We start from the raw sequence: 57,671 nt of genomic DNA on the forward strand, positions 1-57,671 counted from the left end.
ATAATTATAGAATTACAAGTAGTATAATTGTACAGTTTTATCGAGACGTCATAAGTTCTTTTTCATAGCAATTTTTCTACTCAATCTTTGGGTGTTTTTTTATTTTTAATACTGTTTATTTTTTGTTGCAACAGTTTGAGAAGCCTAGTATTTATAGTAGTTTACATAGATTCCTCTTTAAAATATTTTGGAACAGTTTTGTTGCAAACTGTTGCAACATTCTACTTTATTAACACCTAATCTTTCTTTATTTTGAATATCTTGCCATTTTATTTATTCACTAAATTATTTTTTAATAATTTAATTTCTTCATTCAATTTATATTCTTTTATTGATGAATTTTTATAGCCTAAAAAACGGTTTAAAATTTCTTTATTCGTAAATATATTTATATGAATATCTTTATTTAAATCAATAATCATGTTTCTAATCTCTATCTTTTGTTCATCTGTTTCAACTACTAAATAGTTTATATCAGACAAACCAAACTCAAGCCCATTTTCCCTAATTTTATTTTGATATTCTTCTTTATTTTCTTCAAATTTTTTTGGCTCCAATGACAAAGGACTATCTTCTGAATCATTAAAAGGAACAAATCTCCACTCTTTTTCTTCAGCAAATATGTAATTATCATTTTTATAATTCACTGAAACAACTTTTCCTTTATAATTTTTAGTAAAAGCCATCTGATATTCTAAATGCTCAAAACTTCTTTTCCGTTCTTCATAAAGAGGTGTATTTAAAACTTCATTTCCTAGTATTAAATCATTGTAATGATGATATGTGGTAAATAACGACTCTGTAATAATAGAAGCTTGCTGACAATAATGAACTTGATTACAACCATTTTCTATAGCCCAATTTAGATCAATACCAATAATACAATCACCATACCTATATAAATGATTATGTATTGATGAAATTGGTATCTCAGAAAAACTTATCATTGGAAAAATATGTTCATAAAAATATTCTGTATATTCAGGTTCACCAATATAAAAATCTTCTTTACTAAAACTAACTCTAAATTTCATTTCTGAAATTATGCTTTTTAAACTTTTAAAACTTGTCTGCTATATAAGTGTATCTGATGATAATCCCATATTATTTTTTAATCTTTTTAAATAAATTTTTAAACCAGTTTGTTTTATTCTTTAAATAAAAATTCCTTCTAAAATTAGTTTCAATTTTTTTTATAGATGTTGGCAAAGTCCCATTATTAATTTCCGTTCTTAATTCATCTAAATTATCCCATCCTTCTGGTGGATTATGACTGTTTTTATAAATATGAAATCTATTCACGCCTTTATCAATATCATTACAGCTACTTATAATTTCATCAATAGTTTCAATATCTTCCATTTCAATAAACAACTTTAGTGTCATACATTTAAATTCAAAATCAATAAAATTATTCTTTATTGTTTTTGCAATATCATTTAAAATTTTATGATCATGTAACCCAAATTCAGTCTGATTCAAAAACCTTTCTAATGAATTTTTTAAAGTTTGATAACTTTTATAAAAACTCCTAATTTCCAACAATCTATTTTCTTGTAATTTAGAATAAGAAATCTCTTTTTTCTTTATACTCCAGCTTGAAATTACTTTTAATACACTTCCTAACACCCCTAAAAGTACCGTTATTTGTGCCCAATTTTTAATTACTATATCATACCATTTATCTACTTCATTCATATCTATCTTGTTCTTTTTTTAAATCAATAACCCTTTTTAATAAAATAATACCCAAACACTAACATAAGTACTTAAAAGTACAGGGAAATATAAGTCTAAAGATTTTACAAAAAACTTAATTAATGATATTCTCCAGCCACTAGGCATTTTTGGTTCTACCTTAGCCATATATGTAGGCTTTTTTGAACGAGAAGGAATCAAAGTACTTACACTATTCTTATATTTTTCAAATTCTTCATATGCTTTATCTAAATTTTCTTTACTTAACCTAATAAAGAAAGCAATTATGAAAAAGATTAGTAAATATCCAATTAAATGAGAAATATCATTTGCATCTTTAACAGGTATTTTAAATCCTAAAAATGAAATAAAACCTTCTGAATGGCTTACAACATACTTATAAAATATACCAATCAAACTTGTAACTAGAAGTGATTTTCTAACTTTAGTAACATCGGAGAAATCAAAATTCTGTGTCATAATTTATTTTAAAGTTTATAGAGTTATTTAAATAACTCTATAAACCAATTAATAACTTTATTTGTTTATCGCTAATTACTCCTTCCAAATTAGGAAAACCTTTAACAATTATATCTTCTGTAAACTTCATAACTACTTCATGAAACAATTCAATAACAATTTTTGTTTTTAATTCTTCAATCCATTGCTCTTTATTATATTCTATAAACCTCCCTTGAACTTCTTTTTGCGTAGTTTTTAATTTACATTTTACTTCAATTTTTTTTGGAAACGAAACTCCATCAAAAAAAATTGAGAATTCGTACTTATCTTGGATCTCATTAAACGTCATAAAATTGTTTTTTTTATTTATCAAAGTACAAAACTAAAAAAGTCTTAATATTATCTTTACGGTTTTCCCTTACAATAAGTAAGGTTTTACCCTATATTTAAAAAACATAAAAAAACACCTTAGAAAAGGTGTTTTATTCTTAATAAGAATATTATTAATTTCTATTCTTTTGATCATTAATCTTTTTTGAAACTATAGTTATAAGTAACCTCTAGAAAACATTCTGTTGCACTTTGTTGCTGTTTGTTGCACCTTGTTGCAAACTGTTGCACTTTTGTTGTAACATTTTTTAAGAACCCAGTATTTATAATAGTTAGCGTACTATTATCCTTAAATATATTTTGTTGCGTTTTGTTGCAAACTGTTGAGTTTTTGTTGCAAGATGGTTTAAAAACTATAGCTTTTTGTGCTTAAAAGTAGCATACACTTTCCATCGTTACGGAAAGATAATTAATTATTGCATTTTTTCTCGTTCTAAGTGTCTAAATTATCCCAATCATCTCCAATAGCCCATCTTAACGCAGACAATTTTCCATTAATCATCCCCCATTCAAAATCATCCCAATGCAGATTTTCAACTCCGTATTTTTCTTCTACTTTTTTCGCAGACTCTAAAGCTCCTTCCCAAATATTTTTTACAATTGTACTATTTACTGTTCCAATATCAAAGTCTTCACGTTCAATTAATTTTATTTTTCCTTGCTTAATCATTTGAACTCTTATTTGATGTCGATTATACCATATTTTTTGTTCAAGTTCTCTTTCAATTACCATAATTTCACTAAAACTTCTTGCCTCAAATTCCCAATCATTTTCAAATTCAATATCTTCTACCAGTTCACTATTTATTGAATTCAAAGCTTCGGGAAGATTAATAAAGTACTGTGCCTTTGAAGAATCAAAAATTTCTTCTAAATCCTCATGTGGTAATTTATGATTTCCTTTTTTAAGACTAAAGTCATTCTTATTATGAGTAACAAATATTAATTTAAATTCTTGAGCTTGATTTCGAGCCTTATAATCTGAAAATGTTTCAATAATTATAGCATCTCCAATACTGTTTTTTGATAAATGAAAAGGAGCTTTCTTATCTATTGCCCGCTGAGTTGCCCTTAATTTAATTTCGTCAGTCAAAATTAGTTTTTCAGATTTCTCAAACAGCTCTTCAATTCTTTGGATTGAATTAAAAGCATTTTCTCCCAAAGATGGAATTTTGTGGTTTATGTCATTTAATTGAGATAAAACACTATCCTTCAAATCTTGGTCTCCGTGTTCAACTACCATTTCTTTTACTTTATTGAAATGACTTGAAAGACTTTTTCCAGCATCGACAATTATACGGTCTTTGTTTCTGTCAAATTCTTGTGTGATGATTTCTGGAATAATTAAAGCAACCTCATCTCTTTCAATAAATTCATATAAAAGATCTAAAACCTTCTCCCCTTTTGTTGTTTTGGAAATATCCAACCAAACACAAGTATCAATTAAAAGTTTCACCATGATTAAAAGTATGAATTGACAAACTTGACAAAATCAATGATTATTTTTTCATCAGCAGTAAGTGTCAATCGAATTTTCGCTTCGTCACCAACTCTAATGTGATTTAATCTAGTATGTATTGTTGCTGAATTTTCAGGTTCAAAATCTCTAATTGCTTGATTTATGATAGGTAATTTCTCTTTATCAAAAATATAATTTGAAGTCATGTTAATTTTTTGTGTGCCTTAAACATATTTTAAGGATTTATTTTTATTCTCTTCAGTATAGTATTCTCCAATACAATAATGACTACCTTCAAGTTCATCTGGTATAAAAGATGTTGTATAAATTATTTGATAGTCGTCGTCTTTAAATTTTTCAGCGGTTTTTATAATCAGTCTTTGAAAATTTTGAGCTCTACCTTTTTCTATACCTTTATCTTCCATATTATCACATAAAATGAATCTTGGGTATCTCATTTGAGATATTAAAAGACTTGAAAAAAACAAAGAAAATCTTGCGGTATTTTTTAAATAAAAATTAGAACTAGCTGAAAATCTCTTTTTCTCATCATCAACATAGATTGAATTGTCATAATAATTAATTTTCAAATTTTTGGCTTCTTTAAAACCATCTTCTCTATTTAAATCTTTTTTTAATAAATCTAAAGCAAAACTTTCTACTTTTAAATTTATTTTATTTTTTAGCTCTTCTTGTTCCTTTTCTCTAATAACAATAGAATCTTTTAATCTATTCTTTTTTATCTCATTTTCTTTTTTTTCTTTTTGAAGTAAGTCATATTTTTCAGCCATTTCCAACATAGTTAAATATTGTAAATGTAAACCTTCATTTTCACCTTTCTTAATCAATAAATCATCTATTTTTTCTTCCCTAAAAGATTTTACATCTTTTAAAGATTCATTGACTTGCTTTTGTAATAGATTTAGTTTCAAAAGCTCCGATTCCCATTTAGCTTTTTCGTTTATTAAAAAACTATTCCTCTTTTTTTTCAATTTTTTGGATTCTAATATCTGAAAAGAAAGCTCTTGTAGCATTCTTTTAGCAATAACACCACTACTCTGTTCATCAATTTTTTGCTTACATAATTTACAATGGTTTTCCTGTGGTAACTCAAGTTCAGATAGACACTCTGGACAATATTGAAAAGGAAAGTTTTTAAAATACTTTCTTGTAGCAATAGAATTTTCTATTGCATTCTTTTTTTGTTCAAGCATTTCAATAAAACTTTCAGAATCGTTAATTTCATATTTGGTTCTTGTGATTAAATCATCAAGTTCATTTATTTTATTTCTCTGACTATGAATGTTTTGATTAATTTTCTGAAAATTTAACTTACTATCTTTTCTAAAAACAACTCTTTTTTTACCCTCTTTTAATTGTAAAATTTCAATCTCAATTTCTTCTTTCTCAATTTCAACATTTGCTATTAAAGTATTAATAAAGGCCTTGTTAAGGTTTTTTAAATCATCATATACTTTTCTCATACCGTTTAAATCGCTTTCAAGTTCTATAACTTTTTTTTCAGTAATTCTTCTTTCTATCCTATCCGAATATAAATCTGAATCATATACACCTAACAACAATTCTGATACAGTTTGTCTCGTTAGTCCTGAATCAAATTGCTCATACACAAAAAGAGAACTCGTAGGAGATTCCTGATCTATATACATTAACCTTAATAATTGATGCATTGTAATATTATTATCTCCATAAACCATTGGAATACCTAAGTTGTCGAACAACATATTTGAAAAACTCTTTTTATCATCTTGAGAATTATAAGAATACTTATACCATTGCCCCTCTTTAGTAACTTTACTGGCATCATTCATATTTCCCCAGTAAATGTACATGGGTTGGTTTCCAGATTCTCTTACAAACCTTTTTATCGTTACTATTATTCCATTTAATTCAACTTCAGCCCAAACCTCATTACATTTTAATGCTTCAGTCGTCCAATTCTTAATAACTCCACCTAATGCATAAAATATAAAATAGGTGACAGTAGATTTCCCACTACTATTATCACCTCTAATAATATTTACACCTTTTCTATATTTTTCATCATAAGCTACTAATCCAGTATAAGTTAAGACTCTTAACCTTTTAAGAAATAATTTATTAAATGTCATATCTAAATTCTAGTAAATTTGTTCTATCCTTTAAACCATTCTTTCCATACAATGGCATAAAATAAAAGTAGGATGTCATTATTTTTATTATATTATCTTCTCTATCAGTATTTTCTCGCAAATCCTTTATTAATAAGCTTAAAGTTTTTTTATCAACGTTTGTAATTCTATTAGCAATTAGATAATCTTTATTAATGACACCGTAAGAAGCAAGTGTTTTTATTGCATTGAGTTGGTAAGGCTGCATCCTGACAAATAACTTATTAGGGTTCATTATTGCCTGGTATGGGTTTTCTTTTGATGGAAACAAATTTTTAATTATTCTATCTTCTGATTTAACCCCAAATCTAATCTTAGAGACCTCTTGTGGAAAGGTTAAATAAAAATCCCAAATTCTAATTCTTTCTATTTCTAAACTTTCACCAGAAAACCTATTTAATAGAGAAGCAATTCTAAAAATTGTGTGATAAATATCAAAAGCTTGATTATATATTATCATAATTCCATTTAATGTGACAACGTCCAGTTAAATAATAAACCATACCTCTTATTTCTTCTGAGTTTAAGTTTAAGATAGTATCTTCAGCTCCTTCTTTATTTAAGCGTTCATTAATCGGTTCAATTATTTTTTCTCTTACGGATTGAAGAATTTCTTTTTTACTAACTTCCTCTTCTATTAAAGGAAAAATTAAGTCTAAAAAAGTAGTTTTAATAACTGCTAATAACTCTACATATATAAATTGTGCAGATTCATAATTCCTAAATTTATACATTTTCTTTGCAAACATCTCTTTTTGTTCACTTGCGTCTGAAATGAAATTTTGAGAAAAACCGCCATCAGTAAGTTTTTGTTCTAACCCAATAATATCCTTATCAACAAGGTATCTATTTAATTCTTCACAAACATCCTCTAGTTTTGTTTCATCATTAACTTCAGCTATCAAAGCCTCAAATAATCTACTTAATCTTGTTCTGTAGTTATTATTGATAAATTCATTTTTTACATATTTATTCCCACCAACAACATCTCCATCTCTTCCAATTGAAATCTCAGATTGTGTTTTATTACTTTTTAACATTCTTCATTTTCTTGTCTCCACCAACAACATCTCCATCTCTTCCTATTTTAATGTTACTTTGTTTGTTTTTAGACTTATTTTTAATAGAGACAGTAATAAATGCTCCAGCCCCAATCAGTACTATAACTGCTAATATAATTTCTGTCAAATTGTTAGAAATATTCATATATAATTTTTATTTGTAGTATAAAATAAAAACATCTAAAATAAAGGCTTCACATACTCTGCCCTGTACCTTAATATATTAATAAATTATAAGATTGTTTTTTTTAATTTTCAATATTAAACTAAAAACACTAAATAAAATAATGTAAAACCGTACCATAAGTAAGGTTTTACCCTATTTTTAATTAGGTTAAAATCCTCTTGTATAATTTATAGTTTTTAAACCACCTTACAACAAAATCTCAACAGACTATTAATACTATACATTACAGAATATAAAACTATATATAAAGGAGAGCGAGGCTTTTTTTATACATGAGAACAAAACCCCACGCCCCAAAGAGTACTATATAACAAATTTATTTTAGTATTATACTCATGTTTATACCTACATAAACACACTGAAAATCAGCGCTTTTTTTATTTTTATTCAACAAGAGTACAATAAGTACAGATTTTTAAAAAATATTTTATTAACGAGCTAAATCTTTTACTTTAAAAGAATATTATCTAGATTAGAAATTTCATCATTCAATAAATTATCTACTATATGAACATAAATCATAGTCTCAGTTATCATAGAATGTCCTAATATTTTTTGTAAATTTTCTACCCTACCTCCTTTTATCAAAAAATTTGTTGCAAAAGTATGTCTAGCTACATGAAAAGTTAAGTGCTTTTGTACTCCAGCGTTCTTAGCTATCTCTTTTAATATTTCATTAATATCTTGATCGTAATATTTTCCTTTAAACAAGGTTTCATCATTAATAAAGATTTTTGATGTATTATTGAGTTTAATTTTATGAAATTTCTTAGTTTTTTGAATTTTAAAAGCTAAATAATCTCCAACTATATTTTCTGTTGTTAATCTTTGAATATCTGATATCCTCAAACCAGTAAAACAAGAAAAAAGAAATCGGTCTAAAACATTTTTATAATCATCTGGAACAAATTTACTTTCTCTATATTCAAAAAGTGTTTTCAACTCTTGTTCATCTAAAAAAACTCTATTTGATTTAAATCTCTTTACAACAATTTCAGAGTAATTTAAAGGTGTTTTTATTCCTTTTTTATTAGCTATATGTAAGTATTTCTTTAAATTTTTTAAAGCTGTTGAAATAGTATTGTCTTGGTTTTTTAATGTCTTTTTACAATAAGATTTAAATTCTTTTATTAAATCTTCAGTAATATCTTGAAAAAAAATCCTACTCTTAAACTTTTTTATCTTACGCAAAGTTGACTCTTGTTGCGCATGAGTACTATCTTCAATAATATTTTTTTGCTTTTTTAATTCATCTTCATAAAACTTTATAAAATCAGTTTTTGAAGTAGGATTGGTTAAATCCTCTACTAATTTATCTAAAGTTAAATATGAATCACTCAACCTATAACTAATAGCTATCTTATTAATATCTGATAGCTTTTTACCAATAATCAAATTATAATCTTTTGCTATTTGGGAATTACCTCGTACTTGCTGCTTTTTAGAATCAAACATTTTAGGTTTTATGTAAATATTTAAAGGAAGTCTTTTTCTTTTCCCCTCAATAAAAATTTGAACATATAAAGCGCAAGTTCCATCAGCCCTTATGTAATCGTTTTTAGCTACAATCTTACAAGTAAACTTCCCACTCGACTTTTTTGGGCCGTCTATTGGGACGTTTTTTACATTATGTATATTTCTCATGTTATTTTCAATATTAAACAAAAGTAACAAAACCTTTTGCTTTACAGCGTTTTAACTACAAATCAAAAAACCGATAAAAAACAACAATTATCTATAGTGACCCAGAGAGGATTCGAACCTCTAACCGTCAGAGCCGAAATCTGATATTCTATCCAGTTGAACTACTGGGCCTACAATATTTAAACTAAGTTTTTACGCACTATAGTTGATATAGCTTTACCATCGGCTTTTCCTGCTAATTGCTTAGATACAATTCCCATTACTTTACCCATATCTTTCATTCCTTCCGCTCCAACTTTTTCTATGACTACCTTTACAACTTGTTCTATTTCTTCTTCAGATAATGCTTCTGGTAAGAATTGCTCTAACACGGCTGCTTCTGCTAATTCAGGTTCAGCTAAATCTTCTCTCCCTTGCTCTGAAAAAACAGCTGCACTATCTTTTCGCTGTTTTACCTGTTTCTGTATAATTTTCAATTCTTCTGCTTCCGACATTTCTCCTGCTCCTACTTCTGTATTGGATAACATAAAAGCTGACTTTAATGCTCTTAAGGCTGTTAAGGCTACTGTATCTTTAGATTTCATAGCTTCTTTCATTTTATCCATTACTTGTTTTTGCAAACTCATAGTTATTATTTTTATTATTAAAAAATTCCCGAAAAATTCGGGAATTTAAAAATATATTTTATTATTTAATTAATCTACGTTATCGTGTAAAAATGAATTATTCGTACGTGATATGTCATTATTATCAGTATTTAACGCTGTATCTGATTTACTAATATCTGAACCTGAATCAATATCAACACCAAGTCTCTTATAAGCTGGTTGCTTTTCAATATCATCTATATTTTTACTAACCTGATCGTTAAACTTATAATTAAAGCCTTTCATTTTTTCACGTCTTTCTTGCGCTCTTTTTTGCAATTCAGAAATGGTTAAACTTAATGGAGAAACTTCTTCACTCGTTGTTTCTATATCATTAATCTTTTCTTGCACTTTGTTTGTTACTTCAAATTGCAATTCTTCTTCAATTTCTTCTTTTATAACTGGCGTAGAACTCTTCCCTATAGTTGGTTGCACATCAAAATCATCTAGCACATAACGCTTCTCTACTTGATGCGACTTTATATCTTCTGCTACTACCTCTATGTTTTTTATCTCATTTGTAGTTTCTACTAAACGAGTTGTAGGAGTAACTTCTTCATAAGAATTCAATGGCAAATCGAACAATAAGTCTTGTTGAATTGGCTGTTGCAGTTTTACAACTTCCTTTTGTTCAATTTTTTGTTCTGTTATATTTGTTATAATAAAATCATCTTCTGATATTTTTTCTAAAGCGATTTCATCATATACAACATTAATGCTTTTTATTACTTCTGTAGTAGGTACTAAATTAAACTTTGGCTTTTCTTCTTCTTCCTCTAAAACATGCACAACCTTGTTATTTGTAGGTTTTATAGTTAAAGGTTCATTTATACTTGGCGCAGTTTCTATTTTCTTTTCACCAAAATTATAAGTAGCTTTTTGCTCATCTTCTAAAGTATGAACAATTTTCTTTACTTCTGTATTTGTTATTGTACCTTGTTGATCTGCTGTAAATCCAGTTGCTACAATAGTTACTGCTATACCATCCTCTAACAATTCATCTTCACCTATACCCATTATGATGTTTGCATCATAACCTGCTTCAGTTTGAATATAATCGTTAATTTCTCCTATTTCATCTAAAGTTACTTCATTTGCTCCTGAAACAATTAACAACAATACATTCTTAGCTCCTGTAATTTTATTGTCATTTAATAATGGAGAATCTAAAGCTTTAACAATGGCATTTTTAGCACGGTTTGCCCCTGTTTCTTTAGCCGACCCCATAATTGCAGTACCACTATTTGATAGTACCGTTTTTGCATCATGTAAATCGATATTTTGTTTATAGTGATGTGTTATTACCTCTGCAATACCTTTTGCAGCTGTAGCTAAAACTTCATCAGCTTTAGAGAAACCTGCTTTAAAACCTAAATTCCCGTATACTTCACGTAATTTATTGTTATTAATTACAATTAAGGAATCTACATTATCACGTAATTCATCAATTCCTTTTTGAGCTTGTTTTGAGCGCATTCTCCCTTCAAACTGAAATGGCATTGTAACGATTCCTACCGTTAAAATATCCATATCCTTTGCTATTTTAGCAATAATAGGAGCTGCTCCAGTTCCAGTACCACCTCCCATACCAGCAGTTATAAAAACCATCTTAGTATGCGTGCTTAACATCTGCTGAATTTCTTGGATACTTTCAGCAGCTGCTTGTGCTCCAACCTCTGGATTTGCCCCAGCTCCTAACCCTGAGGTTAAATGTGCTCCTAATTGAATTTTATTAGGAATTGGACTATTTTCTAGTGCTTGTGCATCAGTATTACAAATTACGAAATCTACTCCGTGAATTTGTTTACTAAACATGTGGTTTACTGCATTACTTCCTCCCCCACCAACACCAATTACTTTAATGGCATTCGATTGTGTTTTTGGCATGTCGAATGAAATGTTATTGAATTCTGTGCTCATAATAACTTTTCTTTAATTAATTCTTATTCATTTTACACTCCTCTTTAGGGGATAAATAGGAGTAATTTTTACTATATATTTAACTATTCTATTCTGCGTTGTCTAAAAATTCTTTGAATCTTTCCGTAAATTTTTCAAAAAACGATTTAGACTTTTCTTTTGTTTTATACTCGCTCTCTTTTACTTCTTTCAAAACTTCCTTTTCTTCAATTTCCTCTGGTTCATCATTTATCTGTTCTTCTTCAACCTCATATTCTACTTCGCAAGATTCCTTTTGCAATCCTTCCATTAACAAACCTACAGCTGTTGCATATGATGGACTTGATAAAGCCTCTTCTGAATCTCCAGCTAAATGCTCATTTGGATATCCTATACGAACATCCATTCCTGTAATATATTCAACTAACTGTCGCAAATGCTTTAACTGAGATCCTCCTCCTGTTAAAACAATACCAGCAATTAGTTTTCCCTTTTGAGTTTCGTGCCCGTAATTTTTTATTTCTAAATATACATGCTCTATAATTTCTTGTACTCTTGCATGTATTATTTTAGATAAATTCTTTAACGTTATCTCTTTCGGTTCTCTTCCTCTTAATCCTGGAATCGATACAATTTCTGTTTCTTTATTCTCTCCAGGCCATGCTGAACCAAACTTAATTTTTAATAGCTCTGCTTGTTTTTCAATTATGGAACAACCTTCTTTTATGTCTTCCGTAATTACATTCCCTCCAAAAGGAATTACTGCCGTATGGCGAATAATTCCATCCTTGAAAATTGCTAAATCTGTTGTTCCTCCTCCTATATCAATTAAAGCAACTCCTGCTTCTTTTTCTTCTTGACTCAAAACTGCCGAAGCTGATGCTAAAGGTTCTAATGTTATGTCTGACAAACTCAACCCTGCACTTTTCACACAACGTCCAATATTTCTAATTGAAGAAACTTGTCCTACTACTACATGAAAATTTGCTTCTAATCGCCCCCCATACATCCCTATAGGTTCTTTTATTTCTGGCTGACTATCTACTTTAAACTCTTGTGGTAAAACATGAATTATTTCTTCACCTGGAAGCATTACTAATTTATGTACTTGACCTACTAAGTTTTCTATATCATCTTCATTTATTACTTCATCTGATTTTTCTCTTGTGATATAATCACTATGATGTAAACTTCTAATGTGTTGCCCTGCTATACCTACTACAACATTTTCTATTTGTTGTCCAGAAACACTTTGGGCTTCATCAATTGCTTGTTGAATTGAATGAATTGTTTGTGTTATGTTATTTACCACACCTCGTTTTACACCTAAACTTTTAGCTTTACCTATACCTAAAACCTCCAATTTACCATATTCGTTTTTACGACCAATCATGGCAACAATTTTGGTTGTACCAATATCTAAACCAACTGCAATTTTATTGTTTTCCATCTTGATTTTGTTTTGTGCACACAACTTGGTTGTGGTATTTTACATTTATTGTCTTATATTTTTTAATCGTTTTATCAACTAAGGCTTTATTGTAAAATGCCATCAGTTTTTTAAACTTTATATCTATATCTTTCAGCTTGCCAAAAATCACTTTATAATTACCGCTACGAACCGTAAATACATATTCATTTTGAGCATTTTTTTGAATTGCAATGATTTCTTTTGTTAAAAAATCATTCCTTTCAATTACTTTTATTAACGTTATTAGTTCTTTGATATCCTCAGACTCCCCCATTCCTGAAACTAACGGTACTCTTGCTGAAAAATTTGTTGATAATGGTATTTTAACACCAAAATTATCAACATAAAAAGATTTATCTTTATCAACAATTCGAGCTATTGGTTTTCGCTGTTTTATCACAGTTTTCAACACTCCATCTACTGTTAAAAAAACCGAAGCTTTTTCTACATATGGATTCGCCCTTACATTAGTTTCTAGAAAGTGTAAATCTACTACTCTTTTTGGTTGGTTTTTAACAAATTCTTTATTTTGTATTAACAATTTATCAACTATACTGTGCGTCAAAAAGTTATTATCTCCTGCCTCAAACTCGACCACAGTATTTTTCACCTTTTTACCACCGTTTTTGCTAGTAGTAAAACCATACAAAAAGCCAAAAAACATCAGCAAGAAGAAAAAAGATAAATATGTTATTACTTTTTTCATACTTAATTTATATATTTTTTCTCTAAAACCTCTTTCACTTCATCAACCAATAATCCAATATCTCCAGCTCCCAACATTGTTATAATTTTTGACTCAGATTTTAATATTTCGGCACTTAAATTTTCTTTAGACACTAACTTTTTAGCTTCCAAATTCATTTTACTTAATAACCAAGATGATGTTACTCCTTCCATAGGTAATTCTCGAGCTGGATATATATCTAATAACAATACTTCATCAAACTTAGAAAGTGCCTTTGCAAAATCTTCAACAAAATCGTTTGTTCTACTAAATAAATGTGGTTGAAACACCGCCAACACTTTATCTTTTGGATACATTTCTCGTATTGAATACTCCACGGCATTTATTTCTGTAGGGTGATGCGCATAATCATCTATCAAAACCACGTTATTAGTTTTAATTTTATATGAAAATCTACGTTGTACACCTCTAAATGTCTTTAACTGCTCTTTTACTTCCGATAATTCAACTCCATAAACATCTGCCATAGCCAAAGCTGCCAAAGCATTCATCATATTATGATTTCCTGGTAAATGAAATTCAATGTTTTTTATTTCTGAAGTTGGTGTTTGTACATCGAAAACATATTTCCCTGCATCAATTCTAATATTATATGCCTTATAATCCGCCGCTTCGTCTACTCCATATGTTAAGCCATTTAATGAAACTCCATATGCTACAATTAGCGTATCTGAAACCTCATTTGCAAAATCTCTAAACGACTGTTGTAATACTTCACTCTCTCCATAAATATCTAAATGGTCAGCATCCATTGAAGTTACACACGCTATATTTGGAGACAATTTTAAAAACGATCTATCAAACTCATCAGCTTCTACCACAGATACTTTATCCTCTCCTAAAATAAGGTTTGAATTATAATTCTCTGCTATTCCCCCTAAAAACGAAGTTGCCTTTTTAGGTTGCATTATATGCCCTAAAATTGAAGACGTTGTAGTTTTCCCGTGTGTACCTGCAACAGCCAAGCAAAATGTATTTCTTGTAATTTCACCTAAAACTTCTGCTCTTTTTAGTATTACAAAATCATTATTTCTAAAATAATTCAACTCTTGATGTTCTTTTGGAACTGCAGGTGTATACACCACCAATGTTTTTTCTTTTTCTAAAAAAGAAAGAGGTATGTTTTTAACTGTATCTTCAAAATGAATTTCAATTCCTATTCCTTCTAAACTTTTAGTTATTGGACTTGGAGTTTTATCATAACCTGCTACTTTTTTACCATTCATAGAAAAATAACGAGCAATCGCACTCATCCCTATTCCTCCAATTCCTATAAAATAAACGTTATGTATCGTTTTTAAATTCACTAACTAATTAATTTTTCTATTTCGTTAACTATGTCACTCGTTGCATTTGGCAATGCTAATTCGTTTAAATTCTCACTTAAACTCTGCTGCTTTCCTTTATCTTTTAATAATGTTTCTAAAACTATTGGAAATGTATCTAATTCATTTTCTTTTACTAATAATGCTCCATGCTTATCCGCTATTGATTTAGCGTTTTTTGTCTGATGATCTTCTGCTACATTTGGCGAGGGGATAAAAATAGTTGGCTTCCCTACAATACATAGCTCTGAAACTGAACTTGCCCCTGCCCTAGAAACTATAAAATCTGTTGCTGCATACGCTAAATCCATCCTATTTAAAAACTGGTGCACTTGTACATTTTCTAGTTCATTATATTTTTTATATTCTTCAAAATATAATTTCCCACACTGCCAAATCAATTGTACCTCCTGATCTTTAAAGAAGTCTAAATTTGTCTCAACCAATTGATTTATCTTCCTAGCCCCTAAACTTCCTCCTAAAATCAAAATTGTTTTCTTTGTCAAATTCAACTCAAAAAACTCTTTACCCTCTTTATTTTTTGTATGTATTGATAATAAATCTTGACGAACTGGATTTCCTGTTTTTATAATTTTATTTTCTGGAAAAAAACGCTCCAAATTCTCATATGCTACACATATTTTCCCTGCTTTCTTACTCAGCAATTTATTTGTAATTCCTGGGTAAGAATTTTGCTCTTGTATTAGCGTTGGAATTCCTTTTTTATTAGCCATTATTAGCGTTGGACCACTTGCGAATCCTCCTGTACCAATAGCTACATCTGGCTTGAATTTTCGTATAATGGTATATGACTTCCATAAACTACTTAATAATTTAAATGGAAATAATAAATTTTTAACCGTCAACTTCCTTTGGATTCCCGAAATCCACAAACCTTTAATATCATATCCTGCTTGCGGAACCTTTTCCATTTCCATTTTATCTTTTGCTCCCACAAATAAAATATTTGCTTCTGGATAACGAACTTTTATTTCATTCGCAATCGCTATGGCTGGATATATATGTCCACCTGTTCCTCCTCCGCTTATAATGATATTAATCGATTGTTTCATGTAAAATATCTAAAGGATTATCATCTAAAATTGTTTCTTCTGTTTCATTTTTCGAAGCACTTACACTCAATATCATTCCCAAAGCAAAACAAGTCATCCAAATAGAGGTACCTCCACTACTAATTAATGGAAGTGTTTGCCCCGTAACTGGTAAAATATTTACCGCTACAGCCATGTTTATCATTGCTTGAAAAACTATTGGAACACCAACCCCTATTACCATTAGTGTAGCAAAAATCGTAGTTGCTTTTTTTGCCGTTATTAAAATCCTAAACAGTAATAAAAAATAAATAAACACTACTATAATTGCCCCTACTAAACCATATTCCTCAACTATAATTGCATAAATGAAATCGGATGATGATTGCGGTAAGAAGTTTTTCTGAACACTTTTTCCTGGGCCTTTTCCTACTGCTCCTCCTGTTGCTATTGCAATTTTAGCCTTCTCTACTTGATAATCTTCTTTTCCATCTGATTTTGAAAAACTCTCTATTCTACTTTGCCAAGTACTTACACGATTTGGCATTGCTTCTGGAAAAGCTTTTGCAACTAATATGAAAAATAACAAAGCAAAAAGCCCCATACTTAATATATATCCTATAAATTTTAAAGGATAACCTCCTATAAAACTTAACAACAAGATCATTGTAAAAACGATTGCTGTTGTTGAAAAATTTGCTGGTAACACCAACACTAAAACTAGCGCTACTGGCAACCAAAGCTTCAATAAACTTTCCTTAAATACAATTTGTTTTTCTTTGTTCTTTGCCAAATATCGAGCCACATACACCATTAAAACCAGCCCTGCTAAAGTAGATGTCTGAAAACCAATCCCAACAAACGGAATTCGAATCCACCTACTTGCATTTGCTCCTCCAATAACCGTTCCTTGCGCTAGTGTTACTACCAAAAGCAACACTACCACTGGAAGCATTAATATTGAACCTCCACTAAAATATCTATACGGTATTTTGTGCACTCCATAAATTACTGCAAAACCAGTAATTAATAAAACAATATGTTTTACCAAGTGCCCTAAAGTAGAGCCATTACCAACTACATATACTAAATTGGTACTGGCACTATATATTGGCATAAATGAAAATATAGCCAACATAGCAACAATTGCCCATATAGCTCTATCTCCTTTTATATGTTGAAAGATGTTCTTCATCAATCAGTTTTAATTTGTTTATAAATTTTTTACCGCCTCTTTAAACTTATTTCCTCTATCTTCATAACTATCAAATAAATCAAAGCTAGCACATGCTGGTGACAACAGCACTGTATCTCCCTTTTTAGCTATCTTATGTGACACTTTAACAGCTTCTTCAGCTCCTGCCGTCTCCACTAACACCTCCACAACATCTTGAAATGTTTCTATAATCTTTTGATTATCCAACCCTAAGCACACTATTGCTTTGACTTTTTCTCTAACCAACGGCATTAAATCAGCATAATCATTTCCTTTATCAACACCTCCAACAATCCATACTGTTGGACTATCCATACATTCTAACGCATAAAAAACAGCATTCACATTCGTTGCTTTACTATCGTTTATATACTGAACTCCATTAATTTTTTGCACATTTTCCAAACGATGCTCTACTCCTTCAAAATCAGATAAACTTTCTGCAATAGTGTTTTTTCTAACCTTTAATAACCTAGCCGCCATAGATGCTGCCATTGCGTTTTTAGCATTATGTTTTCCTTGTAATGTTAATTCAGAAACGTTCATTAGTATCTCTTCTGTATTTAATTTCATTATTATCTTATCTTGTCTTAAAAAGGCTCCATATTCCAACTCTTTTTCTACTGAAAATGGAATTAATTTTGCCCTAACTTTATTGTTTTTTAACCAATTCCGAATCGCTTCATCGTCCGCATCGTATATTAAAAAATCTTTTTCTGTTTGATTTTTAGTAATACGAAATTTTGAACTTATATACTTTTCAAAATCATAATCATATCTATCCAGATGATCTGGTGATATGTTTGTAATAATTGCGATGTGTGAATTAAAATTCTCAACCCCATCTAATTGAAAACTACTTAATTCCAACACATATTCTTCATAATTCTGTTCTGCTATTTGCTTTGCAAAACTATCTCCAATATTACCCCCTACACCTACATTTAACCCTCCTTGCTTTAGCAAATAGTGCGTTAATATTGTTGTAGTGGTTTTACCATTTGACCCTGTTATTCCGACTATCGTTGCGCTTGTATATTCAGATGCAAACTCAATTTCCGAAACTACTTTAACTTCTTTTAAATTTAACTTCTGTATTAACGCCACTTTATCTGGAATACCTGGACTTTTCATCACTACATCTGCATTTAATATTTTGCTTTCTGTATGTTGATTTTCTTCAAAATCGATAGTATTATGTAAAAGAACTTCTTTATATTTTTCTGTTATTGACCCTTTATCTGAAACAAAAACATCAAATCCTTTTTGTTTTCCTAAAATAGCCGTTCCTACACCACTTTCTCCTCCTCCTAATACAACTAATCTTTTCATTTACCTTAATTTTAAGGTTACTATTGTAAATACCGCTAATAAGATTCCTACAATCCAAAAACGAGTAACAATCTTACTTTCATGATAATTTAACTTCTGATAATGGTGATGTAATGGAGACATTTTAAAAACTCGCCTTCCTTCTCCAAACTTCTTCTTAGTATATTTAAACCAAGAAACCTGAATCATTACCGATAAATTCTCAACTACAAAAACCCCTGCTAAAATTGGCAACAATAATTCTTTTCGAATTGCTATCGCTATGACTGCTATAATTCCTCCAATAGTTAAACTTCCAGTATCTCCCATAAAAATTTGAGCCGGATAGGTGTTATACCATAAAAAACCTATTAAAGCTCCAGCAAATGCGAATATAAACACCGTCATTTCTCCTGACTTTGGTATATACATTACATCTAGGTAATCTGCAAAAATGATATTTCCAGACACCCAAGCAAAAATCGCTAGAGTAATAACCATAATAGCTGATGTTCCTGCCGCTAATCCATCAATTCCATCTGTTAAATTAGCTCCATTTGAAATTCCTGTTACAATAAAAACAACTACGAATATGAATATAATCCACCCGTATTTCTCATAACCATCCCCTAAAAAACTAAATGCTTTTGCATAATCTAATTCGTTATCTTTTAAAAATGGAACTGTTGTTTTTGTTGACTTATGAGCCTCTCCAAAAACCTTTTTCTTTCCATCTACTTGAACTATTTGCTCTGAAGTTGGCAACTGCTCTTTTATTGTTACATCTGGATGAAAATACAACATAGAACCTACTATCAATCCAAGACCTACTTGTCCTAGTACCTTGAATTTACCCTTTAAACCTGCTTTGTCTTTTTTAAATACTTTTATATAATCATCAGTAAAACCAATTAACCCCATCCAAACTGTTGTGATTAACAAAATAATAATATATATGTTTTCTAACCTTGCTAATAACAACACCGGTATTAAGGTTGCAAAAATTATAATAAGACCTCCCATCGTTGGCGTTCCTGCTTTTTGCACCTGCCCTACCAAACCTAAATCTCTGACAGTTTCTCCTACTTGTTGCTTTCTTAAATAGTTAATTATTTTTTTTCCAAATATTGTTGATATCAATAATGACAGAATAAACGCTGTTGCTGAACGAAATGTAATAAACTGAAATACACTCGCCCCTGTAAGATTAAATTCGCTTTCTAAATATTGAAATATATAATACAGCATTTTAAATTAGTTTTTTAGTTGATTAAAACAATTCGTCACTTCTTCTAAATCATCGAAATGATGTTTTACTCCATCTATTTCTTGGTAATTTTCATGCCCTTTTCCTGCGATTAATATTATATCTTCTGCTTCTGCCAGCTTACATGCTGTTTTTATAGCTTGTCTTCTATCTAAAATTGATAATGTTTTTTTATAATTCTCTGCTGCTACCCCTTCCTCCATTTCTTCAATAATTACCTGTGCATTTTCCGTTCTCGGATTATCTGAAGTAAAAATTGCTTGATCACTTAATTGCGATGCTATAAACGCCATCTTTGGTCGTTTAGTTTTATCTCTATCTCCACCACAACCAACTACTGTAATTACTTTTTCATTTCCTGTTCGAATATCATTTACAGTTTGCAATACATTTTTTAACGCATCTGGCGTATGTGCATAATCAACAATTGCTGTTACCTTATTTTCTGAAACCGTATATTCAAAACGCCCTCTTACACTTTCTAACTCACTTACAATTCTTAAAGTTTCTAATTTCTCAAACCCTAATAAATCTGCTACCCCAAAAATTGCCGACAAATTATAAGCATTAAACTCACCTATTAACCTTGTCCAAACTTCAACACCGTTTACAGTTAATAAAGTTCCTGAAAAACGTTTTTCTAAAACTTTCGCTTTATAATCTCCTAATGTTTTTAAAGCATACGACTTCTTATTCGCTTTTGTGTTTTGCAACATTATTTGCCCATTTTTATCATCTATATTTACCAAAGCAAATGCTGATTTTGGCAACGAATCAAAAAAACGTTTTTTTACATCTCGGTATTCTGCAAAAGTCTCATGATAATCTAAATGATCATGAGATAAATTTGTAAATACACCCCCAACGAAACTCAATCCTTCTGTTCTTTTCTGATGTATTCCATGCGAACTAACTTCCATAAAACAATATTCAACCCCTTCTTCAACCATTAATGACAAATATTTATTTACCATTAATGAGTTTGGCGTTGTATGTGTTGCTTCACATTCCGTTTCATCTATCATTATTTTCACTGTCGAAAGCAATCCTACTTTATATCCAGCTTTTTTAAACAACTGATACAATAATGTTGCTATCGTCGTTTTTCCGTTTGTTCCTGTAATCCCTACTAATTGCAATTTCCTTGAAGGATTATTATAAAAATTAGCAGACATTATTGCCAAAGCAACATTTGAATCTTCAACCTTAACATATGTCACATCATCATTTAAACCCAATGGGAATTCTTCACAAATAATAGCTTTCGCTCCTGATAAAATAGTTTTCTCTATAAATTGATGTCCATCCACAACCCCACCTTTCTGCGCCACAAAAACATCGTTCTCTTCAATTTGTCTACTATCAAAATGAATACCATATACCATCACATCTGTATTACCATGTACAGCACTTACCGGTACTTTATATAATATGTCTTTTAATCTCTTCAACTACGATAGTTTTAAATAAACTGTTCCTCCTTTTAACACTTTGACTCCTTTTTTTATTGACTGCTCTGTTACTTTTCCCATTCCTGAAAACCTAACCTTCAACCCCATGTTTTCCAACAATGCCACTGCATCCATACCACTCATTCCTACCACTTTTGGCATTATTGTTTTATACTTTCTCAACTTCTGATAATACACTTCAAACTCCTTATCAAGACTTGCACTCGATATTTGATCTGATACTAGTTGATTATTTACAGGTGTTGTTGTGTATATTTTTTGGGCAATCTCCTTAAAAACCGGCGCTGCTACAACAGCTCCATAATACCCTTTCTCTTTCTTTGGACTATGAATTACCACAATACAAGAATACTTTGGGTTTTCTGCAGGAAAAAAACCTGCAAACGAGGCTACGTATTTCTTATTAGAATAATGACCATAAACTGTCTTCCCGCTTTTATCTTTATGTTTAGGAATCCATTTTTTTGCTGTTCCTGTTTTTCCTGCCATTGAAAAATTAGAAGAATACACATTCTTTGCAGTACCATTCTTCACCACATTCTCCATAACCTTTCTAACTTTATTCAACGTTACATCTGAAGCTATTTTTTCTTTTACAACTTGTGTTTCAAATCGTTCTTCAACCTTCCCTCCAACTCTTAATTCTTTAACAAAATATGGCCTAACCATTTTACCTTTATTTGCAACTGCATTATAAAATGCTAATGTTTGCAAAGGCGTTAAAGACACTCCATAACCCCAAGCCATCCATTCTAATGATATTGGACTCCAACTTTTCTCTGTAGGATTTGGAATATACGGTTTACCTTCTCCTATTATTTTAACCCCTGTTAATTGGTCTAATCCGAATGATTTAATTTTTTGAATAAACTTCTTTGGATTTTTATCATAATGCTTTTGAATTGTTTTTACAATACCCACATTTGATGAAACTTCAAAAACACGAGCTAATGAAACCTTTCCAAACCCCCCTCTCTTACTATCTTCAACCTTTCTGTTATTAATAAAAATCTTTCCTTTTTCACAATCCACCACATTAGAAGTGTCTGCTAATTTATCTTCAAGAACTGCCATTAAACTTGCCAACTTAAAAGTTGAACCTGGCTCATGACTCTCCCAAACAGCATAATTTCTTTTTTCGTAATACCTCCCTTTTGATGTTCTACCTAGATTGGAAATTGCTTTTATCTCACCAGTTTCTACCTCCATAACCACAGCACAACCATGATCCGCTTCAAAATACTCTAACTGCTTTAGTAACGCATGATGTGTTATATCCTGAACATTAACATCTATTGTTGTTATTACATCACTTCCGTCAATTGGCTCTTTTTCATTTACGTCATTTACCGGTTTCCACTGACCTTTAGCTATTTTTCGCTTCAGTCGCATACCGTTTTCTCCTTCCATATAATCAGCAAAAGCACCTTCAATACCAGCTCCTCCCCTATGATTATCATAACCTATAGTTCGTTCTGCTATCTTCCCTATTGGATGTACACGCACTGTTTTTTGTTCCGCTATAAACCCCCCTCGATACACTCCTAATTTAAAAATCGGAAAGCTTTTCATTTTCACATAGTCGTTATAACCTACATTTCGAGCTATTAACAAATAACGATTTTTCCTTTTTTTTGCTTCTCGTAATTTTTTCTGGTAATAATCTGTCGACTTACCTAACAACCCCGACAATGCTTTTGAAAGTGAACGAATATTTTTTTCAAAAACTTCCGAATCTACAGTAACCGCATCCATTCGAATAGTATATTTCGACATTGAAGTAGCCAAAAGATTACCGTCTGCCGCGTATACATTTCCACGGTTTGCAAAAATCGTATCGTTTTTTACTGTTTTTTCTTGTGAAAGCTTCTTGTATTTATCCCCTTCAACATACTGAAGATTAAAGATTCTAAAAAGAATAACAATAAAAAAAAGCGTCATTAAAATTACAACTACGTAGAGCTTATTTAATATACTTTTTTTTACTACCATCTTTTTATTCTATTCTATTTTAGTTGTTACTTTTATTTTCTGTGGAGGTGTCTTCGCTGGTGACAATCCAGTTATTTTCACCTTATCACGAATACTACTTTCTAACTTCATCCGCATCAACATTGTATTGGTATCAATATCTTCTGCTCGTAATTCTCTTTTCTTTTTATTCAGCTCAGCAATTCGAACAACTTTTGCATCAGCACTATGCGAACTTGATATCATTATTAACAATAAAACCACAACAAAAATCAATATCCGCCAATTACCAAAAGAGCTTTCGTCTGTCAAAAAACGCCCTTTTAAAACACCATAAATACCTTCCTTTACTCTAGACATTACTTTAATGTTGCTATTCGTAATTTTGCGCTTCTTGCTCTATTATTTTCTTTTACCTCCTCTTTAGTTGGCACAATCATTTTACCTATTTTCTTTAAAGGCACACTTATATTACCATAAAAATCCTTCTCTGGCTCACCACTAAAAAGCCCTGTTCTTATAAATCGCTTCACCAACCTATCTTCCAATGAATGATATGAAATCACACTCAACCTCCCATCTTCCTTCAACATTTGAGGCATTTGCTCTAAAAACTCCTTCAACACCTCCAACTCCTGATTCACCTCTATTCTAACTGCTTGAAATATTTGAGCCAATATTTTATGTTCTTTTGCCTTTGGTAAAAAATTCCTCAACACTTCCTTCAACTGAAAACTTGTCTCTATCTCCTCTTCCCCTCTTGCCTCTACAATTGTTTTTGCCAACGTCCTAGCATTTCTCAATTCACCATATAAAAACAACACATCCGCCAACCTATCTTCCTCATATTTATTTATAATCTTTTTTGCTGACAAATCAGACTTTTGATCCATCCTCATATCTAAATCAGCATCAAATCGAGTAGAAAAACCTCTATCCGCCTCATCAAACTGATGAGAAGAAACACCTAAATCCGCTAAAACCCCGTCAACCTTCTTAACTCCATAAAAACGCAAAAATCGAGATATAAAACGAAAATTCTCTCCAATCAAAACAAAACGCTCATCATCAATTTTATTTTGCTGAGCATCTGGATCCTGGTCAAAAGCAAACAAACGTCCTTTTTCCCCCAACCTACTCAATATTTCACGAGAGTGACCTCCTCCTCCAAATGTCACATCCACATACACACCATCTTCTTTTATATCAAGCGCATCTACACTTTCCCTCAACAAAACTGGACTATGATAATTCATCTATCTCTGTATTTCCCATCACCTCCTCTACTAAACCAGCAAAATCAACAACAGCTTCATCAATTACTTTTTCGTACTTCTCCTTATCCCAAATCTCAATAATATTCACCGCAGAAGAAAGCACCACCTGCTTCTCTATCCCCGCAAACTGACACAAGTCTTTCGGAACCAACACCCTACCAGAGGCGTCCATCTCCACCACTTTTACTCCAGCAGTAAACCTTCTAATAAAATCGTTATTCTTCTTTACAAATCGATTTAATTTATTAATCTTTTGCATCATTAAATCCCACTCCTGCATTGGATACAACTCCAAACAAGGCTGAAAAACAGATCTCTTCACTACAAAACCCTCTTGCAACACAGGCGACAACTGCTTTTTGAAAGCCGATGAAATCATCAACCTCCCCTTAGCATCCACCTTACATTCATATGTCCCAATTAAATTTACCACGTTAAGAAACCATAGTTTGCATCAAAAATAAAAAATAATTACCACTTTCTACCACTTTTTACCACTTTGTTAATAAGTTTTCCTATTATCATTAAAAAACTGATTGTGAGTCTGTTCTATTTTAGAAGCTGTGCTGAAATAATAAAAATGAGAATATGACAAAAAAGAACTACATTTGCGGTTGAGTCAAATTTTACATACAATGACTGAATTTTTAAAGAAAGAAGGCAAATTTACATACGCAGAAGCAGGAGAAGGAAGCCCTATCATTATACTTCATGGTTTAATGGGAGCTTTGAGTAATTTTGGTTCTACATTCAATCATCTTTCTCAAAAAGGGTATAAAATTTTCATACCTGAATTGCCTTTATATACATTGCCTTTATTAAAAACAAATGTAAAAAACTTAGCTAAGTTTTTACATGAATTTATTGAGTACAAAAACCTTAAAGACGTTACCCTTTTAGGTAATTCTTTAGGTGGTCATATTGCTCTATACTATACAAAACATTACACTTCTGATATTAAAGCTTTAGTTTTAACCGGAAGTTCTGGATTGTATGAAAATTCTATGGGAGATAGTTATCCAAAAAGAGGTGATAAAGAGTTTGTTAGAAGAAAAGCACAAGATGTTTTTTACGATAAAAACATTGCTACTGACGAGTTAGTTGATCAAGTTTATGATGTTATTAACGATAGAAATACCTTAATAAGAACATTAGCTATTGCAAAAAGTGCTATTCGTCATAATATGGCTAAGGACTTACCAAACATGAAACAACCTACGTGTTTAATTTGGGGAAAACAAGATTCTGTAACCCCTCCAGTTGTTGCCGAAGACTTCCATAAACTTTTACCTAATTCAGATTTATTTTGGATTGATAAATGTGGGCATGCTGCTATGATGGAAACTCCTGAAGAATTTAATACTATTTTAGAAACTTGGCTTTCTGAACGAAATATATAATAGCATTTATAAGCTTAACTAGTAATGAAAATAAAATCTGCTGAATTTGTAATGAGTAACAGTAATGTTACCAAAGCTCCTAAAGACAGAATACCTGAATATGCTTTCATAGGAAGATCCAATGTTGGCAAATCGTCTTTAATTAACATGTTAATGGAGCGCAAAGATTTAGCAAAAATTTCTGGGAAACCTGGAAAAACACAACTTATTAATCATTTTAAAATTAACGATGAATGGTTTTTAGTTGATTTACCTGGTTATGGATACGCTCAAGTTTCAAAAAAGAAAAGAACTATTTTTCAATATTTTATTGAGAATTATTTTAAAGAAAGAGAACAACTCGTTTGTACATTTGTTTTAGTTGACAGTCGTCATGATCCTCAAAAAATAGATTTAGAGTTTATGCAATTTTTAGGTGAAAACCGTATCCCTTTTTGTATTGTTTTTACTAAGGCAGATAAATTAGGTAGCTCTAAATTAAACAAACAAATAACCTCTTACAAAAAGAAATTATTACACTCTTGGGAAGAGCTTCCTACATCTTTTGTTACTTCTTCTTCAACTGGATTTGGACGCGAAGATTTCTTAAAATTTATTGATGGAGTTAACGAAGATATAGCTAAAGATTTTAAATAAATTTTTGACTCCACTTGAGATCATATTTTTAAAAAATGTACTCCACTAAAGACAACTTACAGGTTTTACACGAAGACAATCATATAATTATTGTGAATAAACGTGCTGGTGACATTGTTCAAGGTGATAAAACTGGCGACAAACCTTTATCTGATATAGTTAAAGAATACATTAAAACTAAATACAACAAACCTGGTGCTGTTTTTTTAGGAACTGTACATAGATTAGATAGACCAACATCTGGCGTGGTTATTTATGCTCGAACATCAAAAGCTTTAGAGCGTTTAAATAAAATGCTTAGAGAAAAAACGATACAAAAAACATATTGGGCAATTGTTAACAATCAACCTAAGAAAACGATAGACACGCTTATTAATTTTTTGAAAAAAAATCCAAAAAATAATAAATCTACCGCTTATCCTAAAGAAATTAACGGAAGCAAAAAAGCTATTTTACACTATAAAGTTTTAAAAAAATTAGATAATTATTCTTTATTAGAAATTGATTTAGAAACAGGTAGACATCACCAAATCCGAGTACAATTATCTAATATAGGGTCTATTATAAAAGGAGACTTAAAATATGGCGCTAAAAGAAGTAATAAAGATGGTAGCATTCATTTACATGCTCGCAAAATAGAATTTACACACCCCGTAAATAAAGATTTAATAAAAATTATAGCTCCTACACCATCGGATTCTATTTGGGATGCTTGTTTGTAATTTGTATATTTAGGCAAATTTCTACAATGAAAGCCCTAAAGTATCTATCAATTATAATTCTCCCTATAACTGTTTATATTTCATTTACTTCAACTGGATGGTTAACTATTTTACCTTTGATCGCTTTTTTTGGTTTTGTTCCTGTAGTTGAATTATTTTTTAAACCTGATAAAAAAAACTACAGTAAAGAACAAGAACTATTAGAAAAAGAAAATAAATTATACACTTACATTTTATACGCTACTGTTCCTTTGCAATTAATATATTTAGGATGGTTTTTTATAATTATTCAACAACCAGAATTAAACACCATAGATTATATTGGAAAAATCTCATCAATGGGATTAATGTGTGGTGTTATTGGTTTAAATGTTGGTCACGAATTAGGGCACAGAAACAATCGATTTGATGAGTTTTTAGGAGAAATTTTATTATTAACATCATTAAATACTCATTTTTTACCATACCATAATGCTGGACATCATTTAAATGTAGCCACCCCAAAAGATGCCGCTACGGCAAGAAAAAACGAACTTCTATATACTTTTTGGATTCGTTCTCAATTCCAAAGTTATTACCAAGCTTGGCAAATTGAAAACAAACGTTTAAAAAACTCCAATCGGAGTTGGTTTCATTACCAAAACAGAATGCTTATATACACTATCTGTAATATCATTCTAATCTCAGGAATTTTATTTTACTTCAATTTAAATGTGCTTCTTTCATTTTTAGCAGCTGCTATTTTTGGAATTTTATTATTAGAAACTGTAAACTATATTGAACATTACGGACTATTAAGAAAACAAAACGAAAATGGCAGATATGAACGTGTAAAACGAACTCATTCTTGGAATTCAGATCATGTAATTGGTAAAGTAATGCTATTTAATTTATCACGTCATTCCGATCATCATTATAACGGAAGCAAACATTACCAAATATTAAAATCGTTACCAGAAAGCCCTCAAATGCCTACTGGTTATCCAGGTATGATGCTGGTAGCACTATTTCCTCCATTATGGTTTAAATTAATGAATAAAAAACTACAAGAAATATAATTTTATGAATATTAAAGACCTAGTTCAGTCACAAAAAAACTTCTTTTCTAAACAGCATACTAAAGATATTTCTTTTAGAAAAAATGCTTTAAAAAAACTTCAAAAAGAAATTATTAGAAGAGAAGATGACATTATAAATGCTTTGCATAATGATTTTAAAAAATCTGAATATGAAGCTGTAATGACTGAAACCTCTATTGTATTAACTGAATTAAAAATGGCTATTAAAAATATTCATTCTTGGAGCAAACCAAAAAGAGTTTTACCTTCTTTATTGAATTTTCCTTCTTCTGCAAAAATATATAAAGAACCTTATGGAACTGTTTTAATTATTGCTCCGTGGAATTACCCTTACCAATTGGCTTTTGCTCCTTTATTAGGCGCTATAGCTGCAGGAAATACAGTAGTTTTAAAACCTTCTGAATTAACACCACATGTAAGTAAACTTACCAAAGAAATAATAGAAGCTGTTTTTGATAAAGACCATATAGCAGTAGTTGAAGGCGGAGTTGATACCGCTCAAGAATTATTAGCTCAACGCTGGGATTATATTTTCTTTACAGGAAGTGTACCCGTTGGAAAAATTGTTGCAAAGGCAGCTGCAGAACATATTACTCCTGTTACCTTAGAACTTGGAGGAAAAAGTCCTTGTATTGTAGATGAAACTGCTAATATTAAGCTAGCCGCTAAACGTTTAGTTTGGGGAAAGCTTATAAATGGAGGGCAAACCTGTATTGCTCCAGATTATTTATTAATTCATAAATCAGTTAAAGATAAATTCACAACGCATTTTAAAGAAGAGTTAATAAAAGCGTATGGTGAAAATCCTCAAATTTCTGACGACTATCCAAGAATTGTAAATACTAAAAACTTCGATCGCCTTGCTTTAATGTTAACTAATGAAAACTTCATAGTTGGAGGACAAACAGATAGAGATGATCGTTATATTGCTCCTACTATTATTAATGAACCTAGCTTAGATAGCGAAGTTATGAAAGGTGAAATTTTTGGACCTATATTTCCATTAATTTCATATGATAATGAAGAAGATATAGCCAATATATTAGCGAGATACGACAAACCTTTAGCTTTATATGTGTTTACAACAAGAGCAAGTTTTGCTAAAAAAATAATAGGGACTTATTCTTTTGGTGGTGGTACCATAAACGATACTACTGTACATTTTGCGAACCATAGATTACCTTTTGGTGGTGTTGGTGAAAGTGGTATTGGTGGTTATCATGGAAAACAAACTTTTGAGACTTTTTCTCATAACAAAGGAGTTGTTACTCGTGGAAACTGGTTGGATATCCCTACAAGATATGCTCCTTATAAAGGAAAGTTAAAGCAATTAAAATCGCTAATGAAGTTTGGATAATATGTTAGAAAAAACAGTTTCAGAAGCTATTGATTATAGACGTTCTGTAAGAGTTTATGACTCTGAAAAAAATATTGACACCAACATTGTTAAAAAATGTTTACAACAAGCCAGCTTAGCACCTACAAGTAGTAATATGCAGTTATGGGAGTTTTATCATATTACTTCAAAAAAAACAATTGAAAAAATTGCTCCCATGTGTTTTAATCAAAACGCTGCAAGAACCGCGCAACAAATGGTCGTTTTTGTTGTTCGGAAAGATTTATGGCGAAGACGAGCAAAAGCCAACTTATCTTTTATCGATAAAACTTTTGGTAAAGGCAATCCTAAATCTGAACAAAGTAGTAGAGAAAAAGTAGCTCGTAATTATTATGGTAAAATTATTCCGTTTGCTTACGCAGATTTCTTTGGTGTTTTAGGTTTTTTAAAATATCTAATGATTTTAATCACTGGATTATTCCGTCCAATATACCGTGAAGTTCGTAATAGTGATATGCGAATTGTAGCTCATAAAACTTGTGGTTTGGCTGCTCAAACATTTATGCTTTCAATGGCTGCTGAAAATTACGACACCTGTCCTATGGAAGGCTCAGATACTTGGCGAGTTAAAAAGTTATTGAACATACCACGAGGTGCAGAAATTAACATGATTGTTTCGTGTGGTATAAGAAAACCCGAAGGCGTTTATGGAGAGCGTTTTAGAATTCCTTTTAATGAAATTTATAAAGAAATTTAATATGAAAAAATTAATATTACTTGCTTTGTTAACTTTAATAACGATAACTAGTTGTAAACAAAAAACAACAACAAAAAAGAGCGCTATTATTTCTATTACCAATAACGGTATTAACGGTATTGATTTAAAGAAATGTATTACGATAGACAATCTAAAGGATGCTTTCCCATCATATACTATTACTTCAAAAACTGGACAACAAGACGGACCTGATTACCTTTATTTTGAAGTTTTAAAAGACAGCACAACTCTTAATTTTATGATGAACCAACAAGAAGTTTGCCTTGTTAATGAAATTAATGCACAGACTAATTCAGTTGACATGTATGGAGTAAAAATTGGAATGTCGTATGAGGAAGTTAAGAAGTTACGTCCAAATCTTGTTCATAAAACAGATTATCATTTTCATACAACATTATCTGAACTTAATTCAAATTTAAAATATGAAATATCGGGTACTTATGACGGACCTGATAAACAAGATTTTATTTACGATGAAGTAAAAAAATGGAAAGTAACTCAGTTTTTGATCAAGTAATATTAATCTAAAAAAATAAGGTAATTAAAAACTCATCAACAAATAAAATTGGACTTTTTTAATCATGAAATATTTAAATTATCATCTAATTTTATTGGAGGAACAATAAGATGGATATATGGCTCAACATGGAGAACTCTTTTTAATAAACCTAAATTTAAATATCAAGAGTACTTGTTTGGCCTTGAAAATTCTAAAAATCATTTCGATATATTCGGACATCAACTTAACAATACTTTAATTACATTGATATTTATTGCCATAATATTACCTTATTACTTTAGTTGAAAATAAACATCAATGTAATTACCTATTCTTTAGGAAAAAACACTAATTTGTTATCACTCTTTTCAATCTCTGTTTGATTTAATTTCATTTTCACAAACTCTCCATCTACATATTTTTGAGCTTGGTCCTTATAATGCTTACTAAATACATTTCCAGATTGCCCTGTTGGTAAAATTGCAATGCTATTTTCTACATCAGAAAAATCTACAATTCTACGAGTAGATGGCCCTGCTTTAATTTTATATACACCAGTGCTGTCTATATTATAAATTTGATTGTTTATTACTTGATCTCCTCCTACTGTTTTAAAAGGACCTACATTAAAGAATTCACGTAATAATCCACCTGCTTTTCCAATTGGATGTTCATATTCTACCGAAGCTACTCTATCCCATTTCCAATATTCAACATTTTCTCCTAACTGATTTTGTAAAAAAGCAAATGTGTTTTTAAACGATTTTGTTATAATATCTTTTTTTGATTCTACCTTATTTTTTGTTGAAATATCATCCCACCAAACAGAGTTTTCTCTTTTAGCTTGTACTGGCACTACTTTTTCTACAAATGGTGTATTTTCAAATTGTCTATACGCTTTTCCCATTTCATCTTTAAATGTGTTTTTCTGAAACTCATATAACAATCTATTATAAATTACAGGACCAACTTCATCTTTCCCGTAATACCCATTCCACTTTTTTAAAATTTCAATAGCTTTTTTTTCACTTGCTGAAAATTCAGAAACATCAAGTACCGCTATAAGATCTTTCGATATTTCAGGAGCTGTTGGAGACGTTACATCATAAATCATTTTTGCAACATCTTCTTTTGTCCAATCATTTTTAGGTTCTAATAAATCAACTATTCTTCTTGCTCTGTCTTCAGGCAAGTAATACCCTGGATATAAAACTCCTGCTATAGAATCTGGTTGATTATTTGCTGAATACACATAATTCCAACTTGGATTTATTGCTTGTGGATTTTGTTCAAAACTTAACCATTCTTGTATTTCATCATTACCAGAAGCTCCATCTAAAATTAGTTTTGTATTTAAACTATCTCTATATTTATACAACTTCCCTGATGCAAACCAAGCTATATTATCTTTTGCATCTCCATACATAATATTTAAACCTGGAGCATGTAATTTACTTGCGCCTTTTTTAAATTCTGATAACGATTTTGCATGTGACATTTCATAAGAAACATCCAACAATTTATTTTCTAACTTTGTATAAATCCATTGCATTGCTATTGGTCGTTTATCATCTATAAAATCAATCAAACCATTCATTATGGGACCGTGTTTACTTACCTTTATTTGGTAAGTAGTATCTACACCATCTTTTACTTTAATTGTTTTATCTAACAACTTATATTTTTGATTACCTTCTGCTGTTTTATATTCTAATGAATTGTTTGGATTGTTCTCTTCGTAATAAAAATCTACATCATCGTTTTCAAACATTGTTAAACCATAAGCATAATCTCGGTTATGTCCTAACAACGGAAATGGCGTTAATGCTAAATTAAAACCATAAATTTCATACGCTGGTGTTTTAATATGTGATTGATACCAAACTGATGGTTGTGAAAATCCTATATGTGGATCGTTAGCAAAAATTACTTTTCCATTTTTTGTTTTTTCTGGACCTAATACCCAAGAATTACTTCCTATAAATGGCGATATTGGTAATTTTTCTAATAAAGAATTCATTGCTCGCGCAAAACCTCCTTTTAACTCAGCGTTTTTTTCATTCTTTATTAATGTTAAATTTTCAAAAACAGTTCCATTTAACTCTTCAAAATAAGCATCACCTAATTTCTCTTTTACTTCGGTTAACATAGGATCTGTTTTATGTGCTATGGCAAAACTAAATGCCATATATCCAAAAACATTATACACATCTTTAATCGTATATTTTTCTTTTTTAAGTCCAACTAAATGAAATTCTAAAGGAGTTGTACCTTCTTCTATAAACTGATTTATTCCATTTAAATAGGCTTCTGTCATTTTATAAGCCTCCGTATTTTTATTTAGCTTTTCTATTGTAACTGAAGCTGCTTCTTCAATGCCAAGCCCAGAGAAAAACTTATCTGTTCGAACCAATTCTTTTCCAAAAACTTCAGCTAATCTCCCTGCCGAAATTCTTCGAATTAATTCCATCTGCCATAACCTGTCTTGCGCATGCACATAACCTAAAGCAGTATAAGCATCTTTTTGGTTTTCTGCATTAATATGTGGCACCCCAACCTCATCATAATACACAGTAACTTTATCTGAAATATTTGCTAATTCTAATTCTCCACTGTATGTTGGATACAAAGTTTTAGTAAACAACCACACACCTATAAACAATAAAACAAATAGAATAATAGCAATTTTAAGAACTCTTTTTAACAACTTCATTTATGACTGATTTTCTTCAAAGATAACAGAAATTTAATTCGTATTTTTGATGTTCAAAAAATTCATTTTTCAGATGAAAAAAATACAAATGGTTGACTTACAAAGTCAATATCAAAACATAAAAGATGTTGTAGATACATCTATTCAGGAAGTTTTAAATTCATCGGCATATATTAACGGACCTTACGTTAAAGAATTTCAAGCTGATTTAGAAAAATATTTAGGTATTAAACATGTAATTCCTTGTGCTAATGGTACTGATGCTTTGCAAATTGCTATGATGGGACTAGGATTAGAACAAGGTGATGAAGTTATTACTGCCGATTTTACCTTTGCTGCTACTGTAGAAGTTATTGGTTTATTAAAATTAACTCCTGTTTTAGTTGATGTTGAACCTGATACTTTTAACATGGATATTGAGGCTTTAAAAAAAGCTATCACTCCTAAAACTAAAGCAATTGTACCTGTACATTTATTTGGTCAATGTGCTAACATGGAAGCTATTTTAGCTATTGCTAAAGAGCATAACTTATTTGTTATTGAAGATAATGCACAGGCTATTGGTGCCGATTATACTTTTTCAAACGGAACTAAGAAAAAAGCAGGTACGATGGGGAATGTAGGAACCACTTCTTTTTTTCCTTCTAAAAACTTAGGTTGCTACGGTGACGGTGGTGCTATTTTCACAAACGACGATGAATTAGCGCATACATTAAGAGGAATGGTAAATCATGGAATGTACAAACGTTATTACCACGATGTGGTAGGCGTAAATTCTCGATTAGATTCTGTACAAGCTGCTGTTTTAAAAGCAAAGTTGCCTTTATTAGATACTTACTGTGACGCTCGTAGAAAAGCTGCAATGCATTATACTGAAGCTTTCTCTACTAATTCTAATATTATTACTCCAGCAATTAGTGTTTTTTCTACGCATGTTTTTCATCAATATACTTTAAGAATTACGAATGGAAAACGAGATGAATTACATCAACATTTATTAGATAATAATATTCCTAATGCAATTTATTATCCAGTTCCGTTGCATGCTCAAAAAGCATATCAAGACGAGCGCTATAATGAGAGTGACTTTACAATAACAAATCAACTAATAGACGAGGTAATTTCATTACCAATGCACACAGAATTAGATGAAGAGCAACTATCATTTATTGCTAAAACTATAAATGATTTTATAGGCTAATATATTCAAGCTATGAATCAGAAAATAAAAACACTTAAAATAATTCATTTAGCTCTAGTAGCTGGAGTAACATTAGCTTATTTTTTAATTGGAGATTTTAAAAATATTTTGAATCTTGAAATAGATGATTCTTCATTAATTTATTCATTTATTCCAGCATTAGCTTACGTTTTAAGTAATTCTGTTTTTAGAAATATGCTTAATAAAATAAAAGAAAATACTTCTGATGATGAGAAATTTGCTGTTTTTCAAAATGCTTCTATTATTAAATGGGCTATTTTAGAAGCAGCATGTTTTTTAATTTTATTTTTAAAACCTGATTTTCTTTTGTTTGGTGTTATTCTTTTATTTTATTTACTCCTTCTTGCTCCTAAAGAAGATAAAATATTTAATCTTTTAAAGATTAGTGTTTCCAATTTTGACAAATAGTTTATTATGAAAAAAATATTAGTAACTGGTGGGTTAGGTTTTATAGGTTCTCATACAGTAGTTGAATTACAAAATGAAGGTTTTGAGGTTGTAATTATTGATGATTTTTCAAATTCTAAAATTGAAGTCCTAGATAATATTACTTCTATTACAGGAATAAAACCTGATTTTCATCAAATAGACTTACGTATAAAATCTGACGTTAAACACTTCTTTAATCATAACGCTATAGATGGAATTGTTCATTTTGCTGCTTTTAAAGCTGTTGGCGAAAGTGTTAATAAACCATTAGATTATTATGAAAATAATATTGGAAGCTTAATATACTTACTGCAAGAAATGCGTGATAGAAATATCGATAATTTTATTTTTAGTTCTTCATGTATGGCTTATGGTACACCAGAAAAATTACCAATCACGGAAAGTACACCTTCAAACAAAGCCGCTTCAACTTATGCTAATACTAAACAAATTGGAGAAGAGATTTTAGAAGAGAGTTGTAATGCATATAGTATGAATGCAATTACTCTTCGCTATTTTAATCCTATAGGAGCCCATAAAAGTGCTAAAATTGGTGAACTTCCAAATGGAGTTCCTCAAAATCTAATACCTTTTATAACACAAACTGTTGCTGGTATTCGCGAGCAACTTTCTGTTTTTGGGAACGACTACTCTACTGAAGATGGAACTGCTATTAGAGATTATATTCACGTAGTAGATTTGGCAAAAGCTCACATTATTGCTTTGCAACGCTTATTAAATAAAAAGAATAAGAAAAATTTTGAACTTTTTAATATCGGAACAGGTACTGGAAGCTCGGTTATGCAAATAATTAATGCTTTTGAAAAGGCTACTAATAAAAAGTTGAACTATAAAATTGTTGATAGAAGACCCGGTGACATAAAAGCTATTTATGCAGACACTACCTTTGCTAATGAGGAATTAAATTGGAAAACTGAAAAAACTCTAGAAGAAGCTTTAATTTCTGCTTGGAAGTGGCAAGAAAATCAATAAAAACTTAATACAGAAAATGAAACAACAACTTAAAAAGTATATGAATAGGTATGTTTCATTTTCTGATAAAGAAATAGATCTTTTTTTTAATTATTTAGATGTCAATACATACACTAAAAAAGAAGTTTTATTAGAAATAAATCAAGTTTGTAAACATCATTATTTTATCATTGAGGGGCTTTTAAGAGCTCATTACGTTAATGAAAAAGGAAATGATAAAACAATACAATTTGCTATTGAAAATTGGTGGATTACCAATTTAGAAAGTTATGTAAGAGAAGCTCCTTCTACTTTTACAATTGACGCTATAGAAAAATCAACCATTCTCTCTATAAATAAAGAAAATTTAGAAAAAGCCTTTGTTCTAATTCCAAAATTAGAACGTCTTTTTAGAATGATTGCCGAAAACACATTGATTGCTATACAACGTAAAAACGAATACTACCTAAACCTAAGTAGTAAAGAGCGTTTTATTACTTTACTAGAAAGCATTCCCGATTTCCTACAAAGAGTTCCTATGTACATGATTGCTTCATACTTAGATATGACCCCAGAATATTTAAGCGAAATAAGAAAAAGTATTTCTTAAGATATCTTAAGTAGATTCGATTTTTTGAAACTTAATTTTGTTAAACACTTAAAAATAAAATTATGGAACGAATCTCTTATAACGAAGTACCTAAAGGAATGTTTGATGTATTAATGACTGTTGAAAACTACATAAATAATTCTTCTCTCGACATACATTTATTAGAACTAATAAGATTTAGAGCTGCTATTTTAAACGGTTGCTCTTATTGTGTAGATATGCATTCCAAAGAGCTGAAACATGCTGGCGAAACCGACGTTAGACTGCATGCAATTAGTATTTGGAATAGTACTCCTTATTTTTCTGAAAAGGAACGACTCGTATTAGCTTTTACAGATGCAATTACAAGAACAAGTTACAATCCAATTCCTGAGCAAATTTTTCAGGATTTAACATTACATTTTTCAAAAGATGAAATAAGTTATTTAACCTTAGCTATTGCTCAGATAAATAGTTGGACACGCTTAATGAAATCATTTGAATTTACTCCTGGTAACTATAAAGTAACAGAAAATGAAAAATAAGTATCTAAAACTCTTTTTGAGGCTTTCAATTGCTTTTGGTTTTCTATCTGCCGTTGCAGATAGGTTTGGTTTTTATGCTAAAGAAATCTCTACTTGGGGAAACTGGAAAGCTTTTGTAGAATATACACATTTGATGAACTCATGGCTTCCAAAAAGTATAATGCCAAGTGTAGCAGCTATAGCTACACTGTTAGAAATAATTTTTGCTATTTGTTTATTAGTAGGTTTTAAAACTCAGCTAACTGCTAAGCTAAGTGGAGTTTTACTTCTCATTTTTGGTTTAAGTATGACTTTCTCCTTCGGAATAAAACCTCCATTGGATTATTCAGTATTTGCAATAGCTGCGGCTGCTTTTGCTTTAAGTAACTTAAACGAACCTTATTTAGAAATAGACTCTCTTATTCTTAAGAAAAATTGATGCATAAAAAAGCCGCTTAACAAGCGGCTTTCTATATTATTTTTAAGCTTCAAAACTAGCTCCACTAGCTGAAACACTTCTATCTATTTTTCTCATTAACCCTTGTAATACTTTACCTGGTCCAACTTCAACAAATTCAGTTCCTCCATCTGCAATCATTGCTTGAATACACTGTGTCCATTTTACTGGTGCAGTTAATTGCGCTATTAAGTTTTCTTTAATCTCTTCTGGATTTGTAACAGCTTTTGCTGGTACATTTTGATATACTGGACAAGTTGGCTCACTAAAAGTAGTTTCTTTTATTGCTGCTGCTAACTCCTCACGTGCTGGCTCCATCATTGGTGAATGAAATGCTCCTCCTACAGGTAAAATTAAGGCTCTTCTTGCTCCTTTTTCTGTTAAAACCTCACAAGCTTTTTCAATAGCTTCAACTTCTCCAGAAATAACTAACTGACCTGGACAGTTATAATTTGCAGCAACTACAACTCCGTCTATTTCTGTACATGTGTCTTCAACTATCTTATCTTCTAAACCTAAAACTGCTGCCATTGTTGATGGTTGTATTTCACAAGCCTTTTGCATTGCCATAGCTCGCTTAGAAACTAACCTTAATCCATCTTCAAAAGACAATACTCCATTCGCAACTAAAGCCGATAATTCTCCTAATGAATGACCAGCTACCATTTCTGGTTTAAAATCATCACCTAACACTTTGGCTAAAATTACTGAATGTAAGAATATAGCTGGCTGCGTTACTTTCGTTTGTTTTAATTCTTCAGGTGTACCTTCAAACATCACATCAGTAATACTAAAACCTAGTATTTCATTTGCTTTCTCAAAAAGTTCTTGAGCTAAAGGTGATTTTTCATATAAATCTAATCCCATTCCTGTAAACTGTGCTCCTTGACCTGGAAAAATATATGCTTTCATCTTTTATTTTCTGTTTTTATTTATTGCTAGATGAAATAGCTACATCAATTTCACCTATTAATTTGTTGTTTGTTTTATGCTGCAAACATACACATTTTTAAAATCATTATTAATTAGTAACTTCGTTCTATGACTGCACAACAGAAAAACCAAGCGCAACTAATATATCTTGTTTTAGCTGCTTTATTTATTGCTTCTTTAGTAACTTCTAATCTTATTTTTCAAAAGTTTTTTTATTGGGAACCTTTTAATTTATACCGTTTTGAAATATCTGTTGGAATATTACCTTATCCTATTACTTTTTTAATTACTGATATTTTATCAGAAATTTATGGAAAGAAAAAAGCCAATCAAGTAGTTGTTGCAGGAATCTTTGCTTCCTTTTTTTCAATGTTAATTATTTTACTTGCAGATTATGCTCCGGCAATTAGTAATTCACCAGTTAATAATTCTCTCTTTTCAAAAGTTTTTGGCTTATCTGGTTTAGCAGTATTAGCTTCTATGCTTGCATATTTATTTGCTCAATTTATTGATATCCGAATATTTCATTACTGGAAAAACTTAACCAAGGGGAAACATTTATGGCTACGTAATAATTTCTCTACTTTTTTCTCTCAATTTATAGACACTTTTACTGTTTTACTTTTGCTATGTGCTTTTAAAGTACTTCCTTGGGAGATTTTTGGAAGCTTACTATTAAGTGGTTTTTTATTTAAAATAATTGTAGCTGCTTTAGACACTCCTATTTTATATGCTGTGGTATATTGGTTTAGAAAAAAATTCAATTTAAAAGTTGGTGAAGAGATTAGCAATATCTAATTTCGGTTCATGAAGAATTCTAATTCTCTTTGGCAAATTGCTATTCAAAAATTTAAACAAAGCAAAACAGGAATGTTTAGCTTTTGGTTTATTATTCTTTGCGGGTTTATTGCTGTTTTTTGTTATGTTTTAGCACCTGACAATAGCAATTCTGCAAATCAAATGCATTTAGAAATTCATTCGAAATCTCCTGGTTTTTCTATTCAAATGTTAAGCATTCCTTCTCAAGATAATAATGAACAATCTTGGTTTTCTATTTTTATGCATGGAAAACAAAATTCGAATACTGAAACCCCTATTAAATCATATACTATAAATAATAATCTTCTAGAAGTTATTAAATATTCTGATGGCTTAGTTAAAACTTTTCCACTCTCTTTGTTTAATAATAAACCCAAAGAATATATTCAACAAAAAACATTTTGGTTTGGAACCGACAAATATGGTCGTGATTTATTAAGTAGATTATTAATAGGTGCTCGAATTTCATTTTTTATTGGTTTTATTGCTGTTTTTATTTCTCTTTTAATTGGAATTCCAATCGGCGCTATTGCAGGTTATTTTGGTGGTAGAATTGATGATTTTATTATGTGGGTAATCAATATTACTTGGTCTATACCTACTCTTTTATTAGTAATTGCAATTACACTTGCGCTTGGAAAAGGTTTTTGGCAAGTTTTTATTGCTGTAGGGTTAACCATGTGGGTTGAAGTTGCTCGTGTAGTTCGAGGTCAAGTGATTACTACTAAACAACAACAATATGTTGAAGCTGCGAAAGCTTTAGGTTTTTCTGATTTTAGAATTATATTTAAACATATTCTACCTAATATTTTAGCTCCCATTATTGTAATATCTGCTGCCAACTTTGCTGCTGCTATTTTAATTGAAAGTGGTTTGAGTTTTTTAGGTATTGGTGCACAACCTCCAACTCCTTCTTGGGGTGCTATGATTAAAAATCATTATAATTATATTATTCTTGGCAAGCCTTTCTTAGCTGTAATTCCTGGATTAGCAATTATGAGTTTAGTTATGGCTTTTATGCTAATTGGTAATACGCTTCGTGATGCTTTAGATGTTAAATCTTAACAGTAATTAAACATTTTTTAATTCATATATACTCTAAATAAAGAGATAATCATTTTAGCAAATTTTATAGCAAAAAACATTATTTTTATTAATTCTAAATAAAAATAAAATGTATTTTTGCGTTCAAAATAAACAAAATGAAATTTTATAAAATAGTTTTTTTAGCACTTATAACTACATTTAGTGCTTTTTCACAAAATACATTAACAGGAATAATTAAAAATAAGCATGGTGAAGGAATAGTAGGCGGCTCTATTTTTACACAAAAAAAAGATAAATGGGCTACAACAGATATTAATGGAAAATACGAGCTTAATAATTTAAAAAAAGATACTTATTTCATTATTTTTCAATCATTAGGCTACAAGACTCAGGTTAAAAAGATAATTATTGACACTAGTGTTACTACCTTGAATGTTATATTAGAAGATGATTTAAACCAACTAGATGAAGTTGTTATTTCAGCAGGAAGAACATCTGAAAAAATTTCTGAAATACCAACATCTATAACCATAGTAGGAACAAAAGAATTAGAAAAACTAGGTACTACAACTACTAATATTAATGATATTTTAGAATTTTCTGTTCCTGGTTTAGCTTCAAGCACAGGAACCTACTCAAACTGGGGGCAAACACTTAGAGGAAGACAATTATTAGTAATGGTAGATGGAATACCACAATCTACTCCTTTAAGAAATGCTAAAGTTGGTTTAAAATCTATAAATCCAAACGATATTGCTAAAGTAGAAGTCATAAAAGGAGCAACAGCGATATATGGTAACGGAGGAGATGGTGGTATTGTTAATTATATTACCAAACAGCCTAATAAGTATAAAAAAATAAGTGGTAAAACCAACCTATGGCAAACTGCTAATTTAGCAGAAACTAAGGACGCTTTAGGCTGGGGTGTTTATCAATCAATATCAGGTAATCTTAATGATTTTTCTTACTACGCCTCTGGAAGTTTTGAACAAACAGGAAATAAATATGATGCAAATGGAGATGTTTTGCTACCTACCTACGGTTTAGATAACACCAAAATATATAGTGGTTTATTAAAGTTAGGATATCAACTTAACGACAATCAAAAACTTAGCTTATTGGTAAATCACTATCAAACTCGACAAAAATCTCCTTTTGTTCCTACATTAGGTTCTATTTCTGTATTAAATGAACAAGGAGATTATATAATCACTCCTGGAACTGGTATACTTCCAACTGCAAGTAATCCTTTATTAGGAAGTCCAACGGGAGTAACAACTACTAATAGCCAATTAAAATACCAACTAACAGATCTTTTTAATGGAACTACAAGTTTAGATACTGACTTATTTTATCAAAAAAGTAAAAATATATTTTTCTATTCTCCACGATTCGTTGGTGGTGGGCAATCCGTAGTTAATTCAGAAAAAATAGGGGTTCGTCCTAATTTCCATACTATTTTAAATACAAGTTCTACTTTAAACATGTCTTTTACTTATGGTATTGATATTTTAAAAGATAAAACAAATCAAGGCCTATTAGATGGAAGGTTGTGGGTTCCTAATTTAGATTTATTTAGTTATGCTCCTTATTTACAAGCCAAATTAAAATTTAATAGAAATTGGGTTTTTAAAACAGGTTTACGATACGACGCAATGAAACTTAATATTGAAGATTTTACAACCCTACCATACTCATCTAAAGCTGATGGTAACTTCACAGCTCCAGTGGATGTTACTGGTGGTAAATTAGATTTTAAAAGTACTTCAATAAACTTAGGTCTTAGGTATATTAAAAATGATGAATTTATACCATATGTAAGTTACTCTCAAGGATTTTCTTTACCCGATTTAGGAAGAACCCTAAGAACTGCTATAGCTAACAATGTAAATGATTTAGATATTCAAGCTATAAAAACGAATAATTACGAATTCGGATTTCTGTCAAAGTTTAAGCATGTTCGTTTCGAAGCTGTAGGTTTTTATAGCACTTCAAATTTTGGATTAGGTCTTATTTTTAACAATACTACCAATAGATTTGAACAATCAAAAAATCCTCAAAAGATATTTGGAGCTGAAGTTTCAACAGATTTTACTTTTTTAGAAGATAAATTACAACTTGGAGGATCTTACTCTTTTGTTGAAGGTTTAAAGCACACTCCTGAAAAACCTAGTGATTTAAGCTATATAGGTGGTGATGTAATTTCTCCTCCTAAGACTACTGCTTATATTAATGTTCAACCAATTAAAAACTTAACTTCATCATTACGTTTAATTTATACAGGGAATCGTAATCGATTTAATACAAAAGAAAACGCAGGTGTATATTCATATAATTACAGAGAAGTTCCTGTAAAAGGGTATACAATGCTTAATTTTTCAAGTACATATGCTATAAAACCAAATGTAAAGTTATCAATTGCGTTAAATAACTTATTAAATAAATTCTATTTACCAGCAAGAGCTCAATGGGCTGCTCCACTTAGAAACCAAACAACTGCTGGAGAAGGAATAAACGCAAAACTAGGTGTCGTTTATGAATTTTAGAAATTGATTAATAAATAATTTTGTCATAGCAAAGAACGAATGAAAAACCATTCGTTTTTTGTTTGTTTTAAAAAGTACATAGTTAAATTAATGAAACGCTACAAAATAATTAAAATACTTCATTTATGGCTTGGCTTAACAGTTGGTGCCATAGTATCTTTTTCAGGTTTAACAGGAGCTTTATATGTTTGGCAACCTGAAATTTCAGCTTATTTAATTAAGCAAGAATTAAACGTTACTCCACCTATCAAAACGAATTATAAAAATAATATTCGTACAGCTATTAAATTAAAAAATATACATGGTGATTCTATAAAAAAAATGCAGCTCCCTTATAGAAAAAATAATCTATTCGCATTAACCTTTCTAAATGGAACTACCTCTTATTATCATCCTGCAAATGGCAACTATTTAAGCTCAAATTTAAAAACTATTTCTTTTTTTAAAACACTTTTACAGCTTCATAGAAATTTAGGCATGAAGCCTTATGGCAGCTATATCATGGGGATTTCCTCTCTTTTGTTTTGTTTTTTTATCCTAATTTCAGGTTTTTTATTATGGAGAAGAAGCTATAAAAAGAGATGGAGAAAAGGATTTACAATAACTTGGTTTACTTCTAAAAAAAAGTTTAATTATAATTTACATAAAATAGCAGGTATTTATTTCATAATCCCCTTAATAATTATATCTTTTTCTGGTGCTTACTTTACTTTTTATAAAGAATATAGAAAAATATTTTCTGTACTGCCAGATTACAAAACAGAAAATGTACATCTTATAGAATCAATAGAAATAAATGACTTTTTTTCTCTAAAAAAACAAACAGATAAATTATACCCAACCTACAAACTTTGGTCAATATATTTTCCTTCAAATTTGAATGAAAATTATCGATTTAGATTTATTAATTCTATTAAAATTAAAAATGGACTTAGAAAAACGGCAGATATTTTTACTAATAAAAACTTAACTGTAAAAAAAATAAGTTCTTTTGATACCAGCTCATTATCGTTAAAAATTTTAAGCCAAATGTATCCAATGCACATTGGAGAATCTTTTGGTATTTTTCATAGATTGTTAGTTTTTGTTAGTGGATTAATCCCTATCCTTCTTTATATAACAGGAATACGGTTTTATTTATTAAAAAAACCTTTAAAAAATCGTTTCTAGATTAATATCCATACTCCAATTTAGATATTATAAATTAAGATGTATTTTCGCTAAAAAAAATTACAAATGAGTTTTAGTGTACAATTTAAAACACGATGGGCAGATTTTGATGCCAATATACATATGCGTCATACTGCATACAACGATTATGCTGCTGAAGTAAGGTTACGTTTTTTTAAAGAACATAATATTACCATACAAGATTTTTCTAAAGAGAAAACTGGTCCAATTTTATTTGAAGAAAACACCAAGTTTTTACGTGAAATTCATATGGGAACAGACATTTCTGTTAACTTGAAGGTTATTGGTTTATCCGGTAAAGGAGAACGTTGGAAAATTCAACACGAAGTTTTTAATGAAGAAGGAAAACTTTCTGCGATTATTACCGTTTATGGTGCTTGGTTAGATTTAGTGAAAAGAAAATTAACGGAACCTCCTGTTAAGTTTCAAACTATTTTTAATGAAGTTGAAAAGACTGATGATTTTAAAGAAATTTTATTAAAAAGTTAAATGAGTACTTCAAGAAAAATAAAACTTATTGTTTCTATTATTGTTTTAATCATTGCTTATTGGTTAAAACAAAAAGAAACTGTTACTTATACCCCAGATAAAGATGTGGTAATATCAAGTACTAAAAGTTTTAATTTCTTACCTACCTCAACAACTAGTGTTATTATAAAACATAATGGTTATCAATTATCATACAACGAACAACATGAACAGGCTGAATGGGTTGCTTATTCTTTAGATAAAAAAGATATTGTTTATAATAACTTTAAACGTCCATTTTTTATCAATGACCCTAAAGTAAGAACTAAGTCAGCTAACTGGAGAAGTTATAAAAATTCTGGGTATGATAAAGGTCACCTTTGTCCTGCTGCAGATAAACGTTATTCTAAAAAAGCACATGACGAAACTTTTTACACCTCTAATGTAAGTCCTCAAAAGCACGATTTTAATGCTGGAATTTGGAATAAACTAGAACAAAAAACTCGTTATTGGGCTAAAAAGTATGATCATTTATATGTGGTTACTGGTGGTATTTTAAAATCAAATTTAAAAACCATAGGTAAAGACAAAGTGAGTGTTCCTAATGAGTTTTATAAAATAATCTTAGACTACACTCTACCAGAAATTAAAGCCATTGCTTTTTTATTACCTCACAAAGAAAGTAAATTACCTTTATATAATTTTGTTGTTTCTATTGATGAAATTGAGCGAAAAACTAATATTGATTTTTTTCCTGAATTACCTGACGATATAGAAACAAAATTAGAAGCAAATAGTAATTATAAGGCTTGGAGCTTTAGATAATCCAAGCCTTATTTTTTATTTAAAATAGCTATCTGGTAAATTTCGAGTAAAATCTGCTAAGTTTTTCATGGCTATATAATGATTTTTCTTTTCTGGAGTTACATTCACATAATTAAAATTCTGATGTCTCCAAAAGGCGGTTGCTACTGCCCCATAAACTGTAAAGGCCTTTAATGCTTTTTTCTCCTGATCTAACAATTTTATTTTACTTTCATACCCTTGTAATAAATTCTTCATTTTTTTTGAATTCAGCTCCTCTCCTTCTGCACAGGTACCAATAATCATCATACCAATATCAAACACTCTATAATAATAACTAGCTTCTTCAAAATCCATAATAGTAGCTTTTTTACTATCCTTACTTACAATAATATTATTAAAAAAGATATCACTATGAATCAGTGCTTTTGGTAAATCAGTATTTATATAACTTTCTATATACTCTTGAATTTCTTTTAACCATTTATAAAAGGTAGATTCTGGCGCATACACTTTAACTTCATCAAATCGTTCAATCCCATAACTTACCGTTTCTGATAGATATTCAGGAGCTTCTACTTGATGCAATGCTGCTAACTCTTCACCTAAATAAATTAAAATATCTTCTGATAAATCTTCAACAATATCTCCCTCTAAGTAAGCTTTAAGTATAATTGGTTTATCATTCCATACTTGCACAAAACTGTTACTTACAGTTTTAATTATTTTAGATGTTGAAAAATTATTTTTATTTAAATGCACTAATAAATTGGCTAACTCTGTTGCTTGCTCCAATGATTTTTGTTCGCAAATTGTTAGCACATAACTATTAACTGCTGTTTTTACTAAATAATTGGTATTCTCTGACCCTCCACTTAACACATTATATGATTCAACTTCTTTAATTCCATAATGAGTTAAAATGGCATGTAAATCTTTATCTTTTAAAACTGTATACTGTGCCATATTACACTTCTTTTGTTAAACTCCAATTTGTTTCCATTGCATGCATCAATGCTTCTTCTAAATGCTCGTAATCGCATAAATGCACCTTTTCACAACGTCTTTTAGCAATTTCTATACTTTTATGAGTTGCCTGACTAGGTGGTTCTTTTGTTATTAAGGCTTTCTTTATAGTTTCCGGGAACTTGGCTGGATGTGCTGTAGCTAAACAAATTAATTTCTCGTTTCCTAACTTCTGCTTTAACACATCTGTTGCTTGTAAAGAAACTGCTCCATGAGGGTCTAATAAATAGTTCTCACTTGTATAAATTTCATTTATTAAAGTAAGTGTTTCTATATCGCTCGCGCTGTTTGATAAAAATCCTTTTCTATAGGTTTCAAAAGTTGCTTCATCAAACTTTACGTTACCTGTTTCTTTAAAAGAATCCATCCAGTTTTTTATTTTCTTGGTATCCTTATCAACACTAAAATATAAATACCTCCAAAAATTAAACGGAATTAAAATATCTATTGCTGATGAAGCTGTTTCAATAATTGGTTGTTTTGTAAATTCTCCTTTTGAAAAAATACGATTTAAACAAGCATTTTTATTATTGGCAGCTACTAAATACTTTATCGGCAATCCCATTTTTCTTGCCAAACTTCCTGCGCATAAATTACCAAATCCTCCAGAAGGCACCGATATATTTACTTCTTCTCCTATTTCATCTACAACTTGTAAATACCCATAAAAATAATGTACAGTTTGCATCATTACACGTCCCCAATTAATAGAATTTACACTCGATAACTTCAACTTTTCTTTAAATGATTTGTTTGCATATAATTTACTAATAACTGCATCTAAATCATCTCCTCCATCTGGGCAATTTGCAACACCTACTGGATGAATATTTGCATGTTGCAACGTAGTCATTTGACGTTCTTGCTCTTCCGTAATTAATCCTTTTGGGTATAATACCCAAGCATCTATATTTGACTTCCCTGCTGCAAAATATGCTGTTGCTGGACCTGTATCTCCTGTCGTTGCAACTATAACTGAAAGATGTTCTTTTTTTCGTTCTAAGAAAAAATTAACCAAGTTTACTAAAAACGCTAAACCAACATCTTTAAATGAAATGGTTGGCCCATAAAACAATTCCATAATAAAAGTATCCTTTCTTGTTTTTAATGGATACAAAGGAATTATCTCTTCCTTTTCAAAAGGTGTATAGGCTGTTTTAAGAATACTCTTTAATTCTTCTTCTGAAACAATGGATCTATCTATGAATAATGATAATATTTCGAAAGCTAAATCTACATAACCTAAACCTCTCCACTGTTTTAAATGATTGTGTGTAATTTCTGGTAATTCTTCTGGCACATACAAACCTCCATCTACGGCAAAACCATCTAATATTGCTGTTTCAAAATCTACTGGTTCTCCTCCTCCTTTGTTACTAACAAATTTCAACATCTTTTTAATTCTTTATATAATTTGTATAAACTGCCTTAGTTATCATAATATCTTGTACTGCAACTCCTGTTAAATCTACCATAGTTATCTGCTCATCATTTAAACGTTGTAATTCTGCATCTTGAATTGCTGTTCCTAACTCTACAACTATATTTTCTGCTATAGCTCCGTCTTTAACTGCTCTATATATTTCCCCTCTACTTTTACTTTGTGGAATGCTATCTGCTATTACAATAGAAGCTTTTTTTAATATTTCGCTTTCTAATTCTTGTTTATATTCTGTATCGGAACCTACCGCTGTAATATGAGTTCCTTTTTGAATATCATTCGCTTTTAATAATGCTACTTCCGAAGGGGTTGTTGTTACAATTAGGTTACTATTTTGAGCTACTTCTGATGGACTTTCAGCTACATTTATATTAAAATCTGTTCCTAACTCTTCAACAAATTTTGCTACATTTTCTTTGTTTCGACCCCATACCCAAACGTTTGTACAAGGTGTATGCTTTTGAAGATACTCTAATTGTAATTTTGCTTGTATTCCTGTTCCTATAATACCTATGGCTTTTATTTGTTTTGGGGCAAAATATTTTGCTGCTAAGGCTCCTGCTGCTGCTGTTCGTATATCCGTTAAATATCCTTCATCCAGTAGCACACCTTTTGGAACTCCTGTTTTCTGATCGAATAATAACATTAATCCTTGACTTGATGGAATACCTAACTTAGAATTCTCATAAAAACCCGAAGCTATTTTTATCACATAATAATCGTCATTTTTTATATATCCATATTTGATGTGTGCATCTCCTTTAGGTTTTTCGAACAATAATTCTCCTACTGGAGGCACTACTGTATTTCCGTTACTATATTGTATAAACCCTTCTTCCATAGCAGATATCACATCGATATTTTCCACTATTTTTTTTATCTCTTTAAGATTAATAACAGTTGCCATATGTTTCGTTTATTTCTTTTAGTAATTCTTTATTTATTTTTTTTCCTGTTAAAACCAATACTACATTTTTATACTCTTTTTTCACATTTCCTTCTAACAATGCAGCCACTGGTAAAGCTGCTGTTGGTTCAACTATTATGTTATGATACTTAAATAAAAATGCAACAGCTTTTTTTATAGCCTTTTCATTTACTAGTGTAACTTCTTCCAATTGTTTTTTACATATCGTAAATGTAATTGCATTTACTTCAATTCCTCCTGCAGCTGCATCTGCAATAGTATGTAGTTTACTTGGAGATACTATCTCTCCTTCTTTTATTGAATCGTACATTTCTGACGCATTCTCAGGCTGACATCCAATTACTTTTACTTTTCTATTTTTTGAAAAATAAGAGGCTATTCCCGATATTAATCCCCCTCCTCCAATTGGTGCTATTACTGCATCTACTTTGGGCAACTCTTGTTCTATCTCTAAAGCTATTGTTCCTTGTCCTTTTATAATTTCAACATCATTATATGGATGAATTAAAACTCCTTCAATATCTTTAGCATACTGCGTTGCTTTTTTTTCTGTTTCTACACTTGTGTCTCCATAAAGCACTTTATCAAACTTATATTTAGACAAGCTTTTAAGCTTCTCTTCTGCTATATTTTTAGGTAAAAAAAGTTTTGCTTTAAAATTAAATTTCTCTGAGGCTAAACCAAAAGCTGCTGCATGATTTCCTGTTGATGCTGCTACAAAAGTTTTATCAAACTCTTTTGAATTTAAACTCTTTATCTTATTTAAAACTCCTCGTATTTTAAACGAACTTGTGAGTTGTAAATACTCTTTTTTTAAGTATACATTTACTCCTGAAATTTTACTTAATTTTTCTGAATACTCTAGAGGTGTTTTATAAATATCTTCTTTAATATTTTTATATGCTTTCTCTATATTTTCTTTAGAAATCACTTTTCTTGGTATTATGTATATTTTTAATTTGGAAAATTCGTATCAACATCTTCAATAAATTTTTCAATTAATTGAACTACTTTTTTATAAAATACTGGATTCGTATTTTTAAAATCGTCGGTAGGTTTATGATAATCAGGGTGATCTTCTTCACTAAAAGTTATATTAGGAATTCCTTTCTCATGAAACGGTCCATTATCTGAAGAATACATCCAGTAATCTTTTGTTTTATCCTTTGGATCATCGTGACCATAAGAAACTTTTAACGAACTCGTTTTTGCTATCTTTTCTACCACAGGTTTAAATTGTGGATATGGATATGTTCCTACTACATAAATTTCATTGTTAGGATTACGACTTATCATATCAAAATTGATATCTAACTTTATATCAGTAAGAGATACTGGTGGATTTTCTACAAAATACTTTGAACCATGTAAACCTAGTTCTTCTGCATCAAAAGCTGCAAAAATAATTGAGTGTTCAGGTTTATTTTTAGTAAAATACTTTGCCAAGACTAGCATAGCTGCGGTCCCTGAAGCATTATCATCTGCTCCATTAAAAACAATTCCATCTACAATTCCCATATGGTCGTAATGTGCCCCTACTACTATGTATTTATCAGGATAGGTCTCTCCTTTTATGTAACCTACAATATTAGTTCCTTGTCGTATTTTCTTTGTCTTTTCATCTACAAAATCAAATGATATTTTATAATTTCCTTTAAACTTATCTAAACCTATAGTTTTAAAATAATTGGTAATTAATTCTTGTGCTTTTTCATTTTTCCCTGTACCTCTTCCTGCAAACTCTTCAGAAGACAATGCTTTTTGCAAACTCAATAATTCTGAATCTTCCTTCTTAGTCGTTAACACCTCATATTTTTTAATCTCTGTAGGTGTCATCCAATGAATACTCTCTGCTGGTGCGACTTTTAATGTATACCAATAAAAATCTGTTGGAATGTTCATTTCTTTATAGTAGTCTATATACTTTTTATGAGAAGGATCTTCTTTGGGATATTTATCTCCTCCCTTTTCTCCATCTGACCATGAATGAACTCCTAATTTTGCACTTGAATGTGCTGCTCTTTTAGCCCCAGCTAAAAACATATCTGTTCCTCCAGATGCTACCATTCCATTTTCTGGCAAATAGGTATTTATATTTCGTTTTCTTATTTCTTGTGATGCTACCAAATTTACCTCATCGTCTATAGACCCTCCTACTTCTACCATTGCAATGGTAGTTACTTGCGGATTTCTATCTAATACATTTTTAATATCTTCTAATGTATTTGCATAAATAATACCTTTCATATACAAGGTGTCTTTTGTTTTTTGATTTTCCTTAAAATAGAACTCTGCTACACTTTCATCTGATAATTTCAGCATTAATTTTTGTCCTAAAGCAGAACTAAATATTAGTTGTGGAAAAAAGTAAATAAGTGCTATTACTAGTACTAAAACCGTTAATAAGGCTATAAAAAGCTTTTTTAATTTTTTCATCTTTTACTGCTTTAAAATATTATACTCTTTTATTTCTTCTGATGTCATCCAGTGAATATCATTTGCAGATGCTGAATTAATTGTGAAATAATAAAAATCTTCTGCTTGCTGTTGTGTAAAACCTACAGAAACATAATATTTTATATATGGTAAATGATGTTTATGCCCCTTAGGAAAATCCGTAGCTGTAGCATTGTCTCCTGCCCAAGAATGTACACCTATTTTTGTATTTTGTTCTTTAGTTCTCTTATGACCTGCTAGAAACAGATCTGTTCCTCCTGAAGCAATTAATCCATCTTTTAATAAACAGATATTAAAATTATTTTCGTGTATATACTGAGATAGTTTTAGGTTTATATCATCATTAATTGATCCCTCACAGTTTACAATGTCTATTTGTTTTACTTGTGGATTGTTTGCTACTAAATCTTTAAACTCATCTAAAGCCGATGAATTTATAACTCCATTTAAGACAAAAGTCTTTTTATCTCCAGATACAGAAAATATTTTCTTTTCTTCTAACTCTCGTATCTCTTCATTCATTAAAGAGCCGCAACTTGTTATAAAAAAACTCATAATTAATACTACCAATCCTAATTTTATTTTTTTCATTTGATATGTTTTTAAAATTGGCGCAAAAAAATCTCCGTACACCAATTAGTTAATACTAATTAAGGTATACGGAGATTGTCCGTAAGAAATAAAACTTATTATCCCAATGTCTTCCTTAAGATAGAAAATAAGCTTGTAATAAGACTATTACCATTACTTCTTCGACTACAAACTTAAAAAAAATATTATAACATTTCAAAAAAAAATGAATATTAACAATAAATTAGTTGGTAAAAGTTTATCATTTAATCCTAAAAAATAAAACATATAACGCTTTTACTGTACTAGTAACTCTAGCACTAATAGTTCTTTTTCATAATCTTTTATAAAGACATCTATTTGGTTTTTTTCTATACCTGGAGTACAAATAATGTGCGCTATATTTTCTTCTGATGCTAATTGATATTTTTCACATAAACTTTTTGATGGTTTATCTAACACTACAGTTAAAGCATCATTATTTCTCCAAGCATTCACTCCTATTTCTTTTAATCTCATTTCAGTATACGCAGCTAATTCTTGCGACTCTCTTGTTCGTTTTATTAGCCCTTCTTTACCGTGTTTCTTTATAAACGACCATAAAAACAACGGTGTTAGTCCATTTCTTGAACCTGTAATCGTAGTATCTAAAGTTCCCACATAGGATACTGAGTTTACGATACGGTTTCTATGTTTCCTTTTTGCTAAAACAATTCCACATGGTATAGGTCCACCTATAAACTTATGTCCAGATATAGAAATACTATCTATTCCCTCGGCAAAATCAAATTTTGGTTTTGGCTCTACAAAAGGTGCAATACAACCTAAAAATGCGGCATCGCAGTGAATGTAATAATCTTTAATAGCATACTTTTTAATAAGATTTTTTATTTTATCTAAATCATCCACAGCCTCGGTCATTGTTGTACCTATATTTAAAAAGAAAATAGCTGGCTTATCACGATTCAGAATTAGAAGACTTTCTAAATCTCCATAATCCATTTCTCCATTAGGTTGACTTCTTACTACGATACTTTTTAAATTTAGTAAGTGTAAATTCTTTTTTACGCTATAGTGTGTAGATTCGCTATAGTAAACTATAGGATTATTAAAACTCTCTCTTGCTAAATATAAGCCGTAAAGATTTCCTTCAGTTCCTCCATTTGTTACATAACCCCAGGTTTCTTTTGTATTAGTCGACAATATTTCTGCAAAAAACGAAATAACTTCTTTTTCTACATCTTTGGTATCTATTGCTAAAGTAGATGGAGACTCTGGGTCGCCTACATTGTTAATACATAAATTTAAAAAAGGAGCAAATTCTTTATAATCAAAATCCTTTGCTAATGGGTATCCTAAAAACCTTGATGAACTTTCACTAATTCTGTTATAAATCTCTTCTATTCTTTCCATTTTTATATCTGTATAAAATTCTACCTCAAAATTACAACAAAGAATAAATTTCCAATAACAATCTAAAAAATAACAAAATTATACTATATTTAAACATTAAAAAGAAATTTATTCTTTTCAGCAAACACTTAATAGATGAAAACAGGAAAAAATACCATACATACACTCGATGATATCGATTTAAAGTTAATTGACGAATTACAAACCGACAGCAAACAGTCTATAAAACAACTAGCTGCTAAAATAAATTTATCTATTACGCCTACTCATGAGCGTATTAAACGAATGGAATTAAATGGTATTATTGATAAATATGTAGCAATCGTTAAACCTGAAACTTTAGGTAAAAGTTTAATTGTGTATTGTCAAGTTACTTTACTTAAACATCAAGAAGCTTTTTTTAAAGAGTTTGAAAATTATGTTGCTGATATTGATGAAATTGTTGAAGTATCTTACATTGCTGGTGCTTATGATTTCTTATTGAAAATTGTTTTAAACGATATGAGTCACTATCAAGATTTTGTTATGAAGAAAATTTCTCAATTGGATATTATTTCTAACATTCAAAGTTCATTTATAATAAAACAGACTAAAAACTCTACAAAAATTAGTGTTTATTAATAATAACAAAAAAAGCCAAGGTTAATGACTCCTTGACTTGTATTAATTCAAATGATTACATCAATGAGAACAATGTTATTGATATATCTACGTGCAAATTTAAGCATGATGCTATGTTCAATATATAGATTTGATCTGAATCACTTTTCTTTTGAATTAAAAGAACTAGTTATAATTATATAAAAAGAAAAAAGCCGAAACCACTATGGATTTCGACTTTTAAAATTAGGGGGATTAATTTTTCTTAATTAATAAAAGGATTGTTTTGAATTTCCGATTGAGGAATTTCAAAATCTAATCTATTATCATTATAAGGAATAGGTACGTTAACCAAATATAAATGGTTAGCTCCTCTTGTTACTGTAGCTTTATTTCTTTTTAATGCTAAATAACTTTTCCCTTCTCCTAAAAATTCTATACGCGTTTGTAAATGAATTTCATCTTGTAAAGCTTTTCCTGCTAATGCGTCAACGTATGCATAGTCAGCTGCATCATCAAACCTTATCGCTAAAATATCTTTAAGACGAGCTATTGCTTCAGCATCTACACCTTCTTTTGCAGACATTTCAGCTGATAGTAAATACATTTCTTCAATTCTCATATAAACATAATCTGTTTCAATATTTCTTTGACCACCTGCAACTTTTCCAGGTGCATAGAACTTATTATATGGAATTAAATGATTACTAGAAGTTGGACTGTTTAAAAACTGTGTTTTTCTTACATCATTTGCTTTAATTGAATTAAAAAGCCCTTGATCCATTGCTTTTTTATCTCCAGCAAATTGGTAACTATACGTGTAATAATCCATTTGACCCCACCAAGAAACCAAACCTAAACTGTTTTCTATAGTTAAATCAACTCCCCACATCCAACTTGGGTTAGTCTTTATATTATTAAATCCTCCTGTTAATGCTGCTTTTGTTGTTAAAGGAAACTCTCCACTCGTAATTACTGCTTCTGCTAATTCTTTTGCTTTTATATTACTAGCACTTTCTCCCATAGAAGCATATACGTATGCCAATAATCCTCTTGCTACATTTTGATTAATAGCATAATCATCATTTCTAGAATAACCATTTAAAAGAGTTATTGACTCTTCTAAATCTTTAATCATTAGCTTATATACCTCATCAGTAGTACTTTGTGGTTTAGCTGATGAACTTGGTTCTGTATATATTGGTAATACTTTAGATGTTGGTGTATATTCTGGAATATAAAACTGAGTTAAATAAAAGTATGCATAGGCTCTTAAAGCTTTTGCTTGCCCCATTGCACTTCTATTAGCGTCTGTTATAACAGCATCATTACCTCCTAATGATTTTATTACCAAATTACTAGCATTGATAATTCTATAATAATACCTCCATGCTATATAATTTGGAGCAGTAAAAGTAAAATCTGTTGTAGAAATAAGTTGTGCGAAATTACTATATCTATTATAACTATTTTTAGTTAAAGCTAAATCTCCAGATAATAAATCACTATAAATATCATATCCTTTTTGTCCAAAATCAGCATGATCAGTTGTTCCTCCTGTTTCTGTTTTAAACATCATTTCATAAACACCTCTTAATGTTCCATCTGATATCTCTGTATAAGTCTTAGCTGTACCCTCTACATCTGTAACCGATACATATCTAGTAGGAGTTTCCTCTAAAAAACTTTCACTACATCCTACTGATACAAAGGCTAAAGAAGCCAACAACAGCATTGATTTTATATATATTTTTTTCATTATATTTTCGTATTAAAATTATTAGAATTTAATTCTTGCTCCAAAACTAATTGTTGATAATGGCGAATAACGGTACACATTAGAACGTCCTGTTTCTGATGTTGTAGGATTAAAACCATCTCTTGCACTTAACAAGAATAAGTTATCTCCAGACATCCATAAGTTTAAGCTACTAATTCCAGAATTCTCAATAAATTTACTAGGTACTGTATATCCTATTCTTACATTATTCAATGCTAAATAATCCGAAGATGTAATAAAACGAGAAGATGAAGAATTTACTTGTGTGTTTCTATCACTAATTAACTTAGGTACATCAGTAACATCTCCAGGCTTTTTCCAACTATTTCTAACATCTGCATGCCAGTTATTAGCACCTATCTGATCATTATCTAATAATCCAGCATATACACTATCATATGAATAGCCACCTAAACTATATCCAAACTGAGAACTAATACTAAAATTATAAATCTTAGCATTTAATTTAAATGCCCCTCTAATTTTAGGAATTGCAGATTTCCCTATATATTTTTGAGTTGCATCGCTATAAGTACTTGTTGTTGTTTTACTAATAGTATTATTAGGATTTGCAGCTTTATATTCTGTTAAACTTTGAATACCTTCTCCTGCATCAACTGTATTATTATTATTTGCATCGTGGTAATATAAATTCCAAAGAGGGTTTCCATTATCTTTATCTACTCCTGCCCATTCTCTCATATAAAAGTCATATAAACTATGTCCTTTAGAACGTCCATACAGTCCTGCAATATCTATTAATTTAGGATTTCCTGTAGCAGGTTCAATTGGCATTGCTGTTAATTCATTATTTAACACCTCTCCATTTACAGAAAAATCTAATTTATAGTTTTCTTTATTAATTAAATGTCCTGTTAAATCGAATTCTAAACCAGAATTTCTTAATGCTCCATCATTTACATCTAAAATAGCATTACCTGTAGAAGGCGCAATTCTTCTTTCAAAAATTAAATCATCTGTATTTTTAATATAGTAATCTACAGATCCTTCTATTCTATTATTTAAAATAGCAAATTCTAATCCTGCTTGAAACATTTTAGACGTTTCCCAAGTTAAATTAGGATTTTGAGCCGCTCTTGGAGTTAATGAAATTTCACCTCCTAAGTTACCTATATCATAAGTATTCTGACCTGAATAAATATCAACTCCTGCTTGATCTCCTAAGATACCATAACTTGCTTTTAATTTTAAGAAATCTACAAAACTAACACCATACATAAAAGATTCTTTAGACATTATCCAAGAAGCTCCAACAGAACCAAATGTTCCCCATTTGTTTGTAGCAAACCTAGAAGATCCATCACGTCTTAAAGATCCTGTTAGGAAATATTTACTTTGATAATTATAGTTAACCTGCCCAAAATAACTCTCTAAAGCTGTTTTAGTTGTATATCCTGTAGGAGGAGAAGAAACCGCAATGTAATTATTCGCATCTGTTAAACCATTCAATAAATTCACTACTTTATTTTTACTTATAGTAGATGTTTCATACTCTCTTTGATTTGTTTCATGTGCTAATAAAGCTGATAAATTATGATCTCCA

General features: G+C 30.2%; 56 protein-coding genes and 1 tRNA gene (1 of these 57 running past the window's edge). 20 read left to right on the forward strand and 37 right to left on the reverse strand.

Annotated features, from left to right (window positions below):
- Positions 1–269: 269 nt before the first annotated feature.
- The 26 genes from Q0881_RS12805 to mraZ all read right to left on the reverse strand — a co-directional run bounded on the left by Q0881_RS12805 (position 270) and on the right by mraZ (position 25,161).
- Positions 270–1,034: an abortive infection system antitoxin AbiGi family protein gene (locus Q0881_RS12805; protein ID WP_299160912.1), complete on the reverse strand. Its 765-nt coding sequence runs from the start codon at positions 1,032–1,034 to the stop codon at positions 270–272.
- A gap of 70 nt (positions 1,035–1,104) precedes the next feature.
- Positions 1,105–1,698, reverse strand: a complete 594-nt coding sequence (locus tag Q0881_RS12810; RefSeq protein ID WP_299160915.1) for a hypothetical protein — start codon at positions 1,696–1,698, stop codon at positions 1,105–1,107.
- Between the two features lie 36 nt (positions 1,699–1,734).
- Positions 1,735–2,178, reverse strand: a complete 444-nt coding sequence (locus Q0881_RS12815; RefSeq protein WP_299160918.1) for a hypothetical protein — start codon at positions 2,176–2,178, stop codon at positions 1,735–1,737.
- A gap of 37 nt (positions 2,179–2,215) precedes the next feature.
- Positions 2,216–2,509: a hypothetical protein gene (locus Q0881_RS12820; protein WP_299160920.1), complete on the reverse strand. Its 294-nt coding sequence runs from the start codon at positions 2,507–2,509 to the stop codon at positions 2,216–2,218.
- Positions 2,510–2,983: 474 nt separating this feature from the next.
- A complete protein-coding gene (locus tag Q0881_RS12825; RefSeq protein ID WP_299160922.1) occupies positions 2,984–4,009 on the reverse strand; it encodes a PIN domain-containing protein in 1,026 nt (341 codons plus the stop codon).
- Between the two features lie 2 nt (positions 4,010–4,011).
- Positions 4,012–4,215, reverse strand: a complete 204-nt coding sequence (locus Q0881_RS12830) for a hypothetical protein (protein ID WP_299160924.1) — start codon at positions 4,213–4,215, stop codon at positions 4,012–4,014.
- An 18-nt stretch (positions 4,216–4,233) separates the two neighbouring features.
- Positions 4,234–6,141: a hypothetical protein gene (locus Q0881_RS12835; RefSeq protein ID WP_299160927.1), complete on the reverse strand. Its 1,908-nt coding sequence runs from the start codon at positions 6,139–6,141 to the stop codon at positions 4,234–4,236.
- Complete coding sequence (locus Q0881_RS12840; protein ID WP_299160929.1) at positions 6,131–6,640, reverse strand: ABC-three component system middle component 5; 510 nt, start codon at positions 6,638–6,640, stop codon at positions 6,131–6,133. The genes Q0881_RS12835 and Q0881_RS12840 overlap by 11 nt, the downstream gene beginning before the upstream one ends.
- Positions 6,627–7,220 carry an ABC-three component system protein gene (locus Q0881_RS12845; protein ID WP_299160934.1) on the reverse strand — a complete coding sequence of 198 codons (594 nt, stop codon included), beginning with the start codon at positions 7,218–7,220 and terminating at the stop codon, positions 6,627–6,629. The genes Q0881_RS12840 and Q0881_RS12845 overlap by 14 nt, the downstream gene beginning before the upstream one ends.
- Positions 7,207–7,368: a hypothetical protein gene (locus Q0881_RS12850; protein WP_299160937.1), complete on the reverse strand. Its 162-nt coding sequence runs from the start codon at positions 7,366–7,368 to the stop codon at positions 7,207–7,209. The genes Q0881_RS12845 and Q0881_RS12850 overlap by 14 nt, the downstream gene beginning before the upstream one ends.
- Before the next feature lie 507 nt (positions 7,369–7,875).
- Complete coding sequence (locus Q0881_RS12855; protein ID WP_299160940.1) at positions 7,876–9,072, reverse strand: site-specific integrase; 1,197 nt, start codon at positions 9,070–9,072, stop codon at positions 7,876–7,878.
- 97 nt (positions 9,073–9,169) lie between these two features.
- Positions 9,170–9,243: transfer RNA gene (locus Q0881_RS12860), tRNA-Arg, on the reverse strand.
- Between the two features lie 8 nt (positions 9,244–9,251).
- Entirely contained in the window at positions 9,252–9,698 is a 447-nt protein-coding gene (locus tag Q0881_RS12865; protein WP_299160943.1) for a GatB/YqeY domain-containing protein, read from the reverse strand.
- Positions 9,699–9,767: 69 nt separating this feature from the next.
- Positions 9,768–11,639: a cell division protein FtsZ gene (gene ftsZ, locus Q0881_RS12870; protein ID WP_299160946.1), complete on the reverse strand. Its 1,872-nt coding sequence runs from the start codon at positions 11,637–11,639 to the stop codon at positions 9,768–9,770.
- An 88-nt stretch (positions 11,640–11,727) separates the two neighbouring features.
- Positions 11,728–13,068, reverse strand: a complete 1,341-nt coding sequence (ftsA, locus tag Q0881_RS12875) for a cell division protein FtsA (protein ID WP_299160949.1) — start codon at positions 13,066–13,068, stop codon at positions 11,728–11,730.
- Entirely contained in the window at positions 13,055–13,795 is a 741-nt protein-coding gene (locus Q0881_RS12880) for a cell division protein FtsQ (protein WP_299160951.1), read from the reverse strand. The genes ftsA and Q0881_RS12880 overlap by 14 nt, the downstream gene beginning before the upstream one ends.
- Positions 13,796–13,797: 2 nt before the next feature.
- Complete coding sequence (gene murC / locus Q0881_RS12885; RefSeq protein ID WP_299160954.1) at positions 13,798–15,144, reverse strand: UDP-N-acetylmuramate--L-alanine ligase; 1,347 nt, start codon at positions 15,142–15,144, stop codon at positions 13,798–13,800.
- Positions 15,144–16,235 (reverse strand): undecaprenyldiphospho-muramoylpentapeptide beta-N-acetylglucosaminyltransferase, encoded by a 1,092-nt coding sequence (murG, locus tag Q0881_RS12890; protein WP_299160956.1) that lies wholly within the window; start codon positions 16,233–16,235, stop codon positions 15,144–15,146. The genes murC and murG overlap by 1 nt, the downstream gene beginning before the upstream one ends.
- Positions 16,219–17,409 (reverse strand): FtsW/RodA/SpoVE family cell cycle protein, encoded by a 1,191-nt coding sequence (locus Q0881_RS12895; protein ID WP_299160959.1) that lies wholly within the window; start codon positions 17,407–17,409, stop codon positions 16,219–16,221. Before Q0881_RS12895 ends, murG begins: the two co-directional genes overlap by 17 nt.
- A gap of 18 nt (positions 17,410–17,427) precedes the next feature.
- Positions 17,428–18,762 (reverse strand): UDP-N-acetylmuramoyl-L-alanine--D-glutamate ligase, encoded by a 1,335-nt coding sequence (gene murD / locus Q0881_RS12900; protein WP_299160962.1) that lies wholly within the window; start codon positions 18,760–18,762, stop codon positions 17,428–17,430.
- Positions 18,763–19,989 carry a phospho-N-acetylmuramoyl-pentapeptide-transferase gene (gene mraY, locus Q0881_RS12905; protein WP_299160965.1) on the reverse strand — a complete coding sequence of 409 codons (1,227 nt, stop codon included), beginning with the start codon at positions 19,987–19,989 and terminating at the stop codon, positions 18,763–18,765.
- Between the two features lie 6 nt (positions 19,990–19,995).
- Positions 19,996–21,459 carry a UDP-N-acetylmuramoyl-L-alanyl-D-glutamate--2,6-diaminopimelate ligase gene (locus tag Q0881_RS12910; RefSeq protein WP_299160968.1) on the reverse strand — a complete coding sequence of 488 codons (1,464 nt, stop codon included), beginning with the start codon at positions 21,457–21,459 and terminating at the stop codon, positions 19,996–19,998.
- Positions 21,460–23,472, reverse strand: coding sequence for a penicillin-binding protein (locus Q0881_RS12915; protein WP_299160971.1), 2,013 nt, complete (start codon positions 23,470–23,472; stop codon positions 21,460–21,462). It lies immediately after the preceding gene.
- Between the two features lie 9 nt (positions 23,473–23,481).
- The gene (locus tag Q0881_RS12920; protein ID WP_299160974.1) at positions 23,482–23,811 is read right to left on the reverse strand and encodes an FtsL-like putative cell division protein; all 330 of its coding nucleotides are present in this window, start codon (positions 23,809–23,811) and stop codon (positions 23,482–23,484) included.
- Positions 23,811–24,707: a 16S rRNA (cytosine(1402)-N(4))-methyltransferase RsmH gene (gene rsmH, locus Q0881_RS12925; protein WP_299160977.1), complete on the reverse strand. Its 897-nt coding sequence runs from the start codon at positions 24,705–24,707 to the stop codon at positions 23,811–23,813. The genes Q0881_RS12920 and rsmH overlap by 1 nt, the downstream gene beginning before the upstream one ends.
- The gene (mraZ, locus tag Q0881_RS12930) at positions 24,694–25,161 is read right to left on the reverse strand and encodes a division/cell wall cluster transcriptional repressor MraZ (RefSeq protein ID WP_299160979.1); all 468 of its coding nucleotides are present in this window, start codon (positions 25,159–25,161) and stop codon (positions 24,694–24,696) included. The genes rsmH and mraZ overlap by 14 nt, the downstream gene beginning before the upstream one ends.
- Before the next feature lie 202 nt (positions 25,162–25,363).
- Here mraZ and Q0881_RS12935 point away from each other — a divergent pair, with 202 nt between their 5' ends.
- From Q0881_RS12935 to Q0881_RS12965, 7 genes are read left to right on the forward strand one after another with little or no spacing between them, the layout of a single operon-like run.
- Entirely contained in the window at positions 25,364–26,128 is a 765-nt protein-coding gene (locus tag Q0881_RS12935; protein WP_299160981.1) for an alpha/beta hydrolase, read from the forward strand.
- 24 nt (positions 26,129–26,152) lie between these two features.
- Entirely contained in the window at positions 26,153–26,764 is a 612-nt protein-coding gene (gene yihA, locus Q0881_RS12940) for a ribosome biogenesis GTP-binding protein YihA/YsxC (protein ID WP_299160983.1), read from the forward strand.
- A gap of 35 nt (positions 26,765–26,799) precedes the next feature.
- Positions 26,800–27,486 (forward strand): RluA family pseudouridine synthase, encoded by a 687-nt coding sequence (locus tag Q0881_RS12945; RefSeq protein ID WP_299160986.1) that lies wholly within the window; start codon positions 26,800–26,802, stop codon positions 27,484–27,486.
- Positions 27,487–27,512: 26 nt separating this feature from the next.
- Positions 27,513–28,544 carry an alkane 1-monooxygenase gene (locus Q0881_RS12950; protein ID WP_299160988.1) on the forward strand — a complete coding sequence of 344 codons (1,032 nt, stop codon included), beginning with the start codon at positions 27,513–27,515 and terminating at the stop codon, positions 28,542–28,544.
- 4 nt (positions 28,545–28,548) lie between these two features.
- Positions 28,549–29,922: an aldehyde dehydrogenase gene (locus Q0881_RS12955; protein ID WP_299160990.1), complete on the forward strand. Its 1,374-nt coding sequence runs from the start codon at positions 28,549–28,551 to the stop codon at positions 29,920–29,922.
- A gap of 1 nt (position 29,923) precedes the next feature.
- A complete protein-coding gene (locus Q0881_RS12960) occupies positions 29,924–30,658 on the forward strand; it encodes a nitroreductase family protein (RefSeq protein ID WP_299160991.1) in 735 nt (244 codons plus the stop codon).
- A 1-nt stretch (position 30,659) separates the two neighbouring features.
- Entirely contained in the window at positions 30,660–31,196 is a 537-nt protein-coding gene (locus tag Q0881_RS12965; protein WP_299160993.1) for a DUF1131 family protein, read from the forward strand.
- Positions 31,197–31,506: 310 nt separating this feature from the next.
- Here the strand turns inward: Q0881_RS12965 and Q0881_RS12970 are convergent, their stop codons facing one another.
- Positions 31,507–33,891: a penicillin acylase family protein gene (locus tag Q0881_RS12970; protein ID WP_299160995.1), complete on the reverse strand. Its 2,385-nt coding sequence runs from the start codon at positions 33,889–33,891 to the stop codon at positions 31,507–31,509.
- 73 nt (positions 33,892–33,964) lie between these two features.
- Between Q0881_RS12970 and Q0881_RS12975 the strand changes: the two genes are divergently transcribed.
- The 6 genes from Q0881_RS12975 (at position 33,965) to Q0881_RS13000 (ending at position 38,066) form a co-directional block, all read left to right on the forward strand.
- Positions 33,965–35,092, forward strand: coding sequence for a DegT/DnrJ/EryC1/StrS family aminotransferase (locus tag Q0881_RS12975; RefSeq protein WP_299160997.1), 1,128 nt, complete (start codon positions 33,965–33,967; stop codon positions 35,090–35,092).
- Between the two features lie 12 nt (positions 35,093–35,104).
- Positions 35,105–35,521, forward strand: a complete 417-nt coding sequence (locus Q0881_RS12980) for an MFS transporter (RefSeq protein ID WP_299160999.1) — start codon at positions 35,105–35,107, stop codon at positions 35,519–35,521.
- A 6-nt stretch (positions 35,522–35,527) separates the two neighbouring features.
- Positions 35,528–36,535, forward strand: coding sequence for a UDP-glucose 4-epimerase GalE (galE, locus tag Q0881_RS12985; protein ID WP_299161001.1), 1,008 nt, complete (start codon positions 35,528–35,530; stop codon positions 36,533–36,535).
- 16 nt (positions 36,536–36,551) lie between these two features.
- Positions 36,552–37,124 carry a Crp/Fnr family transcriptional regulator gene (locus tag Q0881_RS12990; RefSeq protein WP_299161004.1) on the forward strand — a complete coding sequence of 191 codons (573 nt, stop codon included), beginning with the start codon at positions 36,552–36,554 and terminating at the stop codon, positions 37,122–37,124.
- Positions 37,125–37,186: 62 nt separating this feature from the next.
- On the forward strand, positions 37,187–37,648 hold the full coding sequence (locus Q0881_RS12995; RefSeq protein WP_299161007.1) for a carboxymuconolactone decarboxylase family protein: 462 nt from the start codon (positions 37,187–37,189) through the stop codon (positions 37,646–37,648).
- On the forward strand, positions 37,638–38,066 hold the full coding sequence (locus Q0881_RS13000; protein ID WP_299161010.1) for a DoxX family protein: 429 nt from the start codon (positions 37,638–37,640) through the stop codon (positions 38,064–38,066). The genes Q0881_RS12995 and Q0881_RS13000 overlap by 11 nt, the downstream gene beginning before the upstream one ends.
- Positions 38,067–38,108: 42 nt before the next feature.
- Here Q0881_RS13000 and fabD read toward each other — a convergent pair whose 3' ends face one another.
- Positions 38,109–38,996, reverse strand: coding sequence for an ACP S-malonyltransferase (gene fabD, locus Q0881_RS13005; protein WP_299161013.1), 888 nt, complete (start codon positions 38,994–38,996; stop codon positions 38,109–38,111).
- A gap of 129 nt (positions 38,997–39,125) precedes the next feature.
- Here fabD and Q0881_RS13010 point away from each other — a divergent pair, with 129 nt between their 5' ends.
- The 6 genes from Q0881_RS13010 (at position 39,126) to Q0881_RS13035 (ending at position 45,913) form a co-directional block, all read left to right on the forward strand.
- Positions 39,126–39,815, forward strand: a complete 690-nt coding sequence (locus Q0881_RS13010; RefSeq protein WP_299161016.1) for a queuosine precursor transporter — start codon at positions 39,126–39,128, stop codon at positions 39,813–39,815.
- Positions 39,816–39,824: 9 nt separating this feature from the next.
- Positions 39,825–40,901: an ABC transporter permease gene (locus Q0881_RS13015; protein ID WP_299161019.1), complete on the forward strand. Its 1,077-nt coding sequence runs from the start codon at positions 39,825–39,827 to the stop codon at positions 40,899–40,901.
- A 137-nt stretch (positions 40,902–41,038) separates the two neighbouring features.
- Positions 41,039–43,429 (forward strand): TonB-dependent receptor, encoded by a 2,391-nt coding sequence (locus Q0881_RS13020; protein ID WP_299161022.1) that lies wholly within the window; start codon positions 41,039–41,041, stop codon positions 43,427–43,429.
- A 90-nt stretch (positions 43,430–43,519) separates the two neighbouring features.
- The gene (locus Q0881_RS13025) at positions 43,520–44,599 is read left to right on the forward strand and encodes a PepSY-associated TM helix domain-containing protein (RefSeq protein ID WP_299161025.1); all 1,080 of its coding nucleotides are present in this window, start codon (positions 43,520–43,522) and stop codon (positions 44,597–44,599) included.
- A 66-nt stretch (positions 44,600–44,665) separates the two neighbouring features.
- The gene (locus tag Q0881_RS13030; protein WP_299161028.1) at positions 44,666–45,109 is read left to right on the forward strand and encodes an acyl-CoA thioesterase; all 444 of its coding nucleotides are present in this window, start codon (positions 44,666–44,668) and stop codon (positions 45,107–45,109) included.
- Positions 45,110–45,913, forward strand: a complete 804-nt coding sequence (locus Q0881_RS13035) for a DNA/RNA non-specific endonuclease (protein WP_299161031.1) — start codon at positions 45,110–45,112, stop codon at positions 45,911–45,913. It begins immediately after the preceding gene.
- A gap of 15 nt (positions 45,914–45,928) precedes the next feature.
- On the opposite strand, the gene Q0881_RS13040 is transcribed toward Q0881_RS13035, so the two are convergent.
- The 7 genes from Q0881_RS13040 to Q0881_RS13070 all read right to left on the reverse strand — a co-directional run bounded on the left by Q0881_RS13040 (position 45,929) and on the right by Q0881_RS13070 (position 53,727).
- Positions 45,929–46,858, reverse strand: a complete 930-nt coding sequence (locus Q0881_RS13040) for a phosphotransferase (protein ID WP_299161034.1) — start codon at positions 46,856–46,858, stop codon at positions 45,929–45,931.
- 1 nt (position 46,859) lies between these two features.
- Complete coding sequence (gene thrC / locus Q0881_RS13045; RefSeq protein ID WP_299161037.1) at positions 46,860–48,311, reverse strand: threonine synthase; 1,452 nt, start codon at positions 48,309–48,311, stop codon at positions 46,860–46,862.
- 4 nt (positions 48,312–48,315) lie between these two features.
- Positions 48,316–49,266: an NAD(P)-binding domain-containing protein gene (locus Q0881_RS13050; protein ID WP_299161039.1), complete on the reverse strand. Its 951-nt coding sequence runs from the start codon at positions 49,264–49,266 to the stop codon at positions 48,316–48,318.
- Entirely contained in the window at positions 49,250–50,218 is a 969-nt protein-coding gene (locus Q0881_RS13055) for a threonine/serine dehydratase (RefSeq protein WP_299161042.1), read from the reverse strand. Before Q0881_RS13055 ends, Q0881_RS13050 begins: the two co-directional genes overlap by 17 nt.
- A gap of 23 nt (positions 50,219–50,241) precedes the next feature.
- On the reverse strand, positions 50,242–51,723 hold the full coding sequence (locus tag Q0881_RS13060; RefSeq protein WP_299161045.1) for a M20/M25/M40 family metallo-hydrolase: 1,482 nt from the start codon (positions 51,721–51,723) through the stop codon (positions 50,242–50,244).
- 3 nt (positions 51,724–51,726) lie between these two features.
- A complete protein-coding gene (locus Q0881_RS13065; protein WP_299161048.1) occupies positions 51,727–52,335 on the reverse strand; it encodes a hypothetical protein in 609 nt (202 codons plus the stop codon).
- Between the two features lie 276 nt (positions 52,336–52,611).
- Positions 52,612–53,727 carry a histidine decarboxylase gene (locus Q0881_RS13070; protein ID WP_299161051.1) on the reverse strand — a complete coding sequence of 372 codons (1,116 nt, stop codon included), beginning with the start codon at positions 53,725–53,727 and terminating at the stop codon, positions 52,612–52,614.
- Between the two features lie 156 nt (positions 53,728–53,883).
- Between Q0881_RS13070 and Q0881_RS13075 the strand changes: the two genes are divergently transcribed.
- The gene (locus tag Q0881_RS13075; RefSeq protein ID WP_299161221.1) at positions 53,884–54,348 is read left to right on the forward strand and encodes an Lrp/AsnC family transcriptional regulator; all 465 of its coding nucleotides are present in this window, start codon (positions 53,884–53,886) and stop codon (positions 54,346–54,348) included.
- Between the two features lie 244 nt (positions 54,349–54,592).
- Here Q0881_RS13075 and Q0881_RS13080 read toward each other — a convergent pair whose 3' ends face one another.
- Positions 54,593–56,086 (reverse strand): RagB/SusD family nutrient uptake outer membrane protein, encoded by a 1,494-nt coding sequence (locus Q0881_RS13080; RefSeq protein WP_299161053.1) that lies wholly within the window; start codon positions 56,084–56,086, stop codon positions 54,593–54,595.
- 21 nt (positions 56,087–56,107) lie between these two features.
- Positions 56,108–57,671, reverse strand: the final stretch of a protein-coding gene (locus Q0881_RS13085) for a SusC/RagA family TonB-linked outer membrane protein (protein ID WP_299161055.1). 1,616 nt of this gene lie beyond the right edge of the window; 1,564 of the gene's 3,180 nt are visible here — the last part of the coding sequence; its start codon lies off the right edge, out of view; it ends in the stop codon at positions 56,108–56,110.

The sequence above is a fragment of the uncultured Tenacibaculum sp. genome (assembly GCF_947494125.1).
Lineage (GTDB): Bacteria > Bacteroidota > Bacteroidia > Flavobacteriales > Flavobacteriaceae > Polaribacter.

Excerpts from the sequence above, each read along its gene's own strand:
- Q0881_RS12995 (WP_299161007.1), top strand. The coding sequence starts at position 37,187 with ATGGAACGAATCTCTTATAACGAAGTACCTAAAGGAATGTTTGATGTA.
- Q0881_RS12990 (WP_299161004.1), top strand. The coding sequence starts at position 36,552 with ATGAAACAACAACTTAAAAAGTATATGAATAGGTATGTTTCATTTTCT.
- fabD (WP_299161013.1), bottom strand. The coding sequence starts at position 38,996 with ATGAAAGCATATATTTTTCCAGGTCAAGGAGCACAGTTTACAGGAATG.
- galE (WP_299161001.1), top strand. The coding sequence starts at position 35,528 with ATGAAAAAAATATTAGTAACTGGTGGGTTAGGTTTTATAGGTTCTCAT.
- Q0881_RS13025 (WP_299161025.1), top strand. The coding sequence starts at position 43,520 with ATGAAACGCTACAAAATAATTAAAATACTTCATTTATGGCTTGGCTTA.
- Q0881_RS12845 (WP_299160934.1), bottom strand. The coding sequence starts at position 7,220 with ATGTTAAAAAGTAATAAAACACAATCTGAGATTTCAATTGGAAGAGAT.
- thrC (WP_299161037.1), bottom strand. The coding sequence starts at position 48,311 with ATGTTGAAATTTGTTAGTAACAAAGGAGGAGGAGAACCAGTAGATTTT.
- murD (WP_299160962.1), bottom strand. The coding sequence starts at position 18,762 with ATGAAAAGATTAGTTGTATTAGGAGGAGGAGAAAGTGGTGTAGGAACG.
- Q0881_RS13080 (WP_299161053.1), bottom strand. The coding sequence starts at position 56,086 with ATGAAAAAAATATATATAAAATCAATGCTGTTGTTGGCTTCTTTAGCC.
- Q0881_RS12880 (WP_299160951.1), bottom strand. The coding sequence starts at position 13,795 with ATGAAAAAAGTAATAACATATTTATCTTTTTTCTTCTTGCTGATGTTT.
- Q0881_RS12825 (WP_299160922.1), bottom strand. The coding sequence starts at position 4,009 with ATGGTGAAACTTTTAATTGATACTTGTGTTTGGTTGGATATTTCCAAA.
- Q0881_RS12970 (WP_299160995.1), bottom strand. The coding sequence starts at position 33,891 with ATGAAGTTGTTAAAAAGAGTTCTTAAAATTGCTATTATTCTATTTGTT.
- Q0881_RS12955 (WP_299160990.1), top strand. The coding sequence starts at position 28,549 with ATGAATATTAAAGACCTAGTTCAGTCACAAAAAAACTTCTTTTCTAAA.
- Q0881_RS12980 (WP_299160999.1), top strand. The coding sequence starts at position 35,105 with ATGAATCAGAAAATAAAAACACTTAAAATAATTCATTTAGCTCTAGTA.
- Q0881_RS12895 (WP_299160959.1), bottom strand. The coding sequence starts at position 17,409 with ATGAAGAACATCTTTCAACATATAAAAGGAGATAGAGCTATATGGGCA.
- yihA (WP_299160983.1), top strand. The coding sequence starts at position 26,153 with ATGAAAATAAAATCTGCTGAATTTGTAATGAGTAACAGTAATGTTACC.
- Q0881_RS13050 (WP_299161039.1), bottom strand. The coding sequence starts at position 49,266 with ATGGCAACTGTTATTAATCTTAAAGAGATAAAAAAAATAGTGGAAAAT.
- Q0881_RS13020 (WP_299161022.1), top strand. The coding sequence starts at position 41,039 with ATGAAATTTTATAAAATAGTTTTTTTAGCACTTATAACTACATTTAGT.
- Q0881_RS13035 (WP_299161031.1), top strand. The coding sequence starts at position 45,110 with ATGAGTACTTCAAGAAAAATAAAACTTATTGTTTCTATTATTGTTTTA.
- Q0881_RS13000 (WP_299161010.1), top strand. The coding sequence starts at position 37,638 with ATGAAAAATAAGTATCTAAAACTCTTTTTGAGGCTTTCAATTGCTTTT.
- murG (WP_299160956.1), bottom strand. The coding sequence starts at position 16,235 with ATGAAACAATCGATTAATATCATTATAAGCGGAGGAGGAACAGGTGGA.
- Q0881_RS12950 (WP_299160988.1), top strand. The coding sequence starts at position 27,513 with ATGAAAGCCCTAAAGTATCTATCAATTATAATTCTCCCTATAACTGTT.
- Q0881_RS13030 (WP_299161028.1), top strand. The coding sequence starts at position 44,666 with ATGAGTTTTAGTGTACAATTTAAAACACGATGGGCAGATTTTGATGCC.
- Q0881_RS12830 (WP_299160924.1), bottom strand. The coding sequence starts at position 4,215 with ATGACTTCAAATTATATTTTTGATAAAGAGAAATTACCTATCATAAAT.
- mraY (WP_299160965.1), bottom strand. The coding sequence starts at position 19,989 with ATGCTGTATTATATATTTCAATATTTAGAAAGCGAATTTAATCTTACA.
- ftsZ (WP_299160946.1), bottom strand. The coding sequence starts at position 11,639 with ATGAGCACAGAATTCAATAACATTTCATTCGACATGCCAAAAACACAA.
- Q0881_RS12945 (WP_299160986.1), top strand. The coding sequence starts at position 26,800 with ATGTACTCCACTAAAGACAACTTACAGGTTTTACACGAAGACAATCAT.
- Q0881_RS12805 (WP_299160912.1), bottom strand. The coding sequence starts at position 1,034 with ATGAAATTTAGAGTTAGTTTTAGTAAAGAAGATTTTTATATTGGTGAA.
- Q0881_RS12855 (WP_299160940.1), bottom strand. The coding sequence starts at position 9,072 with ATGAGAAATATACATAATGTAAAAAACGTCCCAATAGACGGCCCAAAA.
- Q0881_RS12965 (WP_299160993.1), top strand. The coding sequence starts at position 30,660 with ATGAAAAAATTAATATTACTTGCTTTGTTAACTTTAATAACGATAACT.
- Q0881_RS13040 (WP_299161034.1), bottom strand. The coding sequence starts at position 46,858 with ATGGCACAGTATACAGTTTTAAAAGATAAAGATTTACATGCCATTTTA.
- Q0881_RS13060 (WP_299161045.1), bottom strand. The coding sequence starts at position 51,723 with ATGAAAAAATTAAAAAAGCTTTTTATAGCCTTATTAACGGTTTTAGTA.
- Q0881_RS12810 (WP_299160915.1), bottom strand. The coding sequence starts at position 1,698 with ATGAATGAAGTAGATAAATGGTATGATATAGTAATTAAAAATTGGGCA.
- Q0881_RS12840 (WP_299160929.1), bottom strand. The coding sequence starts at position 6,640 with ATGATAATATATAATCAAGCTTTTGATATTTATCACACAATTTTTAGA.
- ftsA (WP_299160949.1), bottom strand. The coding sequence starts at position 13,068 with ATGGAAAACAATAAAATTGCAGTTGGTTTAGATATTGGTACAACCAAA.
- Q0881_RS13015 (WP_299161019.1), top strand. The coding sequence starts at position 39,825 with ATGAAGAATTCTAATTCTCTTTGGCAAATTGCTATTCAAAAATTTAAA.
- Q0881_RS12915 (WP_299160971.1), bottom strand. The coding sequence starts at position 23,472 with ATGGTAGTAAAAAAAAGTATATTAAATAAGCTCTACGTAGTTGTAATT.
- Q0881_RS12920 (WP_299160974.1), bottom strand. The coding sequence starts at position 23,811 with ATGTCTAGAGTAAAGGAAGGTATTTATGGTGTTTTAAAAGGGCGTTTT.
- Q0881_RS13065 (WP_299161048.1), bottom strand. The coding sequence starts at position 52,335 with ATGAAAAAAATAAAATTAGGATTGGTAGTATTAATTATGAGTTTTTTT.
- Q0881_RS12865 (WP_299160943.1), bottom strand. The coding sequence starts at position 9,698 with ATGAGTTTGCAAAAACAAGTAATGGATAAAATGAAAGAAGCTATGAAA.
- Q0881_RS13070 (WP_299161051.1), bottom strand. The coding sequence starts at position 53,727 with ATGGAAAGAATAGAAGAGATTTATAACAGAATTAGTGAAAGTTCATCA.
- Q0881_RS13010 (WP_299161016.1), top strand. The coding sequence starts at position 39,126 with ATGACTGCACAACAGAAAAACCAAGCGCAACTAATATATCTTGTTTTA.
- Q0881_RS12960 (WP_299160991.1), top strand. The coding sequence starts at position 29,924 with ATGTTAGAAAAAACAGTTTCAGAAGCTATTGATTATAGACGTTCTGTA.
- Q0881_RS12815 (WP_299160918.1), bottom strand. The coding sequence starts at position 2,178 with ATGACACAGAATTTTGATTTCTCCGATGTTACTAAAGTTAGAAAATCA.
- Q0881_RS12820 (WP_299160920.1), bottom strand. The coding sequence starts at position 2,509 with ATGACGTTTAATGAGATCCAAGATAAGTACGAATTCTCAATTTTTTTT.
- Q0881_RS12975 (WP_299160997.1), top strand. The coding sequence starts at position 33,965 with ATGAAAAAAATACAAATGGTTGACTTACAAAGTCAATATCAAAACATA.
- rsmH (WP_299160977.1), bottom strand. The coding sequence starts at position 24,707 with ATGAATTATCATAGTCCAGTTTTGTTGAGGGAAAGTGTAGATGCGCTT.
- Q0881_RS12835 (WP_299160927.1), bottom strand. The coding sequence starts at position 6,141 with ATGACATTTAATAAATTATTTCTTAAAAGGTTAAGAGTCTTAACTTAT.
- Q0881_RS12935 (WP_299160981.1), top strand. The coding sequence starts at position 25,364 with ATGACTGAATTTTTAAAGAAAGAAGGCAAATTTACATACGCAGAAGCA.